This window comes from uncultured Desulfovibrio sp., assembly GCF_944324935.1.
Classification (GTDB): domain Bacteria; phylum Desulfobacterota; class Desulfovibrionia; order Desulfovibrionales; family Desulfovibrionaceae; genus Desulfovibrio.
On record NZ_CALUYG010000006.1, the window covers coordinates 1 to 55921 of the forward strand.

Here is a 55921-nt window from a genome sequence, read left to right on the forward strand (position 1 = left end):
GGAGCCGTACCCACGCAGGAACAATCCCCTCAGATCGGGGACTCGTCCGCCAAGCAGCGCGAACAGTTCCGGGTAGGTTCGCGACGGGCCGGGAACGCCCGATTTTCCTTGAAAATCAAGGCAAAAACGGGTATACAAAATTTGTACGGCTACCCTCTGGCCTGAGCGTCGGCACGGCGCAAACGGAGAAAGGAGGGCTTGCCATGCGGAAGATCGTTTTCGCTCTATTCGTCGCAATGGCCCTTGTCCTGCTGCTGGCGGCTGACGTCAGATAGCAGTTGACCCCGGCCCATTCGCGGTGGGTCGGGGTCGTAAAATGTGAATCGCGTTTGGTAGCCGTACACGGGGGCGCAAACCGCGCCGTGCCAGCCTCGGTTTCTGTTACCAGCAGGAACCGGGGCTCCCTTTTTATATAAGTCCCTTCGCTGACCTTGGCAAGTCCCGTCAGGGTCGCGCTCGGACAAGGTAGCGCACGGCTTGGTTCACGGGGCGATTTTCTTCCGCTGTGGGGACAACGCGGGATATGTTAAGATCCCATCCTCCGTTTCCCTTGTTCGGAGAATTTCCATTGGAGTTACCAGAATTGTAATCACGCGAAACGGGTTCAAACGCGCCCGATCCTCCGTTTGCAAGCCAAAGCCAGACTCCAATGTTTCCTTGAATATTCCTTGTCGCATCTCCCTGCACCTGTCCCAACGCTCCACTGCTATGAGTAGTGGACGTATAGCCCACGGTGGAGCCGTTGTTCTGTGCATGGTTCTGGGAGCCGTACCCACGCAGGAACAATCCCCTCAGATCGGGGACTCGTCCGCCAAGCAGCGCGAACAGTTCCGGGTAAGTTCGCGACGGGCCAAGAATGCCCGATTTGCCTTGAAAATCAAGGGAAATCAGGATATATAGTTTTTGCACGGCTACCCTCCGAGCGTCGGCACGGCGCATGACTCCCGCAAGGGTAAAGGAGGGTATCAGCCATGTCGCGTCTGTTTTTGATCGCGCTCTTCGCGCTGGTACTCGTCCTGCTTCTGGCGTCTGACGCCATATAGCGGTTGACCCCGTATCAGGTGCGATCTGATACGGGGTCGAAAACGGTTAAAGCTCTGGTAGCCGTGTGGAAGGGGGCGCAAACCGCACCGTGCCTGCCCCGGTTTCTGTTGGTCGCAGGAGCCGGGGTTTCCTTTTTATATAAGCCCCTTCGCCGCCCTTGACAAGTCCCGTCAGGGACGCGCCCGTACGAGGTATCGCACCGCCCAGTTCACAGGACGATTTTCGTTCGCCGTGGGAACTTGCCGCGAAATATCGAATTTAACATAATAGCCAGACGGATCATTCTCTGCTCCGCCCGTATGAGAAAACCCTCCTTTGAAGAACACTCCGCTAGAATGTGCGCTTGCCTGATCATCTGACCCAAACGTACCAGTGATATTTCTGATTGCATCCCCCTGCACCTGTCCCAGCGCCCCACTGGCGTGCGTTGTGCTGGTGACGCCGACGGTGCTGCCGTTGTTCTGCACATGGCTCTGGGAGCCGTATCCCCGCAAGAAAAGTCCCCGCAGATCCGGCACCTTTCCACCCATAAGCGCAAACAGTTCCGGGTAGGTTCGCAACGGGCCGTGAATGCCCGATTTTCCTTGAAAATCAAGGCAAAAACGGATATACAAAACTTGTACGGCTACCCTCTGGCCTGAGCGTCGGCACGGCGCAAACGGAGAAAGGAGGGCTTGCCATGCGGAAGATCGTTTTCGCTCTATTCGTCGCAATGGCCCTTGTCCTGCTGCTGGCGTCTGACGCCAGATAGCAGTTGACCCCGGCCCATATGCGGTGGGTCGGGGTCGTAAAAAGATAGTCCGTCGGTGGTAGCCGTGCACGGGGGCGCAAACCGCGCCGTGCCAGCCCCGGTTTCTGTTGGTCGCAGGAACCGGGGTTCCCTTTTTATATATGTCCGTTCGCTGGACTTGGCAAGCCCCGTCAGGGCCGCGCTCGGACAAGGTAGCGCACGGCCTGATTCACGGGGCGATTTTCTTCTGCTGTTGGCACTGCACGAGAAAGATCAAACATGGTCGTATGCTTGGTGTAACCTCCGCTTCCAATGCCAAAATATCCGTCAACATAAGACCAAAATGGCCCTGTCGTTCCACCATTTGCCATTCCCATTGAAAAAACTGTTCCCGTGACGTTCCTGATGGCATCCCCTTGCTGTTCTCCCAGGCCTGCGGAATTTCCACCATGCCCTCTCAGGAACAGCCCCCTCAGATCGGGGACTCGTCCACCCAGCACCGCAAACAGTTCCGGGTATCCTGATGCCTCCGTCTGCCGACAAGGTAGAGAGGAGGAAATCGGATATGGAGATTCGGCATCAACCGTACCGGAAAAAAGGGCAATGGGTCGTCTACTGGCGGAGCGCATGGACGGGAGCACGGCATCATCAGGGGTTCCCGTCGGAAGCCGCCGCACGGGAGTTTGTGGATTCCCTGAACACAGTCCTTGCCAGGGAAAAGGAACTCATGGCCAGGCGTCGCCGCAGGGAGCGGGCATCATGCCCGCGCATGACGGTGGAAGAGCTTTTTCAGCGATACCTTTCCGTAGCGTTGTCCAATCGGACAACGGCAAAGCAGGCGGCATACCATGCCGCGCATATCCTCACGCTTTATGGCTCGCGCCAGGCAACGCGCCTCACCAGCGCGGACATGCTCCAGTTCATGGAAATCCAGAAAGCGCGGGGCCTTTGCCAGGCGACGATCAACCGGCGCATCTCCATCCTGCGATCCGCGCTCAATTGGGCGGTGAAAATGGGCATCCTGCCGCAAAATCCCCTGTCCGGCCTGCGCCTGCCGCAGGCCCGCCCCCAGCGCATGGCTCCACCGACGCCGGAAGAACTGCGCCGCATCTTCCATGCGGCGGAACCTCACGTCAGGCGTGTGATAGTCCTGGGAGCCTACTGCGGGCCGCGCATAGGCCCAAGCGAGCTTTTCCGGCTCCGCTGGAAGGATGTCGATCTGGAGAACGGCATCATCCGCATGCCCAACGCCGCGAAGGGCGCGAAAGAGAGCGCCCGTGAGCTGCCGATCCGGGAATCCCTCCTGCCCCTGTTACGGCAATGGATCGACGAAGACATGAGGAACGGGGCCGAGCACGTCGTCCACTGGCGGGGCCGTCCGGTACGCACCATTCATCGGTCATGGCATACGGCCTTGCGCCACGCGGGGATCCACCGTCGGATCACGCCGTACTCGCTGCGCCATGCCTATGCGACCTATTCCGTACAGGGCGGCGCGAAGCTCAAGCCGTTGGCCAAACTCATGGGGCATCGGAATGAACTCATGATCCTGCGGACATACCAGCATGTGCTGGACAAGGATGAACGGGAAGCCGTGGAAGCCATGCCCGATGTTCTGCGGCTGGGACGACCGGCCAAGGCAGGTGGACGAGAAAAAGCCGTCAGACACCGGAGTCCGACGACTTTCCCCATTCCCGCACATTTGCGCTCAACGATGAGCTTGTGGGTTTCATTCTGCCTATCTCAAGGAAAGGCCGAGAAGAGCGCATCCAGTGGCAATACCGCCCAACGCAACGAGCGAACGAAAAACCCAGGCTCTTTTCCACCACTTTTCCCCCTCTGAGGGAGGAACGGCAAACTCTCTGGCCGCCCAGAACATGGCCACAACCGATCCCACCAGGATCAGACAACCAGCAACTGGGCCGACCGGAACCTGCAAGATGGTGGTGGATGGCGACAGTCTACCCGAAGCGATGAAAAAACCCGTCAGCATGGATAGGGAAGCTATTCCAAACGAAAGAACGATTCCCAGAAGGACTGCGCCAAGGAATTTTTCCCTTTCCATGCCAGTTTTCACATAGCGGGCATATTCGTTCGCGAACGCCCTGGTTCTCGCTTCCATTTCCTTTGGCAGATCCTTGCAGAAGGTTCTATACCAGTTCAGAGTGGCAAAAATTCCCCAAATTTCGTCATTATCACCGATGTCCAACTTTTCCTTGAAGCGCAGAATGACTTGGCGCTCCTCAGCATCAATTTTTCTTCCGCAAAGACTTTCATACTTCTGGAGGAAACTTTCATCACTCATGCTGCTGCAACCCCGGAATACCATCAAACACTTCAAAGCAGAGTTTTCTCCATCTCTTCAACTCACAACGTTCGCCGAGAGAAAGATTTTTTATCCCATTACCAATTGAAAGTCTTTCGTTGGAAATACTTTCAGCAACACGATCAGCCATTTCGGGAAAATCAAAAACTCTATTATCTTTTTTGTTATCCTCAAGTTCTTTCTTTTCAGAAGATGAGTTAAAAAATGAAAACTTTTCTTGATTCCCAAAATACAAATTTCTCACAGCAAAAATTTTTGCTGAAGAAAATATTCTTTTTAGATCACTGAATTTATTCAATGAATCTCGCTGCCTATTCAGGAGCCAGAAAAAAAACATCTCCCTTTTTAGTTCAGGAAGACCTTCAAGCAGTATCGGCCCGTATCTCAGCGTTCCATCAGTGTTGTTTGCCGCTGAATTGATGACAACATGATGATCTCCATGCTTTTCGATGAAACTCAAAATTCTCAGCCATTCAGACGAAGAATCCAAATCAACAGTCGTTGTGGCGATTGTTCCGCTATCATTCTCAAATGCCAAGAATAAATCCCTATTTTGCATATCAGCATCAAAAAGCAAAACTTTTTTGTTTTTTGAAAGCAAATACTCAACAAGGATGAGGGAGAAAAGACTTTTTCCAACGCCTCCCTTGCTTCCACCAACATAATAAATAGGAAGTCCCATCACATATTCTCCTCAATCTGTTTATTCTCATTTATGGTCAACAGCTCAGTCTGAGTTTCCGCTTCTTGCCTTTCAGGACGCTTTCGAGATTGTTTCTTTTTTCGCTTTGAAAGATTTGTCTTGAGAAAAAATACCGGCATATTCACGCCCTGCTCGGCAAGTGTTGCCGAAATTTCTTTTAAGTCATATCCCTTTTCGAGAGCTTCCTTAATTTCTTCTTCCATTTCAAGAAGAGCCATATCTCTCTTGATATAGGATACTTTTTGAGGAAGTTTTTTCAGCGCATTTTTTGCCGCAATAATCGCTTCTTCAGTAAACTTTGTTTCACCACGTTTCATATTATTTTCCTTTTTTAGAATTCATTCAAATTCGGCTTAACATATCCAGTTGTGGATATATCTTCTTTTTCAAAATTTTCACGGCGTGTATCACCATTTAAGGTAGATTTTTTGCTTGCTTGAAACATTCTTGCTAATTTTCGATAAGGTATCGAAATACCACACTCCTGAAAGATAGAAGAAAGCTCTTTGAGAGTGTATCCTCTCTGGATTGCATTTTCAACTTGCTCCCGCAAAACTTCAATTGGCTCTCCTCTTGGAGGAAGTTCAGCAAGCTTTCTTCTGATGGCAGAAATTTTTTCAGTGTCATAAAGAGTTTTTTGCATTTCAGCACTCACTGCTAGCGATTAATTTTTTTAACAAGCTCTTCTTTTTTAACTAACTCTTTTGCTTCATCTTCCTCCTCATACTTTTCTGAATCAACCAAAAGAAATTGTGTCACTCTTTTCCTTGGAGACATAGAATCCTCTCTTTTTATTTGACACTCGGTGAGCATTTTGAACGCCAAAGGCGTGTCTCTGATTGACACTCGTTGACACTCGGTGAGCATTTTGAACGCCAAAGGCGTGTCTCTGATTGACACTCGTTGACACTCGGTGGGCATTTTGAACGCCAAAGGCGTGTCTCTGATTGACACTCCTATAGCACGGAATTGACATTGGGTGCAAGATTCCAGTCCATCATGTCCCATGATTCATCTGGCAGGATGGTAGCTGGCTGCCACGAGCAGCCAGCTACCATCCTGCTGGGGGCTGCGCCCCCAGACCCCCAAATGCTCGGAGCTCCGCTTCTCGCATTTTCAGAGCCGCCGTTTCACGGCTCCCGATTCGGAGCGTCGCCTTGCTCCTCCCCTCCTGGTGCGGGTTCCCGCGCTGGTCTACTGTCTTCCTTTCCAGTATAATCAGGCGATGGAGGTGTTTATGAAAAAAGTGCCAACGCCAAACCGGATCAGGCAATATCACAAGAGGCGTACCGTACGCCTGAGTATCGAAGACGAGGAGCAAATCAAGCTTCAGGCCGAATGCGCGGGACTGTCTGTTGCGGAGTTCATGCGCCGCCGTGCCTTGGGAAAGAAAATCGTGCCGCACACGGAGCTTGTGATAGTTTATGAGCTCAGACGCATGGGAGGACTACTTAAGCACAATTTTGAAACCCTGAGAGCGGCGGATGCCCCCTTGCGTGTAATTGCGTTGCAGGAAAGAGTGTTGTCAAAAATTAATCAGACAATCGAGGTCATCGCAAAAAATTATGATTATTAAAAAGGTTGAGTATGATGAAGAACAGAAGAAGATGCAAAAGGCGAAGAGCGCCCGCAAGCAAATCAGTCATCTTGTTGACTACATCTGTGCGCCGCACAAGGTGAATATGGAGGAAAAGCTTGAGTACGCGGGATGCCGGAATCTGGAAGGAGACACGCACGCTTCCCGAAAGATGGAAATGGTCTCACTGGCTGAAAAGTCCGTCCGCAGCAAAATGCCTGTCTCCCACTGGATCATGTCCTGGGAGGAAGATGAGCAGCCGACGCCTGAACAGATAGATCGATGCGTTGACATCTTTCTTGAGGAAATGGGATTGCAAGGCCATCAGGTCATCTTTGGTGTGCACAGGAATACCAGGAATATACATCTGCACATCGCGGTTAACAGGATGAATCCCAAGACGTTGAAAGTCATCCAGCCTCACAAGGGGTTTGACAAGAACGCCGGGCATCGCCTGATGACGAAAATCGAACATGAGCAGGGATGGAAGCAAACCGGCATTTCCCGGTATGTCATGCTGGAAAATGGCGAGATAGTCAGAAGAAAGCGTGAGCCTGAAATCAAGCCAAGGCAAAAGGCTCTGGATTTTGAGCAGGCAACGGGTGAAAAATCCGCACAGCGCATTGCTCAGGAAAAAGGGCATGAGATCATAGCCAATGCCAAGAGCTGGGAAAAACTTCATGCGGCACTTGAAGATGTCGGACTTCGCTTTGAGAAAAAGCACCGTGGGGCTGTTATCTGGGTTGGCGACGTCGCTGTGAAGGCTTCCAATGTTGACAGGCAATTCAGCATGTCGAAGCTCTGCAAGCGATTGGGAGAATTCCAACCGGGCGATTACGGAGAAATCGCCAAGCCACCGCCGGAGCCCGTATCCACGGTGAATCAGGAAGAATGGCAAGAGTATCAGGAAGCGAAAAAAGCGAACAGAGAGAAGAAAAAAAAGGATGAGGTACAACGGAATGCACAAAAAGAACTTGATGTATATGATGAACCGTCACAAAAACTCAAGGGATGGGCCGTGAAGGAAGAAAATGTGCCGAAGCTTGCATCCTTCATGGAGATAGTGAAAAAAACGGAGAAGACATATGGAAAGCGAAAACCTTGTACCTCGACCAACGATCATGGCCTACGGCCTCTCTCCCAACACCGTTTGCGTGCATTGTCAGAATGCCGTCTGGCATATCCTGAAGGAAAAAAACAGAAAAATAAGTCTGCGGGTGTTTTGCCAAGTCATGCATGCGCTGATCGACGGGAACATCAAAGCCTGCGACGGCCTGATGGTCTCGCAAGACGAAGAAAGCGAGGAAAACGAAGAGGCTTAGCGACAAGGGCTATCCCGTCATTCAAGGATTGGCTTCTGCTCAAGGGGCTGAGGAAGCAGGCCGATCTCTGGCGATACCGCGCCGTCCTCGAAAGGGACGACGCCACAAAACAGGAGTCACTTGCAGCAACGGAGGAGACCGTTGCCATGTGCAAGCAAGCTGAACTTTTCAAGCGATACGTTTATGCCGTGCAGGCGGAAAGGGTTCGCGTCACCTGCATGAGAATGTCCGAAGACGGAGAAAAGCGAGCCTTCATCCTCGACAAGCGAAATGGCGAAACGAGGGGCTTTTCCCCCAGGGAAGCTCTGGCCAGAATGGATGAAATGCGCCGCATCCAGTCGCGCGGTGAAAACATTTACTACACACCTCTCTCACACGATCGTCATCATATCCTGATCGATGACATGTCCGCGCAGTCCGTCAACAAGCTGCGTGCCGACGGATTCCAGCCGGCAGTCATTCTGCTGAGTTCTCCGGGAAACTTCCAGTGCATCCTCACCATCCCCAAGCTGGGGACGGAATTTGACCGTCAGGTCGGGAACAGGATCACCGAGCTGCTGAACAGGCGGTACGGCGACAAGAAACTTTCCGGCTGCATCCATCCGCACCGCGCTCCGGGCTTTGAGAATCGCAAGCCCAAGCACAGGAGGGAGGATGGCGGCTATCCCGAAGTCAAACTGATCGCGGCCACTCGCGTGGAATGTCCAAAGGCGCTCGCTCTTTCTCAGCAGCTCAACAGCAATCTGGAAGAGGAAGACAAAAAGGCAAGGGAACGCGCCGCCCGTGTCAGAACGGCTACTTCATTCGTGGGCACTCCGGGAAGCCCCATTGCCGCCTATCACGCCCATTTCAACGACATCAGTCGCCACATGGCCGTCGAGGACGCTTCCCGCGTTGATGCCATGATTGCCATACGCATGCGGGCCACTGGCCATTCCCAGGCGGACATAGCAGCGGCCATTGAGCAATGCGCTCCGGCCATCAGGAATGGAGAAAAACGCAGGAACTGGCATGATTACGCCGAACGGACGGCGAACTACGCCTTCGGCTTCGCCGGGGACAGGGAACTGATCCAGCGGGAACGTCTCGTCCCCTTCTGGAGGCGTGTTGAGGGCATCCAGCCTCCGGTCATGACGCCACAGGATCAACAAAGACGGGAGTCCGCACCGGGGGAACAAGCTAAACCGTCTCCCGCCTCACCACGGCCACGGCTCCGCTGACGCGTCACGGGGGGACACATGGCCCCCCGTACCCCCTCATCCATCAGGCCGCGCAATCTTTCGTCCTTCAGGGTGCGCACCCGCGCATCAAGCGTGCCAAAGCCTCGGCTGCGCTCGTTTTGGCACGCTTGCAAACCCTTCGGACAAAAGCTGCGCGGAAATCCACATCATCCGGGGGATGATGAAAATCCTGGCGGAAGGGCTTGCGCCACCATCCACCTTGTCTCCCTCCCGACTTACGCGGGGAGGAGCCGTCAAGGGCAAATCCTCCCCGCTGGTCGGGGAGGGAGACACACCCCCGCCCCCTTCGGGCGAAAATACAGGAGGATGCCATGCAGCTCACAAACGCACAGGAACGCGCCTATGACCAGGCCATCGCCATGATTCATGACCGGGCCGAAAGCATAGCCCAGTCCCGCCATTTTGCCCAGGCTGTCAGGGAACGCGACTACGTTAAAATTTAGAATCTTGATTTTTTGGATTGACAAAAAATCAAGTTTCAGGTAGATTGCATTTAACGAAAGCGGGGGAATCTCAAAAAAGGAGAAAGAGCCATGAAAGCGCCTGCCATTGATCGCAAGTACCTGGAAAGTGATATGGAAACAATTTCTTTTGTCCGCTATCCCGGATTTTCCATGATGCACAGGGAGTACAACGACAAGCGGATGGTGATGGCTTTTGCCCACCACATCCGCAGGCAGGCTGCCATGAAGTACGGATGTAAGCACACCGAGATCTTCTTTGGAGAGTGTCTGAGCATGGCGTGGCGTACGCACAAATTACTAAAGGGGACGGACGGGACTTTTGGCTGGGTACGCTTTGCGAACAGGGACCTATCACGCCCAGGGGATCGGTATAGCTGGGCGAAGGTGTCCAGACGCACCGTAACGGTTTCCATAGCCCCCCAGCCGATGACTACCGCATACGCTGAGGAGATGGCGGCCTTTTGCGCTCGCTTTGGCGCGGCAGTGCCCGCTCGCGGGCAACGTGTGATCATCAATTTTTAAAATAGGAGAAAAGCTCATGGAGTCCAAGGTTGCTGAGAAAATAGCAGGATGGGGAGGGGAAAGGGTCGGCGCTGGCCGCCCTAAGGGCGCGAAAAACAAACATCCCAACATAAAGAAAGAAAAGCGCCTGCTAACTATGCGGGCCGAAGTATGGGCGCTAGCCGATTCCCTGATGGCGCGGAAAAGACTGACTCGACCACAGTTTTTTGAGCAGGCCGTGTATACGCTGGCGCAAGAGGAGACCGAGGATGCCGACTAATCCGCTTCGCCCCTTGGTGGCGCTCATTGATTTTAACGAAACGAGGAAAACAAAAGGAGAAAGTCATGGTAGATCGTGGAGTTGAGTTAAAAAAGATGGTTGACAGGCTTATATCGAAAAATGGGGAAACTGCATTATACACAAATGGTAAGGATGTGATTTCTTTAGGTGAAATGCGCAGGCGCATTGATGAAAAAAGGATTTTTTATAACGACGTCTATGGGCATTACCGGCATTATAGTGAACTTGAAAATTCCATATTTGAGGTTGTAGGAAGTTCTTGCGACTACAGATTTCCTCCCGCATGGAGGAAAGTGTATAAGAACGACATTGAACTTTGTCGTTTTTATATAATCAAAAGAGGTGAGGCAAACGAGTGCGGAGAAGTCATTATTTCGCCGCAGGCTACTGATCTCGAAATACGCAAGGCACTTGAAGAGGCAGGAATTTCTCTTCCAGAAAAAATTTATATCGACAGGAACAGCTACAGCTATCAAGGATGGATCTCAATTTTTGACTATGACCCCTATTTCCCTTTTGACCCACATCATCCTGTTGAGCATCCACATAAATACGAAGAACCTATATACAATCTCGTGCAAGAGTGAAGGTGCGGCAAGATGAAGAAAGCGTCTGTCCATGTCCAAAACATGTTAATTATGCCGATGCACTTCAGGCATATAAATGCCGCAACTGGTGGCGAAACGAACAGGGCCGCAAAAATGGGTCTGGCAGAGGCCCATTCTTTTGACGAGATTTGGCAACTCAGGGACGGGGAACTGCTCCCTTTGCAGGAAGATGAAGAATAAAAGACCCCGCTTCTGACGAAAGCGGGGCCGGTACAGGGCGGCAGACAGGGGATTTGATTCCCTTCAATGGGGCCGGGGCTGCCCAGCAGCCCCGGAAATGCCTCTCTGCACAAAAATGGGACCCATTCCGACATATACGCTTTGTCGTCCTGCATGCGCTTCAGTTCACGCAAAACGGCATCATGGTCCCGACGCACGAGTTCCAGCTCATCCGCCTGCGGGAAGCCCTCCCCAATCTTGGCTTCCACTGTGACGCGTTCAGCAAGTTCTTGTGAGCGAGCGTTTGCGCTTCCAGACCTGATCCAGCCGTTTGTCTAGGTAGTTGTCCACGCGCTGGAAAAAGCCGGAAAGGCTGAACGCCTCGCCGAAGACATAGCGCAGATTGGCCGGGTAGCGCACCGCGCCCGCGCCCTTGAGCGTGAACAGAAACACATTGTCGTCGGATCGCTGCTTCAGGACTTCGATCTCGAAGCCGCAGTACGTCCCGACAGGGAAGCCCTTGCCCAGGATGCCCAGCGGAAGCTGGTTGATTTGCGTCTTGAAGCGTTCCTGGATCTTTTTCTTGTCGTCCTTCGCATCAAGCGGTCTGCCCTCAACGAAAAGTTCCTGATGGATCTTTTTCTCGCCCTTTTCCACGTCGTAGCGGGTATGTGTGTCCCGAAGCGCAAGCGCGTCCTCGTGCAGCTTGCGGGCGGCATCAAGGCGCTCTTCAGCGCCCTGACGATGCTTCAGACGATCCCGCAGCCGGTGCTGCGTCCGCTGACGCGACACGGGGGGACACATGGCCCCCCGTACCCCCTCATCCATCAGGCCGCGCAATCTTTCGTCCTTCAGGGTGCGCACCCGCGCATCAAGCGTGCCAAAGCCTCGGCTGCGCTCGTTTTGGCACGCTTGCAAACCCTTCGGACAAAAGCTGCGCGGAAATCCACATCATCCGGGGGATGATGAAAATCCTGGCGGAAGGGCTTGCGCCACCATCCACCTTGTCTCCCTCCCGACTTACGCGGGGAGGAGCCGTCAAGGGCAAATCCTCCCCGCTGGTCGGGGAGGGAGACACACCCCCGCCCCCTTCGGGCGAAAATACAGGAGGATAATATCATGTCTCGTGAACTGTTCCTGTCTGATTGCAGGAACTGCCGACCTTGTGTTGGGGTTCTTGCCGACGGCTGTCCCCGGTATGCGTACTGGGGGGAACCGCAATCCTCGGCGGACAGCCCCCATTACACGGGGGTGACCACCGAGGAAGAGCTGCGGGCAAGGGCCGAGGAATACCCCGGCGGCAGAGCCGATACCGCTGTGAGAGCGGCCGACCGCTTTCATCGCCTTTTCCGGTCAGCTATTTTTTGAAAAATAGTTGATTTTTCAATGCGGGGCAGCTATATTGTTTTTTCGGACGAAGGAGGAAAGATGCCTAACCCACGCCCTGTGCAGGCCCTCCACGCCCTAACGAGGGATTACCCCTCGTCCTCGTTGGGGTATTGGGTCAACAATTTTTGGGCGGGACGCGGTAAAGACGGTCTACCTGACTGGCCGCCCTATATACTCCTGCCGATGGCGGCTTGGTATGCCATCGCGAGTGAACGCCTAGCCGCCGGCGGCGAGCTGACAGTATCGCAGGCTGGCGAGATCTCGCGACTGGCGGCCATCGGGGCCTGGCGCTACAGCCAGGGGATATACCGTATCGCCCCAGAGTTAATGACCGCCCTGCTGGATAGTCCTCCAGAGGGGAAAATCCCCACGGATGTGCTGCATCGCCTACCGGAATGGTCTATTTATATTGAGACTCCCGGTATGCGCTGGCGAGAGATCCCCCAGCATGGCTTTTGGGCTCATCTGGAATGGGATCCAACTGATGAGCATGAGGAACTTCGTCTGCTTTTGGACACTGAAGGTGGACTACTTCCCTACCCTTTGCATCTTGGGGGCGATATGGACGCGGCGCTTGCTGGCTTTTTGGCCCAAGCCCAAAAATTTGGAGTGGTGGATCCCCACGAAGACGCTGCGATTCGTGGCGAGGCCAAAGAACTGTCGCGTCTGCTCTCGCTTGTGCTTTATCTGTGCTCGGATGCTCCAGAGATAGACGGTGGCGCTCCCGGCAAATCGCCCCAACATCCCCGGCCCACACGCATCAAGGGAGGCAGGAAACTTTTCCCCGCTGCAGGCCCCACAATCTGGCATGTGGGGCGGGAAACAGCAGCGACATTGCGAAAATCCACGCCGCTGCCGCACAGCATGACGGAGCGCACACTGCGTGTTCACCTGCGCCGTGGGCACTGGCATGGCTACTGGACAGGCCCGAAAGCGAAAGCGGGCGAAACGCCGCAAAAATTTTCTTTGCGGTGGCTGTATCCGCTCATTGCTGGAGGGAAAAAGAGGAAGCGCGACGACGATAGCGGCACTGAAGGCGAAAAATGAGCGAAGGGCGACTTGCGCGAGACGGAGCTGAGGCTACAAGCGGAAATAGAAAAGGTAAAGGCTGAAATCCGGGCGACGGAGCTTCGCCTTCTCAAGTGGCAGATTGGAATTGGTCTTGCTCTTGTAGCCATCATGGCCAAGGGCTTCGGCTGGCTGGGCTTCTGACCCATCCCGGAATACAGCGAAAAGGGCGGCAAGTTGCCGCCCTTTCTCTTTGTCCTTCCACCTTCTCCGGCTACCCTGGTCGGAACGAGGAGCTGGAGAATGCCAGCCCGCGCGGGACGCTGGACATGTCGGAAGCGGGTGGATCCCGCCGATCCCGATCATCCGTGGGCGCGGCGGAAGGCTCTGCTTCCGTATCCTCCCGTTCCCCGCCGGGAGTCGCCATGCCGGCGGATTCCCGCTCCGCCCGCAGATCTTCCAGCGTCATGGGAACCCATTCCGACACATACCCCTTGTCGTCCTGCATGCGTTTCAGTTCGCGTATCACGGCATCGTGGTTCCGGCGCACGAGCTCCAGCTCATCCGCCTGCGCGAAGCCTTCCCCAATCTTGGCTTCCACTGTGGCGCGTTCGACAAGTTCCTGCTGGGCGAGCGTTTGCGCTTCCTCCCAGACCTGATCCAGCCGCTTGTCCAGGTAGTTGTCCACGCGCTGGAAAAAGCCGGACAGGCTGAACTCCCCGCCGAAGACATAGCGCAGATTGGCCGGATAGCGCACCGCGCCCGCGCCCTTGAGCGTGAACAGAAAATCCTTGGTGTCGGATTGCTGCTTCAAGACCTCAATCTCGAAACCGCGATATGTCCCCACAGGGAAGCCCTTGCCCAGGATGCCCAGCAGAAGCTGGTTGATTTGCGTCTTGAAGCGTTCCTGAATTTTTTTCTTGTCGTCCTTCGCATCAAGCGGCCTGCCCTCAACGAAAAGCTCCTGATGGATCTTTTTCTCGCCCTTTTCCACGTCGTAGCGGGTATGCGCATCCCGGAGCGCAAGCGCTTCTTCATGCAGCTTGCGGGCGGCATCAAGGCGCTCTTCAGCGCCCTGAAGATGCTTCAGGCGATCCCGCAGCCGGTGCTGCGTCCGCTGGTGCTGGGTGTGCAGGGCTTCCAGCTTGCGCAAGTCGGCGGCAAGCTGCACCTGCATGAGGATCAGCGGATTGCCGGAGGCCGCGGCTTTCATTTCCGCCGCCGTGGCGGCTTCGCTCTGCACGTCGTCGATGACGCGCTGGAGCAGGTCGCCCTTGCGGAACTGCTCGATGGCGGCAGCCTTGTACTCGATGGTCTGCCACATCCGGGCGTCATAAGTCTGCTTTGTGGCGTAGTAATTGACCTCGACCTTGAAGTTTTCCCGGTCGGCCTCGTAGAGCTTGTTGCCCTGGCGGATGATACGCCCATTGCGCTGCTCAAGGTCGGACGGCCGCCAGGGCGCGTCCAGATGATGCGCGGCCACAAGCCGTTCCTGAATGTTAGTTCCCGCGCCCATCTTGCTGGTGGATCCGAGCAGGACACGCACCCGTCCGGCGTTCATGTCCGCGAAGAGCTTCGCCTTGCGCATGGCGGTATTCGCCTCATGGATGAAGGCGATCTCCTCGTCGGGGATGCCCTTTTCCACGAGCTTGCGCCGGATGTCGTCATAGACGGAGAAATCCGCCTGCCCGGCAAGCTGCTCGTCCATATCCGGCACATGGAGAACATCATCATCATCCCCTTCAGGCACAAGCGTCCCGTCAATGTCCAAGCTCGCCTCCAGTTCAAACGACGGCTTGTCGTCCATCTTTTTGCGCTGTTTCGGCGTGGAGAGATCGCAGAAGACAAGCTGCGTCCCCCGCACGCCCGCCGTGTCCCGCCATATCTCATGGATGCGCTCCACGGCCAGGTTGACCTTGGAGCCCGCGAAGTCATCCGCACGCGAATCAACCAGCCGGAAATCCAGCCCGGCCTTGCGGGCGTCATTGGTGATCTTCAACGGGTTGTCGATGCGCGAGTCAGTCGGCAGATACTCCATACGTCTGATGATCGCCTCCATATACTTCGCCTGTTCCGGTGAGCGTTCGGCCACGACGTTCCGGGGCGCACCATCCTTGACCGGCGGCGTCAGCGGAGGCCCGCCGGCCTGCCGTTCCTGTTCGTCGAGGTCGTTTTTCGTCACCACGTCCGCGAAGCTTCTGTACATGGAAAGCAATTCCGGCACATTCTGGAACTTGGCGAAACGGCTTTTCAGCTTGTAGTTCACTCCTGTGGCGTCAAGCTCCCAGCCGTTGGTGATCTGGCCATATGTGGACGCCCAGGCGTCGAAATGACCAACCTCCTTTTTTTGCAGCTCGTCGTACTGGAGATAGCGCTGGAGCGTAAAAACCTCGGCAATGGAATTGCTGATGGGTGTTCCCGTGAGGAAATACACTCCGCGCCCTTCATGCTTTCGTTGCAGATAGCGGCATTTGACGAACAGGTCGAACGCCTTTCCCGACCCCGTGATGTTGCCCAGACCGGAGACGTTCATGCCCGTCTGGAAAGCCAGATTCTTGAATTCCTGGGATTCGTCCACAAAGAGCGCGTCCACGCCGAGATCGGCGAAGTCCACGGCTCTGTCCTTTGCTCCCAGCCTGGACATGAGCTCATCGTAGCGCGTCTTGAGACGTTCCCGCTGCTTTTCAAGCTGCTTGATGGTCGCCCGCGAGCCGCCGTTTGCCTTCGCCTCGCTGATGGCTTCCATCGCCGCCTCGATCTGCTCCGTGAGGATTTGCCGTTGTTCTTCTTGCGGCATCTCGATCTTGCCGAAGGAGCTGTGCGCGACCACCACGGCGTCCCAATCGCCCGTGGCCACACGGCTGAAGAAACGCTCCCGGTTCTTTTTCTCGAAGTCCGACTTGTCCGCGACCAGGATGTTGGCATCCGGGTACAGCTTGTAGAACTCGTCGCGCCACTGGTACGTCAGGTGATTCGGGACGACGATCATGGGCTTTTTGACAAAGCCCATGCGCTTGGACTCCATCGCCGTGGCGATGCAGGCCAGCGTCTTGCCCGCGCCCACCACATGGTCGAACAGCGCCGTTCCCTCCTGGATGCCGCGCCAGATGACGTTTTTCTGGTGCGAACGCAGCTTCACGTCGGGATTGGCATGGATCAGATCCATGTGCGCGCCATCATACCTGGGCGGCACATGGGTATTGAACCGCTCATTGTAGAGCTTCACCAGTCGCTGGCGGCGTTCGTCGTCCTCCCATATCCAGTCCCGGAACGCCTGCCTGATCTCGTCCGCCTTCTGCATGGCGGCCGCCGTCGCTTCCTGATCCAGTTCGTAAACAGGATTTCCGTGTTCGTCACTTCCCGACTCTTTTTCCACCTTGATGGGCCGGTGCGTAAGCAGGGATTCAAGGATTTTTTCAGCGGAGTACTCCGGCGTCCCCCAGACGCTTGTGTTCAGGGTGCGGTCAAAAATCCGCACCTTGGCGTCCCACTTCCCGACCAGCGGATGGTAGTCCACGCGAACGTCGCCGAAGTATTCCCGGCCCTGTCCGATGACTTCCACGATGAAGCGCCTCATGTCTTCCGGCGGAACCCATGTCGCGCCGAACTCGATGCCGATGTCCACGGCTTCCACGTCCGGCGGCAGGACAGCCTCCAGCGCCGAGACGTTCACGGCAAACCGGGAATCGTCCCGCGCGGCCTCCCGCGCCTGATGGAGCTTGCCGCGCACGTTGCCGGAAAGGTAGCGTTCCCGGATCTCCCAATCCCCGGACACGGGATTGAGATAGACCAGGCCGTCCCGCTGGAGCTCCGTCTGGACATCCTCTTTCGTCTTGCCCACCAGCTCCGCGATGCGCGGGAAGGAGACCTTGCCCGTTTCACGCAGGCAGATCAGCATGGCGTCATGGACGGTATCCGCGCTGGTGGTCAGCCTGGCCGGTTCCAGCACCCGGCGGCTGAAAATGGCCGCCTTTTCCGCCGAGGGCTTGCGGGGCTCCCTGCCCGTCCGTCTGGCCATCTCCGGCGACAGCCCCCTGTCGTACTTGAGTTCCAGGGACTGCACCAGCGCCGACTCCGGGTCTTCCCGGAACAGGGAGCGGTTCAGCGTGGAATTGAGCAGGCCGTATTTCCTGACAAAGGCGTCATAGCGGGAATTGAGCTCTTGCCGGAGATCATTCAGCAGGGTTTCGTCGGAATCGCCGTCCTTCTCGGCATTGAGCAGGCCGCGCAGGACGTCGCGGATGCTGATAATGCCCGCGAGCCTCTCCCGTTCCGAATCACGCTTCAGCGGGACGGCCTCGCAGGCCGGCGCTCCCATGTATCCCGCCGTCTTGCGCACGATCTTCCCGTCGCGCGGATCCACGCAGAGCGCATCCGGCTTGAGCGAGCGGAAGTACGCGGAATCAAGGAAGTCCCTGTTTTGGGGAGTTTCCTCAGACAGGGAAACGGCTTCCGCTTCCTGGCGCGGCGTGAAGACGTTCTCCGGCAGGACGGCAAGCCGTTGCCGGATCTCCTCGCCCAGGTCGATGCCGTCACGGGCGACGCAGCTGATCGCCTTGGCGAACGCTCCGCCCGTGATACGCAGTTCGCCGATCATCTGTTCGGGATGCGCGAGGAAGTAGCTGTTGACAGGCTGTTCCTCCCAGCACTCCTCCTTTTCATTCCAGACACGCGCCGCGTCTGTCTCCACCCACTGACGATCCCTGGGGCCGTCCGTTTTCTGGAAGAAGACGATGTCCGAGGTGACATCGGTCAGGGCGTTTTCCTTGAAGGCGGTATTGGGCAGACGGATCGCGCCCAGGAAGTTCGCCTGCGAGGCGATGCGCTCGCGGGCGCGGCTATCCCGCGCATCAAGGAAGAAGCGGCTGACCACAAAGGCCGCGATGCCGCCGTCGCGCAGCGAGTCGATGCTCTTGGCCAGGAAGTAGTTGTGGATGGAGAGATCCCGCAGATCCGGGCGCTGGGCGTCAAAGAGCCGCTGCGAGCCGAAGGGCGGATTGCCCACGGCAAGATCGAATGTGCCCTGGCGCAGGCCCACATGCTGGAAACCGTTCTCGACGATTTTTGCTTGAGGATAGAGGTATTGGGCGATTTGCGCGGAAATGGGATCCTGTTCGACGACGCGCCATTTCACGTTCAGGGAGGACGGGCACAGGCCGATGAAATGCCCTATGCCGGCGGATGGTTCGAGTGCGTGCAGGGGGGATGTGTCTTTGCCTATGCCCAGCCGGGCAAGGCCATCATAGATGCCGCGAATGACGGTCTCGGACGTGTAGTGCGCGTCCTGCGTCGATCGCCTGGCCTGGGCGTACTCATCATCCGTGAGCATGCCGCGCAGGGCCGCGTTCTGTTCGGCCCACGCGGCATGTTTGGGGTCAAAAACCTGCGGCAGCCCACCCCAGCCCACATAACGAACCAGGATGTCCTTTTCCGCCTCGCCGGCCACGGCGATGCCGTTGTCCACCAGCTTTTTGAGCTGTTCGATGGCCCGCAGGTTGTCGGCCAGCTTGGAGCTTGCGCCGCCTATGCCAATGGTGCCCAATTGGATGCGGAAGTTCTCACGCGGGTATCGATCCCCATCAGTTCGAGGATCTCCCACTGGCTGTAGCCCCGCGTCTGCATTTCCGCCGCCGTGGCCGAGGCCAGTGCGGCCCCTTCCAGCTCCTGCTGCTCGTACAGGCGATCCAGAACCAAGGTGGGATCCCAATACTCCAGCTCCTTCAGCTCGTCCGGCTGGTTGAGCGCCCAGCGATCCAGGATCAGGTAGCCCGTCCGGTCGATGTTCTTCTTGTCCGCGCGCACCATCCGAATGGTTTCCGGTTCCAGAACCCGGCTCGCGATCTCCAGGGGGAGTGTTTGACGATCCAGCATGTTGTCCTCCGAAAAGGGGTAGTGATGTTAACGAGAAGGCGGCACGCTTTTTTTCAAGCTCTTTTTCACGCTCGCGTTCCCGGAACGCGGCAAGCTCTTCCCGTGTCAAAAATTCATATTTCCGCTTGCGGAAAAGAGCATCGGGCGAATCCTTGTCGCCGTCCGCCACGCGCCAGGTAAACGGCTTCTCGCTGTATACACGGGAGCCGTCGGGTTGCGCGTATACCTTAGCCCCCTTCAAGTTCACGCCAAGCGGCACATCATCCTTGCGGGCTTCCTCCCGCAGTTCTTCCACCTGATCGGCCATCAGGTCGAAGAGCGTCATCTGCCGTGGATCCAAAGATGGTTTCTTTCGGGCCATCGCATTCCTCGCCGGTTTGTCCCGCCGCCAGGCGTTCGCAAAGCTTGGCTATGCAGGAAGGGCTCACTCCGTACTCGCCCGCGATGACCGCCAGGGTGTCGCCATTCCGCCGTCGTTGCAGAATGGTCATATGCGCATGAGGGGGAATCTTCGAGGGACGGCCGCAGTGGACACCCAATTCTCTGGCCTTGGCCTGTCCTTCGCGCCGCCGTTCCCGGATGAGGGAACGCTCGAATTCCACACATGCGCCCACGACCTGGAAGAGCAGGTTTTGCAGCGGGGAGTCGTCTCCATTGAAGATCAGGCGCTCGTTGTGAAAGTGTACTGTCACACCCTTGCGCGTCAGGCTGCGCACAAGGCGCAGCAGATCCGCAAGATTGCGGGCCAGACGGTCGATGCTGTGGACGTGCAGCGTGTCACCTTCACGCAGATACTCAAGACAAGCCTTCAGGGCCGGGCGGTCGGCATCGCAACCGCTCGCGGCGTCGCTGAAAACCTTGTCGAGCGGAACCTGATCAAGTTGCCGCGCGACATTCTGCTCAAGGGTGCTTACCCGGATGTAGCCGACGCTCGCCATGCGAGAAACCATCCTCCATGTGTTGTTGAAAAAGCATTAAAAGCTTTTTCAAAAGTTGTCAAATGAATTTTTCCAAAACTTTTTCCAAACCGGGAAGCCGCATGTTTCCGTGCGGGCTTCCGTTTTGAAAAAGGTATACCTTTTTCAAATAGAACCATCGGCGGAAACTCCCTGAACAAGCAAGCCGACATCCAACTACCCCATTCGCTGGAAGCGGCCGTCTCGTGGAGCTTTCCCGCTTTCCATCTCCACATCCTCATGTCGAGACGCATCCTTGACCAGACGCAGAAAATCCTTCTGGGTCTCGATTTCGCTTCGCGCCATGAGCTCAAGGAAACTTCCGTCATCTTCATGGGCTTTTTCCAGAGCGGCTACGTAATCATGCCGCAGAACAGGGGGGATGACGACAGGAAGATAGCCCCGCTGGATAAGCAGCACATTCATTGCCAGCCGGGCAATGCGCCCGTTTCCGTCGGAAAAGGGGTGGATGAACACAAAATCCTTGTGAAAGCGTGCCGCGGCAACCAAAGGATGCAACGTCTCCCTTTCTTCAGATGTACGAGCCAGCAGTCCGCGCATCCGGCTTTCAACTTCTTCCGGGCGCGACACAGGATAACGCGATCCTGAAATGAACACGGGAATCCGCCTGTACACTCCAGCTACCGCGTCATTTTCAAGGCTCCCTTTCAGCATACCATGCAGCGTCAACAAGTCTTGTTCAGTGATCCCGGAATGGCGCAGCAGGGAGAACATATGATCATAGGCTTGACCAAGTCCGACAACGGCGAACGCATCCCTGAGCGGCTTTCCCCCGGCGGTCAGACCATCCTCAAGAAGAATCTTGGTCTCGGAAAGGCTGTACGAATACCCCTCAAGGGCATTGGAAGAAAACACCGTGTCCACGCGGTAGAACTTCTGGATCTCCCGCAACATGGCCTCATCCTCAAAGGGGCGGTAACGGTTGATTCGGCCTTGGTATTCGTCAATTCTTCGCAAAAGTTCGGAAAGCATTTCGACTCCTGTTCTTACTTGGCCAGTTCTTCCACGGCGCGGGCCACAAGAAAGCAGGTCTCCGCCTTGAGCAGCACATCCGCCTCCGGCGTCGCGTCCCTGTCCCGCCTGGGCAGCTTCAGGCCGGAAACGCCCAGCGCGGCATCCAGGGTGAAGGGATACGACGCATACGGTTCGCTTTCGTCCCCTTCGTGGAAATGCAGACAGAGCGCCATCTTCTGGATGGTCAGACCATTTTCCAGCGCCTTCTCCGCTGTCTCACGGTCGTTCTTGACGGACACAGCCGCCCGCGCCTCATCCTGTTCGGAACCGGCCAGCGTCATGACATAGCCGTCGGGCTCGATCCGCGCCCGCACGCCGTCCACGTCCAGCTCATGCTCCTCATCGGTGAAGACCTGTGAGAAGAACGCGGGCAGATCGCCTGTCGGAACGATGGGCTCCGGCGAAACGCCGAAGGTCTGGGAGAACATTTCCAGCGTGAGTTCGACCAGGGCCTCCGACGTGGTGGAAAGCAGCAGGCGTTCGGTGGACATGTCCCAGAGGCAGTCCACCAGGGTGGGCAGCCATTCCGTGCGAGAGGTCACGTCCGCCGTGACGGCTTCCTTGAGGTCTTTTTTTCGCTGCGCGGACACCTTCCCGTCCGGGCTTGCCTCCGCTTCTTCCCGCAGAAGTTCGGCCAGCCGGAGCCGGATAGCCGCGCCGGACGGCTTGCGGCTGTCCACGCGCAGGGAAAAGGCGAGGTACTGGCCGTGATCAATGCCCAGGGAAAAATTCACGTCCAGCGGATCGCCAAGGCCCACCCAGCCTGCGCGCCTGCCATCCTCACGCGGCACGGGAGGCGTGTCGCCGAAGGCGTTCATTTCCAGTTTGGTCTCCGGATCGGATGCCTGCGCGGCCTTGAAAATCCGCATGGCCGTTGTTGTCGTCATGAAGCCTGCCATAATGATGCTCCTTTTTGTTGACGTATTGAGAAGTTAGCCTTTCTTCCGCTTCCTGGATTTGTCTTTCAGGCAGGAAGCGAGATCTCCCAGGTAGATAACCCCTCCGACTCTTTCAAGATTGCCGTCACCCCTCAACCGCTCCGCAAGCGTGGCAAGGTCGATGGGCTTTTTCGTGTCGTACATATCCCTCATGGTCTCGTACAATATTTTGTGCGCCAAGAAATGAAAATCATCAGGAGATACGGTTTTCAGCAAGTAAAACAGGGAGTCTGGATACCACACCACGAGCCCCAAGATTCGCTGTTCCCAATTGATGAGGGCATTTTCGAGAACATCTCCACGTGCGGCGCCCTCTTCATGCTGGGATGAGGGCTTTTCAGCCGCGATTTCTTGAACCGCATCATTGGTGGTTTCACTTTTCTTGCGCCCCATATTTTTTTTCCTCATTTGATGATTGTTTGCCATTTTGCTCCGCAAGCGCCTGCCGGAAGACATTCAGCAGCTTGCGAGCGGCGGATGAGGCTTTGCGGGAGACTTGAGAGTTGGATGGGCCACGGTGCTGCTCAAGAGAAACGCCACCTCTGTTCCCAATCCGTATACCCAGGGTAGACCTTTTCCCATCGGGCTCTTTCAGAGCGAAGACTCGGTACGCGCCCTCATGACAAAGCTGAGCGTAGCCGCCGACACAGTGTGACATCTCATAGCCTTCTCTGGCCAGAGCCAGGCTATCCATGAGAGGGGTACAAACGATGCCGTCAATAACGGTTTCCGGGAGAGGGGAATCCCATTGAAGCAACCGTTCCTCCCGCTCCACCTGTTCAAGATGCATGAGCCCGATGCGTCTGTGCCAGTCTTCAGACCTGCGCACCAGAGAAGGCCAGGAGGCGTTTTTGTCCGGCAGCCCCCGGCCAAAACCTTCCAAAAGGAGGTAGTTCGACATATCCAACAGTTCTGACTGCAAATCGTGCCTGATCCATTGCCGCACGGCGGAAAATCCCTTCTCTTTCCACATCTGGGCACAGAATTTCAGAAGGACACGATAGAGCTGAAGGACTGGCGGATAGCCTTTGGGAAACCTCGTATAGTTCGCGGATCGAATAATTGCCACATATGCGTAGACCGGCGCGTGGATGCCGCCGCAGTTGGCCAGGGCCAAGTCCTCAATGACGGCATTGTTTCTTGCGGACACCCATTCACGGACAATCGGCAACGACGCCCTGGACAGCCAACGCCACGGAGCGGCTGACTCGAAGCTGTGTATACGGAACAAGCCTTCAACTCGAATAGGGCGGCGATCAAGAGCTGTGCTTTTTCGCCCGTCCCTGACCCAAAGTTTGCGTGAGAAGAGGTCATCCCGCCCCCATTGACTCGGATTGATCATCGTCAGAATCGGGAGCAGGTTACGGCGTTCGGCAGCCACCTTCAGCAGGGCCTGCCGATGTCTGGCATATTGCAGATATTCCGAGATAGACCATGTGTACCGGCGAATACAGAGCAATGCGGAAAGCACCTCGCGATCAACAAAATGATCCCACCAGACGGCACGCAGCGTTCTGGCTCCAGAATTCATGGAAGCCGTTGAAATCAGCCCCTTATTTTCATCTTCACCAAAATATTTTTTAAAAATCGCATGGTATATCCATTTTGCTTCTCTCTCTGGGAAATCCTCAGCGCCGGAAGCGCGAATCGCTGCCCGGAGAGCGTCCTTGCACAGCCGCACCCCCCACCCAAGAGATTGGCTTCCACTCCCAATGGGGGCAAAGGGAATGTCCGGCAAGTCGCTCAGTCCATCCGTTTGAAGCCACTCCGCATCGCGCAAATTGAACCTGAAGGTATGCAATGCGCCATCAGCTTCCAGCTCAATCCTCCAAAGATTGCAGATCGTCAGACGCTTCAGACCGTTTTCATCGGAAAAGGTGCACATGCGGAGCAGCTTGTGGCTGACGATGAAATCTTTCGCCTGTCGAAAGGTTTCCAGCAGATACTTCCGCCCGAAGAGGGTGGAACGCGTTTTTTTCCCTGCGCGCGACATGGGAGCTTCACCGTGCACCGTCATGCCTTCATCCCCATCACAGCATGGGCTCATTCATGCGCCCGCGCACGATGATCCCCACGATGGCTTCCCGCGCCGCGGCATCGCCCCGCCTGGCCTTCCGGGCCAGCTCCATCGCCTTTTCAAGCTGGGCCGCCGTGAAATCGCAGGACGCGAACCGAATCCCCTCCAGCACCCAGGTGGGCGTGGAGCCGATGACGCCCGCGCCCGCCAGCATGTCGCCCATGACGGTTTGCACGGACTGCTTTTCCAGCACGGCGCTGTACTTTTCCTGTGGAATGGCGGCTTCGGACAGCGCCCGCAGCAGCGCGGCCTCAAAAGGACGGGGAATGGCCAGCTCCGTTCTGGGGAGGATCTCCTCCCAGAACATGACGGCGGCGGACGCGGAAAAATGCTTCAGCGCCTCGAAGGCCAGCGCCTTCTTCAGCCCTTCGCCCCCGGCGGGCATGTGGCGTACCACGATGCGCCATTCCGGGTGCGTCTGTTGCGCCTGAAACGCTTCGTGCAGACCGCAGAAACGGCATTCCGGGCTGACCCAGACCTCGACGGCATTTCCCGCGTCTCCGGCGGGCTTCCCGTCAAGGCAGACACGCGCCGCGTCTCCGGCTGTGGCCCACGGGGCCGCCATGTCCTTGTCCAGGGTCGCCCGGACATCCCGCTCGACCAGGGTTCGTTCAGGCGTGCCCGCCCAGGCGGATCCCGTCACAAGGCACAGGGCAAGCGCCCAGAGGAGGGAAAGTCTACGCGGCATGGCCAGCCTCCTTTTTCGTCCCATCGGCGGCATTCTTCGTTTCCTCCTTCGGTTCCCGCAGCAGTTGCAGGAACTGCGGCACGCGAAGCTGCGCGTTTTTCAGGCTGGGGCTGGCATAGAACATATCGCCGCGCACGACCTGCCCTGAAAAGACAAAGTGCGCCTCACCCTCGATCTGCTCCTGCAAGTCCCGCAGTGCCACGCGATCCTCATTGTCCACGGCGGTATCCTGCGTGTCCAGATAGCCGGATCCGCGATCCTCCCGCACCCTGTAGCCGGTGCTGCGGATAACCGTCGTCTGCCCCGCCTGCCCGCGAATCAAATCCCACGTCTTTTCGGCGTCCTGCATCTTCATAAAGACTTTGATGCTCGTGTTGGCCACCATCTGCTGCGCTCCCTTCTGGTCAGCCTCAAAGATGCCAGCATAATCCTGGCTGGCCACAATGGCCGCGATGCCCAGACCGCGCCCCTGCGTCAACACGACCTCGAAGCCCGGCGTTACGATGGCGGCGTACTCGTCCACGATGCAGAGATACGGCCCGATGCCGATGGCATCCGTGGGCAGCGATTCCAGCACATCGGCGGCCCCACCCTCGATGTTCGCGCCAAGGCCCACTGAGCAAGCGTTGCGGATGGCGGACAGACTGATCTTGCCGAGACTGGCCAGTTCCGCCTGGGACTTCTCCAGCGAGGGCAAAAGCACCACGAGGATACGGCGCTGCATGATGGCATCGGCGAAGTCAACTTCTCCGTCTTCCGCGCCGTAGATATGGGAGTAGGTATCCGTCAGACTGGACATCGGCTTGCCGAAATAGCTCTGCGCGTAGCCGAACTGCTCCGCGAAAGACTGCGGCTGCTTGTCGTCCGGTGATTCGGCCAGCCAGCCGCAGGTGTTCAGGGCCGCCCTGATGGATGCTCTGGCGGCCTCCCCAAGTCGCTCGTCCCTTGCCAGCTTGACACATGCTTCCAGCGCGAGGTGGTCACGGATGGTGCTGGTGGAAAGCTTGATCTCTCCCTTGTCCCGCAGGTCAACGAGAGCATACATGATCCCGGAGATGAGCGCCTGTGCCTTGTCGGCAAAAATGGAGTTGGCCCCATCCGAAGCGGGCATGAGGGAGACAAGGAGCTGGGTCAGCGCCTCGGCGCTGCCTGTGGTGAACGGGTTGTTGGTGTTGGAAAGACGGCGCGGCGACTTGCCTTGCGCCTTGCCGCTCGTCCCGTAATTGAGCGTGCGGAAGTCGTCTTCCCGACCAAGGAATCGGGCCATCTGCCAAATTTGGAAATCCAGTTTCGGGCTGGCCTTGGGGTCAATATAGAAGAGCCCGCTGCCCGTGGCCAGCGAATTGTAGGCCAGGGAGACGAGTGTTTCCGTCTTGCCCGCGCCCGTCGTGCCGAACAGCAGCGTATGTGTCAGCACGTCCTTGGCCTTCAGCCAGAGCTCCTTCCTGTCTGGAAACTGGTTGCCCAGAAAGAAGATGCCTTCCGGCCTGGCATAGCCGCGCCTGCCCGGCAGAGGATCCCCCCCGTCCTCTCCCGGTTCGCCGATGGGCATGCGGAACGGCAGCCGGCTGCGCCCGAATTTCAGCCGGTACGCCGTGGGCAGGAAAAAGAGCACGCCCAGCAGAAACAGCGGCAAAACCAGCGCCGGAAAAACAAGGAGACACACCCCCGCCCCCCCCATGCCGATGAGCTGGGCATTTTGCCCCTTGAGGACATCCAGCGCCTTTTCCAGCGGCGTGCGCACGTCACGGAGCAGTCGCTTGCGATCATACGCCTCGGCATCTTCTATGCCACGAACCTTTCGTTGTATATCCATTTGACCTTCTGACTTTTTGTTTTTCTGTTTATAAACTCAAAATATATTCATGATGTGAACTGAAAATATTCAGCATGCGGCTAAGGCTTCTTCCCAAATTTGAAGCGTCCTGGTGGGGCTATCCCCAAGAAGACCGCTGTCGTCTTCAAAGAAAGGGCTTTCAACCCGCTCCCCACTGGAAGAATCCGCCTTTGCCGGGGAGACGGACGCGGCCTTTTCCTTGTCAGACTTGCCGTCCCCGTCGGGACAGTACAGCCAGCCCAGCGCATCCAGCGCCGCTTCCAGACTGTAGGCCGCATCGGCCATATCCGGCTTCTCCAGCGCCTTGCCGTCCTTTTCCTTTTCCTCGGCCATGTAGTGTGCCCAGGGCGCGAAGGCTTCCACCCAGGCGGCCCGGCCCCCGCACTGATTGAGCGCATACCAGAGCGGACGATCTATGGGCCGCGTAAAGAGAAACTGCGGCCCGGCCAGCACGCCCTTTTTCCGGGCGCGGGTCAGCAGCGCCATGAACCACGGCAGGACATAGGCGCTGTGCCGCTTCAGGCAGGGTTCCTCAAGGATGCCCCTGTGCCGTGCGAGGGTATCCCCAATGCGCTCCCTGAAAGCCGGGTCTTCCAGAACGGTGCAGCGCGGTTCCGGATCTTTTTCCGCGCCTTCCGTTGGGGGCGTATCCGCTTCCGGCTCCTGGGTATAGGAGAGGGACATCTCGTCCAAGATGGCCACGGCTTCCTTCCGTTCCCCGGCGGCATATGCTAGGAAGGCGGCGGCAAGCGCCTGCCGGAAGGGCGGCAGTTCCGCCACGCCCATGAATTTCGGGCCAAGCTGCTCGTGGAAGACGTTCATTGCCCTGACCCGGTCGAACCTTCCCTGTCCGTAGGCGGGCATGTCCGCCTCGCCAAGCCCGTTCCGCAGGGCTTGGTCCGGCGTGAACGCCTCATCCTTCTCATCCTTCAGCAAGCCCTTCTCCAGAGCAAACTGGAGAGGGCTGCGGGCCATCCTCCACGGCCCCTCATCAAAGGACTTCGGATCAAGCAGGTACTTGCCTCGCCCCACCACAGGCGCAAGGCAGGGGAAGGATCGCACATTGTTTTCCAGCAGCGTCTCCATGTTGAACCGGCGCGTGAAGCTTTTCCCCCGGCCAGTCCAGGCCAGATAGAACAGCCCTCCCAGCATGGCGAAGAGTGGCCAGCGCAGCCATGAGCCCGCGTACTCCAGCGCGGCCACGACCTGCTTCCAGGTGAAGGCTTCCGGCGGCGTCTGAGTGAGATGCGTCAGAACCTTCTCGACATCCTCCGAAAGGATCCAGAACGGGCGCAATTCCCATTTCGCCACATCCAGCAGGAAGGCATTGATGCTCCCGGCCTTTGCCGCATACAGCGCCGGAAGGCCCAGAAAAACGACCGCCAGCGCGATCAGCAAAAATACCGTGGAATCCGACGAGTTCTCCTGATTCACCACGACCTCCTTTGCCCATTGGCGTACTCGATGAGCGCGGCCACGCGCCCCTGTTCCAGTTTCGTCAGATTGTCCCTCACCCGGCGCACATAGGCGCGATGCAGATGCCGTGTGCGGGAGTGGTACGCGCCGATGGCCTCCCAGAGGTCCCGCGTCCGATCCAGTTCCCGCGCCAGCAGCCAGGCTGCCGCGTCCGCATTGACGCAGGCGTCGGCGAGCACGTCGTGCGGACTGACGCCCCGCTCAAGCAAGGCGTTGACGTGGCAGGTGTTGAGCTGGAACGGCCCCATGTCCCACGTGCCATTCCGGTTGCTCAGCGCCTCGCCGGGCTTGCCTCCCTCGGTGGCCAGGATGCCCAGCAGTCCGGCCAGCGGCACATCATGCCGTTGGGCCGCTTCCCGGATGCACTCCAGCGAAAGATTGGCCCGCGCGGGCACGGATACCCGTTTCCGCGCCTGCGCCGGTTCCGCAATGACGAGGCAGAAAGTCAGAAAAGCAGAGAAACAGAAAAACAGTTTCATGTGTGAATATATTTTTTTGTTTGAATATTTTTCCGTTCAAAGTGACCGCATATACGCCTCAGTTCAGGCGTTTCCCCGTATCCGGGTCAAAGCCCTTGCTCACCAGGCGGCGGGCGATCTCGTCCACACGCAGGTAAACTTCTTCGCCGCCGTTGCGCAGCACCTCTTCCAGGAGGATTTCCTGGAGCGCCAGCTCCATGTCGGCGTCCTCTCCCTCTTCCTTGCTGCACAGGACGATTGTGAAGCCATCCAGCGTGAATTTCCGTTCCGTCATTTCAAGGCTCCCGTCAGCGGTCGGGAAATGTCCGACGCGCTCAAGCTGACCTGAAAAGGATTGTTGGTACCAAAGGTGTCCTGAATGCCGTTTTCCACGGTGGTCATGCCCTGCTGGATTTTTTCGTTGATGCGGGAGTCCACCTCATTGCAGAGCTCTTCCAGTATCTGGGCGAGCGTCGGCAGGGAGACGCCCATCGAAAAGGCGTCTCCCAGGCTGTTCAGCGAATCCAGGCAGGAAGCCAGCGCCGAGCGGCTTTCCTCCGGCGCGGGCAGCATGGCGTCCAGCACTTCCCGCACCCGCGTGTTGCGCTCCCTGGCGGCTGCCGCGGCCGCGCTTTCCATGTCCTCGCAGGGAGCCGCGAGCGCGGTTCCCGGCAGGACAAGCGATGATGCCAGCAGGCAGGCGACAAGACCGATTTTCATCGTGTGCCCCCTTTGCCCTTTTTGGAGGAGGAAAAGTCAGGCTTGCCGGCCTTGTCATCGACATAGAAGCGTTTGCCGTTCTGGTGCAGATCCTCATTGCGGCAGACCCAGTAAAAGTCGGACTTGCTGTCTTTTTTGAGGTAACGCCGCAAGGGATAACCGCACTGCGGGCAGGGATGCCAGACCGGCTTGCCGTTCTTGTCGTCCATGACGACTTCACGACCGCCCAGCGCATGCGCCGCCTTGTCGAAACAGCCCCAGCGCATCTTGCCGTCCTGCGCCCGAAAATGCTTCATGGGCTTCTTGCAGAGTGGGCAGTCAAAGGATGCGCGGGGCACGGGCTTGCCGCCCTTGTCGTCCATGAAGACCGCTTCCCCGGAAGCGTGGCCTTCCTTGTTGAAGCAGGCCCAATATTCACCGGGCCGATCCTTGCTCTTGCAGCGCCGGAGCGGCTGCCCGCATTCCGGGCAGGGATAGGCTCCCGCCATGCCGGTAATGGTCAGCGACCTGATCAGCTCCACATGTCGCGGAACCATATCCCGGATACCAGCGAGAAAATCCTCAAGAGAAAGTTTACCGTCGGCGACTTCTTCCAGACGGCTTTCCCACTCCGCCGTGGTCAGCGGATCCTTCAGGGCGGGAGGGACGAGTTCCACAAGCTGGCGTCCCAGCTCCGTGGAAACGATCTTTTTCCCGTCCATCGCCAGCAGGCCCTGCTTCAGAAGACGTTCAAGGATGCCCGCCCGTGTGGCGTCCGTGCCGATGCCCTTGGTCTGCCGCAGCGTATCTTTGGCGGCGGCATCGGCCTCAACGTGTCGGTGTACGTTTTCCATCGCCTCCAACAGCGTGCCGTCCGTGAACCGCGCCGGAGGCGTAGTCTTCTTCTCGGCGATGGTCACGTCGGCGCAGGTGACGGCATCGCCCTGGCTGACGGCGGGCAGTGTTTCGCCGTCAGGATCCGTGCCGGAGGAGAATGCCGTCCAGCCGGGTTCCAGCACCCGGCGTCCGGTGGCTTTCCAGCGCGTCCCCGCGATCTCCACCTCAATGGTTCGCGCCTCGTAGCGCATGGGCGGATGGAACTGGAGCGCGTAGTTGGCGCAAATGAGGGCATAGACTTGTTCAGCGTCCTTGTTGAGCGTCCCTTCCGGCAGTTCCCCCGTGGGGATGATGCCGTGATGCGCCGTCTGCTTCGCGGAATTCCAGGCCGGGCTTTTCAGGGAGGGATCCGCCTTGGCCGCCATGTCAGCCACGGCGGAGAAGGCTCCCGACAACGTGGCCAGCGCGGGCAGGATGCGGGCGGCGTCCGCCCGCTGATCTTCCGGCAGATACCGGCAGTTGGTGCGCGGGTAGGAGGTCAGCTTCGCCAGATACAGCGCCTGGGCGGCGTCCAGCACCCGCTTGGCCGTCATGCCGTAGCGGGCGGACGCCTCCTTGGACAGTTCGCCGAGCGAATAGGCCAGAGGCGGCTGTGTCTTTTTTTCCTCCACCGTGGCCAGCGTCACCACGCCGGTCTGTCCCATGACCGATTGCCGGAGGGCTTCGGCCCGCGCCCTGTCCACAAGGCGGCCTTCCTCATCCAGCCCCGGCGCGTTTTCTTCCGGCCGCCAGTTCGCCTGAAAGCGGCTTTCCCCATGCGTGACGGTCGCCGCCGGCGTGAAGAACGGATGCGGCTTGAACGCCTCAATGGTCTTGTCCCGTGCCGCCACAAGCGCCAGGGTGGGCGTTTGCACGCGGCCAACGGACAGGACGCCCCGCCTGCCGGCTTCCTGTCCCTTGAGGCTCATGGCCCGCGTGGCATTGATGCCCACCAGCCAGTCAGCGCGGGATCTGGCGCGGGCGGCGTCCGCCAGCGGCGCATATTCGCGGTTGTCCCGCATCTTGCCCAGTGCCTTGCGCACGGCCTGCGGCGTGAGTCCGTCATCCAGCCAGAGGCGTTCCACAGGGCCACGGTAGCCGAAGCGTTCCAGCACTTCGTCCACCAGCACCTGCCCCTCGCGATCCGGATCGCCGCAGTTGACCACAGAGCCGGCCTGCTTCAGCAAATCACGGATGATGCCAAGCTGATGCGCGGCCTTTTCCTTGGGCTTGGATTTCCAGACATCGGGCATGATGGGCAGATCCTCCATCCGCCATGCGCCCCATTTTTCATCGTAGTCCTCCGGCATGAATTCTTCGAGCAGATGCCCGGCGCACCACGTCACCACGTCCTCGCCGCAGTCGATACGGCCCGAACCGGGCCTGCCGTTGCCAAGACCGGCGGCAATGGCTTCCCCAAGCGATTTCTTTTCCGCAAGAAACAGACGCATATATCCTCCATGAGGGGGGAGACACGCCTCCCCCCTTCTTTCAATCCGCGGCTACCGCATCCGGGGGGCCGGCGAGCTGGCCTGGGGAGCGGGCGTGTCGTGCTCCCGCTGTTTCATCTCCTCCAGCTCCGCGTGCAGCGCCGTGGACACGTTGTCGCACAGGGAAGCCAGATCGCGGGCGCATTCCGGGTCGTCCTTGAGCGCCGCCTTCAGGAAGTCGGGATCTCGCAGCAGCATCCGCACCCGCGTCACCGTATCATCCGACATATTGTCGAATGCTTTCAACGCCTGTTCGCGAATCTCCGTTTTCGTGGGAGGCTCCGGCTGGGCGGCCGCGACCGGCGGGACGGGGGCCTCTTGCGGCGCTTCAGGCGCGGCTCCCTGTTCCCTTGTCTGCTGTTGCATCCTTCGCGCACCGTCCATCGTGGCGGCAACCTTCTCCCGTTCCCGCTCGAACATGCCTTCCGGGAGATATTTGGCGGCGCTTTCCGCCAGGCCGACGGTAACAAGGTGCGGCGCATTGGCCAGGACCGGCCAGGCTTCCTTCAGCTTGTCCCGCAACTCGTCCAGCGGGGCTTCGCGCTCCACCGCCCGCAGGATGCTTTCGCCGAGCTGGGGATGCGGGGCGGGGCTGTCGTTGCGTTGCATCCGCAGCTCCTCGCCCACGAACTCCAGCATGGCTTTCACTTCCTTGTATTCCGTCGCCCGGAAGTTCTCCTCCCAGGTCTCCTTCGGCGGGAACCACTTCGCCCTGGGCGTCTCGCCTTCCGCGAACTGGTGCAGGAGCGTCAGCACTTTCCCGGCGTCCGTGACCGCCCGGAACAGGCTTCGCGTGTCCTTTTCCCCGAAGGCCCGATCCCAGAGCCCGACATGTTGCGCCATGCGTCCGGTGTCCCGCTCGATGCCGAGGTAACGCCCGGCCAGCATGCCGAGGACTTCCGCCCGCATTTCCTCAAGGCCGCGTTTCCTCAGCGTCTCGCCCGCGTACAGCGGGCTGTTTTCCCGCGATTCATGCCCAAAGGCCCGGAAGGTCTCCCGCAGCTTCTGGAGCAGGAAGTTCCCCATGCGCTGGAAAAGATGCGGCCCGGACATGGTGATCCGGTTTTCATTTTCATCAAAACGGCTGGGCGAGCGCTGCGCCGTATAGTCCAGATCGATGCCCGAGGCCGCGACAAAGCGATCCACAAGTTCGCGCCGCTCACGCGAGGACATGGCCGGACGCTCCTTTCCCCTTGCCGGGAAATTCTCGATCTGCTGGGCGTTGAACACCGTGTACGGCGTATACAGCAGCGCCTTTTTCACTTCCGGCGCATCCAGGCCGTTGTTCTTCCGCTGCTCGCAGTCCAGCGTCTCTTCGGGCGTGAGCACCCGTCGCTCCCCGTTTTCCTCCACATAGGAGACCCAGCGGGAGGTCAGGACGGTCGTCCCCTTTTCCCCCGCGCGGATATGAATATTTTCATCGGGATACTCCTCCCGGACTTTTTGCAGCTGCTCAAAGGTCAGCCAGCGGTCGTCCGTGTAGCCCATTTCCTCGGACTTGAGCATGAGCAGCGCCATGTTGGCCCCGCTGAACTCGTGCCCGGAGACCGCCGAATACGGCAGGCTCCGCGCCGCCATATCCCCGGACATGCCCCCCTGGGCGGCGATATTGCGCATGGTTTCCGCGAAGCGCGCCACAAAGGCCGCCTGCGCGTCCTGGCTGCGCTGGAAGCGATCCTTATTGCTGGAAGCGGCTTTCGGGGTTTCCGCCCGGAATCTTTTGTGAGCGGTCACGGCAGCTTCAAGGCGTTCGCCGAAGTGCTGATCAAGCTTGGCGATGTCGTCCTCCATGATAAGAGCCTGCGAATCGCTCAGTTCCGCGTCCGTGTCACGCAGCTTCGCCACCAGCTCGGCCCGCCGATCCAGCAAGCGGATTTCCTCGTCGGTCAGGCGGTACTGTTCATCGCTCGTGGCCTGGCTCACTGTTTGCCTCCCGTACTGTTCGCCTTCGAGCGCTTCTTCCCTTCGCAGTTCTTCCTCAAGCGAGACGATTGTACGCCCAAGCTTTTCGTACTCCTGGGCAAGAGACCGCCGCTCTTCCTCCGACAGGTCGAGATTGTCGTCCAGCTCCATCATGATATCGTGATGGCGCTTCACATAGGCATCAAGCTTATCCTGCGTGCTCTGGTTCATCTTTTCCCCTTTCACCTCATTCTGATTGTGATTGTGAGAGAATAGTATTCTCTTTTGGGCGTCATACGCGGCGCGGGAGGATTGGTCATATTCCAACAACCGCAGCCTATCGTACTCTCTGTCAAGCAATGTGCGGAAGCTCTCTTCCAATGGTGCTTCTTCCCGAACCCTGTCGTGAGCGGTCAGGAGCGCACCGATGCGTTCCCCAAAATAGAGGTTGACATCAACGATCCCGCCATCCACGACACCTCTCGGAAGTCCCTTCTCCTCCACATGAAGAAATGAACCCATTTCAATCAGCATGTCTCGCCATTCCAGCATGAATATTTCCTCGCCGGTCAGCATCGGAATACCTTCACGCTGTTGCTTTTCAAGAACGGCAAGCTCTCTCTCAAGACCTGACGCACGTGCCCTCCCAGGAGAGGGAACGCTGCTCAACTCCGCAATGATGTTGTCGATACGGTCTTCATAGGCTCTGGCGATATGTTCTTTCCAGAGCTGCCCATGTTTTTTGACTTCAGTTTCCGTCCAGGATCGTTTTGCTTCTTCAAAGTCTTCCGTATTCTGGCTCATCGCGCACCGCCAGTGCTGTCCGTGGTATCCTGCGCGTCATACGGGGACAGGAAACCCGCTTCCAGCGCTTCCGCTTCCGTCATGACGAACGCTCCGTTTTCCAGCTCCCTGTCCAGCTCTTCCCGGCTCAGGCTTTCCTGGCGCGGGGCGTCGGAGCGCACCGGCGCGTCGTACAGGCCGTGAGAGTTGAGGCCGTTGGTTTCTTTGTTCATATATTCTCCCATTGTATATATTTTTTGGTTTTTCGTGTCTGGATATATTCATGTTGATATATCCAGACACCGGATATATTCACCAGCGGCAGCGCTGACGCCAGTGCCGCTCGTTCTCCCGCGTTTCCCGGCGTTCGCCGATGAGCAGACGAAGCCGCAGATAGCGGGCGCAGGCGGCGGGCGTCATGCCCATGCGCTGCACCACGAACAGCGCCCCGATGCCGGCCAGCGCGACGGCCGCCGTGGCCGTGCTCCAGTGGAGCAGCCAGACGCCCAGCGGAAAGATCGCGCGGGCGTCCAGAGGGCCGACTTTCGGCGCAAGGCCGGTGTCCCGCCAGAGAACTTCCCGCATCAGAAGCTCCTCATGTCGGGACGCTGATAGGCCGTCACTTCGCCGGTATCCTCGTCATAAGGGTATTCGTCACGCGCCGGAGGCGTGGCGTCCACATAGGGAGCGGGTCTGGAATAGCCCGAGCCCGCGCCGTGGCCGGAATAATCCGGCGGCGTGGTGTCCACCACGTCGTCATCCACCGGCTGGGCCGGACGCGGAGCGGGAGCGGGCGCGTTGCCGCCGGGAGCCTCCTCACGCGGTTCGTATTTCCGCATGTGCAGCTTGATCAGGCCGGTATCCTTGTCCGGCACGGGTGTGGCGAAAAGCTGGAGATTGAACGAACCGTCCCGGTTGGGCCAGGCCGAGCCCATGCGCGCCCACTGCGTCTTGATCTCCTGTCCCGACCGGTATTCCCGGATGCTCAGCACGTCGTAGCGTTCCTTCTGTCCACTGGTCTGTTCACTCATGGCATTCTCCCGTGAGGTGTTTGCGCTCCGCCAGGATGGCGGCAAGCGCGTTTCCGTCGATGAGACCCTTCCCGTGCAGGGAAAGGGCCGCTTCCTGCATCCGCTGGCCATGCGCGGGCAAAAGCTCTTCGCAGGCCGGGACAAGCCGTTCCGTGGGCGTATCCAGGAGCGCCTCCCGGACTTCCGGCGTGAACGGCAGAAATTCGCGCACGGCCACGCGCCCCTCGCCGTCCGCGCGGGGAAGGAGCCGCTGGGAGACGACGAGCCGCAGGCTCGCGAGCAGCGTGGCCGTGATTTGCAGGCGTTCCGCATAGGGAAAGACGTTGATGATGCGGGTCAGCGTCTCCGGCACGGAGCGCGTATGCACCGTGGAGTAGGCCGTCACCCCGATCTCCGCGCTCTCGATCATGCCCCGCAGCGTCTCCGGGTCGCGGCTTTCGCCGATGAGCACCACATCCGGGGCCGTGCGTGTGGAGTTGCGCGTGGCCGCCAGAAAGGACTTCAGGTGCTCCGGCACGGAGCTTTGCGACACCGGCCCCCCGATGTGCGGAATGGCCCGCAGGTCGAATTCGATGGGCGCTTCATAGGTGGAAACGTGTTTGCCGCCCCGTTCGATGATCTCCCGCAAAATGGCCGCCAGCAACGTGGACTTGCCCGACCCCATGACGCCCGTCACCAGCACGAGGCCGTTGGACGGGAAGGCGTGTTCGAGCAGGTGCGGTTCCACGCCCAGCGCCGGGAGTTCCGGCGGCGCGGACGGGATGGTGCGGAACACCATCTTCACGCCCGTGGCGTAGCCGTCGGCCACCGGCATGGCGTTGCCGCGATAGCGGAAGCGCACGCCGCGCGTCTCCTCGATCTGGTACGAAAAGTCATAGTCGCTGCCGCTGGACTTGAGGGATGCCGACACGGAATTGTTCCGCGTCATCTTTTCCAACGCCGCGAAGAGTTCATCCGCCGTGATGGGGCGTTCGGACACGCGCCGCCAGTGGCCGTGCAGGCGCATCCATGCCGGATCGCCGGATTGCAGCAACATGTCCGACATGCCCGCGTGCGTCCCCCAGAGCAGCAGCTCGTCGATCTGGCCATGCTCCCAGCGCAGGGGAGGTTCATGGGGAAAAAGCTCAGCGTCCATGCTTGTTTCTCCTGTCCTTCACCTGCTCCGCGTGGGGCGTGACGAAAAAGGACGGCTCCGTGATGCGGTACACCTTCTGGCCGAGGTTCATGCGGTTGCCGTCACCCGTCACCCTGACGCCCAGATCGGCGTCCGCCGTGCGAACCCTGCTCAGCAGGTGCTGGGCCGTCAGCAGGTGATAGAGCAGCACTCCGCGATAATCCCGCACGAGCCGGGACACGTTGTCCGTGAAAAGGTTGTCCGCTTCCTCGACGCCCTGCGCCCATGCTTCGCGCACGGCGGCCCGCCAGATGGCCCGTTCTCCGCTGTTTTGCGGCAGTACGGCGAGATTGGGCTGCTCCGGCTCCGGGAAGGAGTCCGCCATGAGGTAGGAGCGCCAGTGCGGGGCCACGGGCACATAGCGGGCCTTTTGCAGCATCTCGTAGGTCGTGCTGGCCGTGGTGGCCGTGCCGTCGTCATCGATGCGCATGGACGCGCCGGCGCGGGTCAGCACGGGCGGCATGATCAGGGCGTCGCCCTGCGTCATCATGAGCGGCGTGAAATTGAAGGCCGTCTCCATGATGGCCGCGTGCCTGTCCACGGCCTCAAGCAGCCTGCCGTACCGCCAGGCTATGGCGGTCTGGAACGTCGTCATCCGCGCCGCGTCCCGGATGGCCGAAGGCCGCAGCCGCGTCACCGCCGTTTCCTTGCGGCTGGCTGACGCCTGCAAATCCAGCAGTTCCGCCAGTTCCGCCGGGTCGTCCGGGCGCGGCCCGGACGCCTTCGGCAGCGGCTCCTCCATGAGCAGCGTCGTGCCGGTCTGGTTCGCGGGCGCGGGATTCGCCGCTTCCGGGGTGGCCGCGCCGGTCTGGCCGGTCTGAGCGGTTCGTTGCGCCGTGTCCGGCGCTTCCTTCAGGGGCGGCATGGGTACGGTCGCGTCCGTCGGATTGGCCTTGCCCGCCGTGCAGCCGAAGCCGCTCGCGGCAAGAAAGAAGGCGAGACACAGCCCCCCGGCGCGGCGCATGGCGCGGGACGGCGCGGGCTTTCTGGCCGTCTGGCGCTGGACGGGCCGGGACGGGGCTCTTTCAGGGGAAGGCGGCACTGACGGCAGGCAGGTCATGCGGCGTCCGTTCAGCATCGGCAGGCAGAAGATCAGCTTGCCCAGCAGGTACAGCATGAGGGCCAGCCAAGTACCCAGAAAGGCGCACAGCATGATGTTTCGCGCCGTACCTTCCCGGAGGTCGGGGAAAAACGCCTGAAAGAAGCGCGATCCCTCGCGGTTTTCCTCCCGCGCCACGCCTTTCTGCTCCCGTTCGGCCCCGGCGGCGATGCCCGCCTTGAAGCCGTCCCGGTAGCCCCGATTGTACGCGCAGCCGTTGAACGGCTCCGGCGACGGCGAGAGCGCGGGGAGCGTGGCGACGCTTTCCTCCACCGGCATGGGGGGGCGGCGCGTCATCAGTGGTCTGGCGTCCTCAAGCTGGGGTGGTTCGGGGCGTGGCGGTTCCGGCGGTGCGATGGCCGTTGTCGCCGTTTCCAGAGACAAGGCGGCCTTTTCGACACGCACCTTCGCATCCCTTTCTCCCAGAGCGGGCAAGGGAACCGGACGAGGGATATGCCGAACGTCAGGCTTTCCGCTCATCAGGATGAAAGCAAAGGCGGCCATGAGCACAGCCGCCAGCATGGCGGCAACCAGCAACAGCTTTTTCTTCGGACTCATCGTCCCGTCCTCCCCAGCGTCAGGATGCGGTTCACCACATCCACCCGCACCGACGCCTGCGGCTGTACCTGCCAGGCCACGTCCTCAATGACGCTGTAGGCCGGGCGATCCGTTCCCTGCACAACTACCATGAGCGGCTGGGCGCTCGGTCTGCCCATCTCCTGATAGCGGTAGCCCACCTTGAGGCAGACCGCCTTGAGGATGCCGTCCGCCGGGCCTGTCCAGGCCACCGTCACCGGCACATTGAGCGACGGATCCGGCGGGGGCAGCAGCGGCTGCACACCCTCACCGCGCAGTTTCGCCAGCATGGCCAGATCGCCGTGCGCCTTCTCGGCGGCCTGTCCCAGCGTCACGGCCACAAAGTCCGCCGGGCTTTGCGCGGGCGGCGTCTTCCGTTTCGCCGCCGTGCAGCCGCACAGCAGTGAAAGGCAGGCAAGCAGACACACCCCCCGGCCCATGCGGGACAAGCGGTCAGATTTTTGTCTGAATATTTTCATTCGCTCACCTCAAAAATATTTTTCAAGAATAAGAATAAAAACAGCTTCACATTGATATATATTTATTGACAATATATGCAAAGTTTGGCAGTGTCATACACAGGAAAAACAAGGAGTTATGCCGTGAATATCATCGTCATTGCCAACAAGAAGGGTGGCGTGGGCAAGACCACAACGACCCAGAATCTGGCCTCGGCTTTTGCCCGCGGCGGCAAGACCATCCTTGCGCTGGACATGGACGCGCAGGCCAATCTGTCCCGCGCCTGGGGCGTGACCGCGCCGGAGAAAAGCGTGCTGGACGTGCTGCGCGGCAAGGCTTCCTGGAAGGAAGCGAGCCTGCCCGTGGAGAAGCACGAAAACGGCTGCGTTCTGCTTGTCCCCGCCGTGCGGGAACTGGCGGCCCTGCCGGAGCTGTTCGCGCAGGAGCTGGGCAAGGAGTTTTTGCTGAAGGAGGCGCTGTCCTCCCTCACGCAGGCCGTGGATGCGGTCATCATCGACAGCCCGCCCGCGCTGGACTTGCTGGCCGTCAACTGCTATGTGGCTGCCGACCGGCTGCTCGTTCCGGCGCAGTGCGAGTTCTTCAGCCTCGAAGGGCTGAAGCTCATGCGCGACGACATGCGCCGTGTACAGGCCCGTCTCAATCCCGGACTGGACATGCTGGCCGTGGTGCCCACCCTCGTGGATCGCCGCAAGCGGCTCTGCCGCGACGTGCTGGACTGGCTGGGCAGGCTGGACGACGGCTGGAAGGTCACGCGCACGGTCATTCGCGACAACGTGGCCCTGGCCGAAGCCCCCAGCCACGGACAAAGCATCTTTGACTACGACGCCCGTTCCAACGGTGCTCAGGACTATGCCCTGCTCGCCGAAGAGCTGACGGCGCGTTTGGAAGGAGGCCATCATGGCAAGGAATAAGAAGGGACTCGGCACGCTGGCCGATGCCGATGACGGCGATCTGCTCGGCAAGGTCTTCGGCGAAGACGAAGGCCACAAAGAGGCCGCCCGGCCCGCCAGGGCCGAAAAGGAAGAGCTTGTGCCCAAGTACTTCAAGCTCGACAAGGCGCTCGTCAAACGGCTCAAGATATACTGCATAACAAGAGAGCGATCGGAAAAGGATGTCGTCACGGCGGCTCTGACCTCATTTCTTGAACAGGAAGGGGCATAGCCAGCGGCTGAAGGGCACAAAATGCCTGTCCACCAGCACGGACATGCGCCACACGGTGGTCAGGCAGCCCAGAAGCCCCACGACAAGGAAGGGCAGTCCGGCGAAAAGGAAGAGCGTATCGCCCGACTGGCTCCACCTGCTGAGGATCAGTCCCCCAAGGACGACGGGGATGCAGAAGATGGTCGTCCGCAGGCGCAGCATCCGCATCGCGGTCGGAATCTCCCGCTCGCCCGCGATGCCCCAGGCCGCCAGCACCCGTGAAAAGTCTTCCTCAAGTTCCCGTTGCAGTTCCGGCGAACGGCGGGCCTTCAGCCAGGAAAGCCGGTAACGAAGGTCGTCGTTCAGCCCGGAAAGGTGTTCCAGGCTCGGATGGAAGGCATTGTGGATGCCCGTTCGGATCCGGGCACGGGTTTTCTTAAACATGGTGTTCAACTCCAAAGGAGAGGATGAAATGGCTGAAATCTATGTGAAGCATAAGAAGACCTACGTTCTCGTGAAATTCTGTGGTTTCTGGATTTATTTTTGGTTGTTTAGCCTTGGTGTCGTTTTTGTGCTGAGTCTTCTTTCAGAACTATCTGGATCAACTACTTCAATTTTTTCTGAGCCTTTTTCCTCCAGCAGAGGTCGCTCTTTTTGGATAGGATCTGCCTTTGCTCTCATATGTTTCGCAGGGTATAAGTTTGTCTGCAAAAAGCTTGAGCACCGCATTGACGGCTAGCCTTGCAGATTATTTTCTGTTGCCGTGGGCGTACCCGCAGGGATGCTCGGATCGATTGATTCCGTCCCACGAGATCCAGATCTCGCCCCCCCTGCGTTGCCCTGTCCATCCTCATTTCCCCCATTGCCACCGCGCCCTTTCGCCTTGACCCGTTGGTGCGCTTCCCGGCTAGACTCGCTGATGGCATTGGTGGAACCGGCAATGACTGTCTTGGTTCCGGCCTGGTCTTCCTTTTCTCCGAGTGAGTGCAACTGTTGGCCGATCCAGTTGGTCACGTGCTCCGGCAAATAATGGATGAGAGAAAAGAACTTGTTGGCAGCCATGATGATCACCGCGCCCAGGATGATGGACATGGAAACAGATCCCACCAGGCCCATCACTTTGGCTTGCGACATGCCGCTGAAAATCAGCTCAAAGCCCGTGCCGACAAGGCGTCCCAGCACATTGAGGAGCACCACGGCGCAGAAGAAGCCCGCCACCATGAGCGGCGGACGGATGAGGATAGCCAGAAAGAGCATGTAGCCACGCCTGCCGTGCTGTCCGGCGGCTCCGTCGCCCTCCGGCAGGGCATGGGCGCATATCCAGAGCGGGGCCGCGATGAGCGACTCCACAATGAGGATGATCCAGCCGCAGAGGGCGGAGACCCAGCGAATGAAGGGAATGGCGGGCAAGTAGTAGGCCAGCACAATGCCGTAAAGCGCCAGTGGCAAGATGACGGTAAAGGCCAAGAAAACCGTAATACCCTCGCTGGCAATGAGTTTGGAAAGAACTGGTATCGCTGAAACGGCAAAAATAGCTCCAAAAAGAGCTTCTGCAATGCCTATAAAATAGTCGCCTATATTCGACAACGCCATGATAGGGTCATTATTCCCAAGATATTGAAGTGTAATTTCAATAATGTTTCCACCTATCATATTGTTAAATTCATTTTTGATCTTGCTAATCACAATTTCCGCCACGTTCTCCTCATCCGTCACGGACGGCGAGGCCGTGGTATCGGTGATGCCGCGCCGGTTGGCGTAGGCCGTGGCGATGTAGTTCTCAAGACGCTGCTCCACGGCCCCGGCGTCATGCAGGCCATGTGTCATGGCGTCCCATTCGGAGTCCGTCCATTCCGGGGCGCTGTATGTGATGCCGGAGTACATGGCGGCGCGTGTCTCCTGGTTGATCCACGAGATCGACCAGTACGACGAACCGGCGATGAACCAACCATATTGCCCGGCCAGGTCCTGAAAGTCCTTGAGCTTGGCCTGAAGCTGTCCCTGCTTCGCGTAGCTCTGGAGGCCGGAAAGGATGTTGGCGTTGATGATGTTGGCCGCGTTGTAGAGCGCCGTGGGGTCGATGTCCGACGCGGGCACGTTGGGATCGGCGAGCCTGGCGGCCACGTCGTGCAGCGAGGCGATGGCCGGATCCACGGCGCTGCGCTTGCCCGCGCAGAGCGCGTCCGACGGATTGATGCAGTCGATGGTGATCTTCCCCGCGTTGCCGTTGAAGAAGAAGGTGGATTCGCCCCCGCGCGTGATGAGGTTCTCGCTGTACTGCCACTGCCCCCCCGGCTGGACGTTCAGGCCGCGCCGGTCGCGCAGGTAATACTGGCGGGTCAGCGAGGTCAGCACGCCGTTGGCGATGGACGAGTACTTGGTGACGTTCTGATCCGGAGCCTGCACCGTGATTTGCCCGCCATGCTCCACAAAGTAGTCCACGCCCAGCTCCCAGACATGGTTCCCCAGATTGATCGACCAGCCGATGCAGGCCAGCAGCGCGATCTGGAAGATGGAAAGCCCCTTGAATATGGGCGCGAGCGCCCCCATCGCCATGACGCAGCGCAGGGGCATCCAGAGCGAGGAAAACTTCTTGCCGAGGGGCACGCCCTCGTGCGCCGTGCCCGCCACGGCAATGGCCATGATCCAGATGAAGAAGGCCGACAGCAGGGCCAGCGCCACCAGATTGAAGGCCGCGAAGATTTGCAGCATGAGCTCGGCGGCCTGCGAGCCGCCGAGGCTCTGCCCGAACGTCTCCCAGCCCTGCCCCAGCAGGGCGTCCAGAAACTGCTTGGAGGCGTCGGTCTTGAGCAGAATCTCATTGGTCGCGGGTATGTCTGTCGCGGGCATGGCGGATACTCCCAAACTTGACTTGGTGTCCGATTGAGCTACAACTGTTCACAACGGGCCGCCGCATGGAGTGAGGCGGCCCATATTTTCGTGTTCTATTCCATGTCCGGCGATTCCATGCCCGCCGCTTGCCTCAGCGCTCGCAGGGTCATTTCCGCCGATTCCTCGCCACCTGAGTACTCGACAAACTCCCGCCAGTTGTTTTCAACCAGCATGACAAGAGCCACTTCGTCCATGGTGTCCTTTTCCATGGAAAACCTCCTTGATTTTTCCTACTGTTGCGTTCCGATCATCCGCCGGAAGAGAGCTTCCATTTCCTTGCCGGTGGTTCCCTCCATGCGCGTCAGATAGTCCAGAGAAGTGACCACGGAGAGCCTGTCCAGATACTCCATGTTGCGGTGCTGGAGCTGGAGCTGCACGGACTGCATGAGCACGAGTTCACGCAACAGCCCGGCCTCGGTGGCGCTCGCGATCTGCGTGTACCAGTTGGGATTCCCGGCGCGGGCCTGCACCAGCAGGTTCAGCAGGGCGGCTTCGGACATCTTTCCGTCCACCACGCCGGGCGGCGTCCCCTGCGCCCCGGCCTGCTTCCATTGCTCCACGGCCCATTGGGCCACTTCCGGCGGCAGCGTGGGCGCATGGAAGGCCACATGATGGTCAAGGGCTTCCCGCGCCGTCTGGATGCGCCCCTGATGCACGAGCCGTGCGGCGGCATAGGTCTGCCCGGCGGCGGTATTCTCCTTTTGGTCATCCGTGGGCATGGGCAGGGGACGAGGATCCGCCAGCGTCTTGATCGCTTCGTGCGCCTGCGCGAGCTGCTCCGCCGTGAGCGTGCGATCCAGCGGGAACATGCCTTCCACCATCTGCTTCACGTCGGGATGGTCTTCCGCGAGCTGGCGCTCCAGATAGTCCAGCGGTCTGGCATCGGGGTTGCTGGAGTAGTCGATCTGTTTGCCGCGCATGTCCCGGCGCACATCCGTGGCCGCCTGCGCTCCCACCTGCACGCCCGCGCCCACGGCGCTGGAACCGCAGAGGGAACCGGGCTGGGCCGTCGCGCCGTACAGGTCGCCGGTCTCCACGGCTTCCTTCGCGGCGAGCAGTCCCTTGATGGCGGCCGCGTTGGACTCCTTGAGGTCGATGATGGCCCGCACGATGGACGCGGACGACACCTTGATGATGCCGATGATGTTCTGGGCGGCCAGCGTGATCTCCGTGCGTATGCCCGCCGCTTCGGCGCTGGTGTTGGCGTTGATGATGCCCTGCGAGCGGTTGATCATGCTCTGGATCGCGCCGCAGTCGCAGCCTCCGGCCCATGCGGCGGACGGAAGGAGACACAGCCCGCCCAGCAGCAGGCCCGTCGCGGCATGTTTGTATATTTTCATGGACTGCATGATGTTCTTCCTTTCTGTCTTTCTGCCTCGATTTGAAAAATATTTTTCAGTTCTTCTGACTTTCTGTTTTATCTTTCGGTATATTCAGAAGTTCCCCGGCGATTTCATGGATCACGTTGGTGAGCTCCTCGCCGGACTGGTCGGCGACAAGCCGCCTGCGCCGCTCCACTTCGGACTTGGCCGAGCCGCCGGGAAAGCGCCTCGCCAGACGGCGCAGGGCTTCCGAGGGCGGCAGATGCCGGTACAGCGCATTGCGGATGGTCACATCTTCCGTGGTCGTGGAGAAGGCCCAGAGCGATTGCGGGCCGATGGTCAGGGTGAGCGGGAGCTGAGAATTGCCCTTGCCCGTGCGGAATTGCGCGATGAGGTTAGCCCCGGCCGGGCCGGGCTTGCCCAGCCGCGACAGGGCGTGACGGCAGGCCCCGTTGAAGCCGAAACGGGCGCAGATGGCGTCACAGGCGGCTTCCGTGCCCCCGCCGAGGATGAGCACGCTGGTGGCCTGCTCGCAGATGATCTCCGGCATGTCGTCGATGGACTGCGAGTAGAGACCGAGGGAGAGGTTCCACTTGCGGGACTCGCGGGACATGGTAGTCATGTCCGCGAGGAGCTGCCCGGCCACGGACATGTTCCTGGTCACGCGGTGCGCCTCGTCGTAGCACAGCCTTTTGGGATCCTCGCGGATGGCCTCGATGCGCTCCGCGTGATAACGCCGGTACAGCGGCGGCATGAGCTTCACGTCGTCCGGCATGAGAAAGAAGCGGGAGCCGAGCACATGCCGGGCCAGCATGTACATGACGGCGGACTGGCGGTCGGCTGTGGCCGTGCCGCGCGGAGCCACTTCATCGAGATCGAGGCTCACGACCTGGGCGTCGCCCAGCTCGAAGCGCGTAGGCCCCTTGAGGATGACGTATGCCTCGATGGCGTCCACGATGGAGCGCCGCACGTTGTTCCGCGTGGTCGCGTCGTAGAGCGCCTCGATGCCGGGATTCTGCGAGATCTGGGCGGAGATGTCGGCCAGCAGGGGCACGGCATAGCGCTGGGCCAGCCATGCCTCATGGATATGGTCATGCTCAAAAAGGAAATCCACCACTTCCCACCAGGTCGTGCGGCTGTCCATGCCCATACCTTCCCGCACGAGCAGCTCGTGCAATTCCGGCAGCGTATTGGCCTGATAGGGGCGCGGGCGGCCCTGGCGTTCGTCCGCCAGCGTGTCATAGGCCAGATCGATGGCGCGGCCCAGCATCTCCGGCACGCCGTCGGCAGGCGCGTCCGCGTTGTGCGGCGTGGCCAGCAGGGAAAGGAAGTTGACCAGGAAGGTCTTGTGCGACGGCAGCGGCCTGCGCAGGCCAAGCGGAGTATCGAAGGGATTGATGGTATGGGCTTCGGTCATGCGCAGGCGGTGATAGGCCGCGAGATGCTTCTTTCTTTCGGGCAGGTTGGCCCGCAGCAGCGTGATCAGACCGGAGGACGACGGCCCCACGTCCACGATGGACACCCAGGGCAGGCGGGTAAGGCCAGCCTGCATCACAAATGCGAAATTCATGGCATTGAGGAAAACGGACTTGCCCGCGCCCATCGGCGCGACGCCCAGATCGATCCAGGCGGCCTGTTCCGACGAGTTGGGCGCGAAGGGAAAGACCTTGCCGTCCCGTGTACGCAGCAGCAGGCTGCCGTCCTTCCAGGGGGACGCGGGACGCAGGGGGAGCATACCAAGCGCGGCGGGCAACGGGGCCGCCGTCACCGGGGCCGGAGACGTGGGCATCATGGCCGGCACAGTGGCCGTGAAGCCCAGCAGGGGATCGCCAATGGCTTCCGAGACATCAGCGGTTCCCCAGCCTTGTACGGCCTTGGCCAGCTCGGCCATGCGCCGCCGGAGCAGTTCATGGGCCGAATCTTCCGGGCCGTCGGCCCAGGTGCAGAGGCAGATGGAAAAGCGGACACAGCACGTCCCTTCCAGATCCATCGCCCGCAAATCGTCCACGGCCCGGTTGAAACGCCTGTTGTCCGAGGACGTGAAGGCAAGGATGGAGGCCAGCAGGGGCTTGAGGCCGAGATGCAGGCCGCCGTCGGCCAGGAGGAAGGAGATACGGTACGGAAGCCGACCGCCCTCTCGGTACGCGATGGTGCGGAAGACCTCCTGAAAGGGCTTGGGCGTCTGGGGCATGAGGGTCATGATCAACGGCCCGAAGACGCGATCCCCGATGCGCAGGGCGCTGCGGGAAAGCATCTTGCCTTCACGCGGCCAGAGCTGGTGTCGGAAATCGGGATAGACCACCCGCTGGAGCCTGTCCCGCTCCGGCGCGTCAGGATCGGGAAAGCGGAGCGGCAGGGGATCGCCGGGGATGAGTGCCCGCCACTGACTGTCCGTGAAGGCGGGATCGATGCAGAGACGGATGTCCCGCAGCGCCTCATGGGGAGAAAGCTCATGCAGGAGGAGATCGGCCTGCCGGAAGGCGTCCAGTACGCCGGACAGAAAGCCGTTGTGCGCGTCGCGCAGCCCGGCCAGGGCGGCACAGACGTTCTGGCAGCCCGGAAGATTCGGCACGGACGACATGGCCAGCCGACGTTCGGCGACGGCTGTCTTGCGCAAGTTGTTCTCCAGCGCGTTGGGCCGCGTCCAGATGACGAGGAAGCACGACTCACTCGCGCAGTGGGTACGCAGGGCCTCGCTCCAGTCGTCAAGCAGAGCGTCGATGTGCAGGCCGAGACCGCGAGCGGTCAGCCGCGAGGGGCGCAGCAGCTCGTCGATGCGCCGTGCGCTCCCGTCGGGATCGTACTCGAACACGCACTGGATGACGTGCCCCGGACGGGAAAGGGAGGACTGGAGTTTTTCGGTCAGCACGCTGACGATGTGGTTGTATTCGGCCACGCCGACGTGCTTGAGCGAGCCTTCCAGACGCAGGACGCTGATCAGGCTGCCGTCGTCGGCCACAAGGGCGTTGCCGTCCACGGTTTCCAGACGGCAGTAGCCGCTGACGGGAGCGTGAAGGAGGTCGGAGATGATTTGCATCCCCCGGTCTATGCCGGCGGCAAGACGATCAAGCATCAGGCGTCCCTCTTGAGGATGATCTGTTCGATGACCACGCCGCGCGGCGTGGCAACGGTGGATGCGCGACGCACGAGCACCGCGGCGAGGAGCTTCTGGGTATTTTCAACACCCTGGCTCGACTCATACGAGATGAGCAGCGGAAACTCGATCTTCCAGCTAGCCTTGCCGTCGATTTGACCGCTGGCCACGATGACCGGGGCCTGCGTCACCACGGCGGATGCCGAAAGACGTTTGTTACGGATCATGTCCAGGATGCCGGAAGTGGCCAGCGCGTCCATAAAGCTTTTGAAAGACGCTTCGGAGAAGCTGGCGCGGGCGCGTGTCAGCTTTTCCCGCCATTGCAGGAAGTCCAGGGACATGGTTCCGCAGACGGTTTCCGTGACCCAGTTGGTGAGTCCCTGCTGGGTCAGGACGGGCTGGGAAAGCGGCACGAGCGGCGCGAGGCGCAAGTCCGGCGTGGCCGCGAAGTACTGGGGCGTGGGCCGGAACCAGAGCAGGCCGCCGATGACGACCAGGCAGAGACACAGCCCGGCCCCCTGCGCGAGGCAGAGCTTGAGGATGCGCCGGTACTGCGTCCGATACCAGTCCAATCCGTTGTAGACGGCGGAGCCGTCATACAGCGGGACATGCCCTTCCTCCGGGGTTTCCGGCGTGGGTTCCGATGGCTTCTTTCTGGCAAAGGGATTGAAAGACATGTCCCGCTCTCCTGTTTAGTTGATGCCCAGCTCGCCAAGCCCGGAGGTCTGATCCGAGCCGAAAATCGTGGCCGCGCCGGAGCCCACGATCTCGCCGAGGGCAAGGGCAAGGACGCCGACGAGAATCTTGACGATCCCGCCGCCGAAGGTCTTTTGCGGTTCGTGTTTGCTGGCCTGGTACATTTCGACGATGCCCAGGATGACGAAGATGACGCCCGCCAGGTAGCCGATCATGGTGATGCCCCTGGCCATGCCCGTGGCGTTGGAGGCCACGTTCTGGCCGATGTCGCCGAAGCTGACGGCGGCGTGCGTCAGTTCGGGCGTGAAAAGGGCGCAGGCCGAGAGGGCAAGCAGGCTCAGGGCGCAGCGTGTGGGTGTCGGTGTCGGGTTGTTGTACATGGCTCCTCCTATCCGAGTATGGTTGAGATGTAGGACTGCACGTCGCCGCCGATGGTCGCGCCGATGCCGCGCAGAAAGGTGATCAAGTTGACGGCGATGATGCCGCCCACCATATGCACGATGCCGCGGCTGAAGTTGCCGGGCTGTCCGGCGCTGTCCCGCAGCAGGCAGACGCCGCGAATGATGCCGATGACGCCCACGGTCATGATGGCGTAGACAGCGAACTGGATGTAGACGCTCCCCGGTGATGACGGCGGGCTGTAGCTCAGGGTCTGCTCCGAGGATTGGTTGAAGATCGTCATGGACAGGGAGTCCATAAGCGAGGGCAGATTGAGCAGCAGCACGGCGGCAAGGAAGGTCAGCGCGGCCCCGCTCCGGCCATGCCGGTGGCGCGGATTGACCGCCTGCGTCAGCGACAGCACGGCAAAGGCCAGACCGATGAGGTAGGCCAGCAGGATGATGGGCTTCCACCACTGTTGCAGGTGCGGCAGCACATTGGCGAGGTAGTTTTCCATCAGTTGCTCCTGTTTTTGCGCCAGACCCACGGCGGCACGGGCACGGGATCGCTCCAGAGGCCGACCTTGCGCTTGCGGGCGGTGTTTTCCACCGTCTGCCAGCCGATGCAGACCGGACGGCGGCAGTAGCGATCATACAGCCAGGCGGCTCCGGCCTTGAGAAGTTCCTCCTGCAGGACGGATCCGTCATCCAGTCGGACGATGCCGACCACGCGCCCGTACTTGTCTTGATCCACCTTTTCCAGCTTCACCGTGCGGCCCAGCGCCAGACGTTTGGTGATGGCGGTGGCGTCCGCCCCGCGAGCCTGCCGCTTCTCAGGGCAGTCCACGCCATAGAGACGGATACGCCTGCCGTCGGCGGCGCGGAGCGTGTCTCCGTCCGACACGGCGCTGATGAGCACGCTTTCCGTCCCCAGGCCCAGCCTCGGCAGAAAGTCGGACAGGCTGATGCCCCCCAGACAGACGAGGGAAAGCAGAAAGAGAAGCGGCTTGCGATGTTTCATGGCCTTTCCGTTGGAGGTTGAAGAAAAAAGCTGTATGGTGCGCATCAGGCATCGTGCATATGAAAACTATTTGGCTTCACAGGAGGAAACATGAAAAGTTCACACAAGAAATGGATTGAAAAGCTAGACAAAATTTCCAGATATGTTTCACTTTCTATTGTTGTGGAAAAGCTGGCAAAGTTTTCACGAAATGATACTTTCGATGAAAAAGGGTACGCAAAATGCAAGGCCATACTTTCGAAAAGTTCATCATATCTGCAAAATTTCTTGTGCATTCTCATTTCTACATTGACCACTGTTAATATTGCTGTTTTAGTATTTGTTATTTCTCAGAAAAATAATTTTCCAAGCATAATAACTGGCATCTTTGTAGCATTCGCTTTCTTTATTTTTGCAGAATCAATATTTGCCATGTTGTATTCCATTTTTTCATTGTTAATAACTCACAAGAGAATTTTAAAGCTATCAACTGAAAACAGTTCAGATAATTTAAAACTTGAGTTTGAAATGGAATATGAATTGCTTAAATTTTTAATTTCCATGTTCATAGCATCCTCAATGTCCATGATTTCTTTTACCATTCTGGCATATATATTATCATCGCTAATATGAGACAAATTGACGAAACAAGCATGAAAAAGAAGAATACCATGCAAAATGTTTCCTTTTTCGATCTCCAAAATAAAAAGTTGAAAAAATCTATATATATAATCAGAGAGACAAGAAGCGTATTCAAAAAAGCGGACAAAAGGCTTTCGTTGCCCAGAAAGAAAACAAGAAAAAACAAAAAGAACACGCCCGCAAAGAGCAGCGCGAGTAACTTGACCGCAACGGAGAACTCGGGAGACGTGTCGTCCTCTTTGGGGCGCAGCCACTTGGGAAGTTCGGAAAAATCGTTCATGATGACTTACCTCTCAGCAAGGATATTCCGCACATGGCGGACGATGGATTGCGCGTAGGCCCGACCCCGTTCCGGGTTCCGATGCAGGGGTGTGTGGTAGTAGGCCACGGCCCGCCATGTCAGACCATGCCGCCGGATCTCCTGCGCCAGAATCCAGACGCCGATCTTCGCGTTGTTGCGCGGCTCAAGCACCTGCTCCACTTTCCAGCCGTACTTGCGCAGCCAGAAGCTGTTGATTTGCATGATGCCGATGTCCACGGATCGCCCCGCCCGCATGGCGGCGCGGGCGATGCTGACGGCCTCGTCTTTCGTGCGCGGGCGCACGTCCTTTCCAGCGATATTGAGGATGTACGGGTGACAGCCGCTTTCCTGCCGCGCGATGGCCAGCGCCAGCGTCTTGGGCACGTCGTACTTCGCGCACGGCGCGTCAAAAAGCGACTCAATGGCAGCCTGCCGCTCCATGAGGGAAGCCGCATGGGCCGTATGGACGCAGCAGCACAGCGGCAAAAGCGCCAGAAGGATGAGCTTGCGAAACGGAAGCTGTTGCCTGTAATCTCTCACGCCAAATTCCTAATGGAGGTTTTTATGGTTCGTCGTTCTCAAGGTTGCCGCCCCGCCAGACGCCGAGGGGCTTATAAAGTACACACACCATCGAAACCTGCTTCAACAAAATCTGAAGCTGATCATAGTAGTGAAAACATGAAAGAAGATTTGGAAATCGGTAAATCATTTTTTGATCGACTAAAGCACATTTCAATCATTGTATTTTCCGTAAATACCGCCATGATTGTTGCGCTTTTTCGGTATCCCCACAGTGAAGGCTATGTATCCATCATTGCTTTTGGCATTTTTATTTCTTCTCTTTTATTTTTGAAATGTATGCGAGAAACAATCAAAGCATATGATGCAGTAAATTTAAAAGATAAGGAAATGTACAAGAAGCAGATGAGAAAATCTTTTACCAGCCTTGAAATACTAACGTATACATCAGTTATTGCCTTTGAAGCTGTGAGCTTAGATTTTATTTGTAAATGTATAGTAACGAATGTTGATAACTTAAAGAATTACTTAAGTGGGCCTTGGAATGGAATACTGCTTATAATAGACTTAATAAAAGATTGGATTTCCTGAAACAAGAGAAATAAAAATAGCCAGACCCCAAAGCAGGATGATGATCACGCCAAGCACAAATGTCGTTGCTCTCATGACAGGGAGAAGCGCTTCGAGCACACGATCCTCCGTCTCATCCAGCCATTCCGAAAATGTCTTCTTGCGGCACATTTCTTCAGATTCCCGCATGGCCCTGGCTTCCGCCTCCAGTCCTCTCCGCAGCACGACCCGCAACTGCTGTCTGTGCAGCGCGGGAGGCAGAATTCTGTGAGGGTGGCTTTTCTTTTGCTGTGGTCTCATGACGCTTTCTCCATGAATTGGAGTCCATCGGCTTCCGCCATGCGCTCGCCAAGCCAGCGCATGACGTTGACGCACATGGCATTGCCCAGCGCCCTGTACCGGAGACGATCCGGAGCGGGACGACCACACCACCACGGGATGTCCGTCCAGCCGTCGGGGAAGCCTTGCAGGCGCTCCGCTTCCAGGGGCGTGATCCGTCTGACGCCATGTGACGGAATCAAGGTCTCCGTCTCAAAGTCGTAGCGTTCCGCACGGCTTGTGAGGCAGCGGGCAACGGAAATGAGGCGGCCTTCCTGCCAGGCGTTGTCCGCATAGGGAGTCGTCGTAAGCGGGGGCACGACAGGGATATAAAAACCGCCTTGCGCCCGGTTGTCGTCCGCGCCCCCACATCCGAAGCTGTGGGTAAGCGCCTGCGTCACGCGATCCGTGCCGCGACACGCTCCAGCGCCTCCTTCAGCGCCGGAGGCAGCCGCCGTCTCCGCCTTTCCGCCCGGCGCAGGATGCCCGCGCAGGCTTTCGGGCTCAAAAAGAACCGAGGCGGGATAGCGCCAGTCTCCAGAATGTCCGACAACGAAGAGGCGACGGCGGCGCTGGGGGACTCCGAAGTACTGAGCGTCAAGCACTCGCCATGCGAGATGATACCCGCACCCGGCCAGCGCCCCGACGAATGTCCCGAAGTCCCGTCCGCCGTTTGTCGAAAAAGCTCCGGGGACATTTTCCCAGAGGAACCAGCGCGGGCGGATCGCATCAACAAGTCGGACAAAGTGCATGGCCAGTCCGCTGCGTGCATCGTCCAGCCCCTGACGGCCTCCCGCGATGCTGAAGCCCTGACAGGGCGTTCCGGCGACAATGATCTCAACCGTTCCATGAAAATCTTCTCCCTCAAGTCGCGTCATGTCGCCGAAGTTCGGCACGGACGGATAACGATGCGCCAGTACGGCGGACGGGAACGCCTCGATCTCGGAGAATCCGACCGGCTGCCAGCCGAGCGGCTCCCACGCGACACTGGCGGCCTCGATGCCGGAACACAGGGACAGATAGCGCATCGATCTCCTCCTACGGCGTCTGCCGGGCGCAGGTGGTAAAAACGAGTATCCGGGCATAGTTTTCCGCCGGATATATCCAGCCGTCGGCGTCGCCGAGGGACGAATCTCCCGTCTGGACGCGCAGATAGACTTGCCATTCCGTATCCGAAGCGGACACGGCCCACGTCTGGAAGGCAGTCAACGGCGGCGCGTCAGGCCCGGCTTCCGCGAGGGACGGCGACGTGTAGATGGCGGGCACGGTTCCCGTGGACGGGGCGCAGGAGGGCTTGGCGATCCTCTCGCCGTTCTTGGCCACCACGGCGCTTTTCAGGGCCGTGGAGTTGCCGGAGTCGCCGATGATCTCAAGCGAATTGTTGCGGCAGATGTACAAGCCCTGGAGCCTGTCCAGAAAAACGCGCCCCTGATCTTCGGCGGCGGTACATGTTTCCGTCGTGATCTCCCGCTCAACGAATTGCACGGACTGCACGTTGTTGATGGCGTGATCCGTCATGTCGAGCGCCACTTGCATGGCGTTGAGTTCGGGATTGCCGGGCACGGCTATGCGGTAGAGATAGTCCTGCCCCAGGGCCGAGGAATCATACGTTGAGAGTGCCCCCAGATGCCCCGCGCCCGGCGACGGGATGCCCAGCGAGGCCAGACTGACGGCCCAGCCGTTCCCGGCCCCTTGCAGCATGTCGTCGGACTGGCCGGGCATGACGCCCGTGGGGATGTAGCCGCCCGCGCCGCCCACGAGGGACGCCGTGAACGGAATCGTCACATTGCCGAACTTGTCCGAGGCGTCCGTCACGCCTCGCCCGCCCGTGGTCAGCACGGCGGCCTGAAGCTGTCCCGTTTCCGGCTGACGCACGTAGATGCGGTACTCCTGAAGCCAGATATTGCGCTCGGAGAAGCCGTCATGCAGGAAGCCTTCAGTGACGAGCGTGGGGATCGTCACCGTGGGGCCGGAATTGGGGCCGGTCTGACCCAGCAGCGTATCCTGATGTCGGTTGACGTAGCTCCGGGCGGCTTGGACGACGAGCCGCAGATGATCGGCGGCCAGGCGTTGCTGCGTGGCCGTATTGCCCATGATCCAGAGGTCGGTCAGGCCGGGGATCATCAGCAGAAAAATGAGCAGCATGCCGATGGCTTGAATCATGATGAAACCTCCATGACGCTGACGAGATTCCCCTCCGGAATGAAGGACGGAATGGGGACGGGATGCGGAGCGAGCGCGGGAACAAGCCTCCCGCCGCTGGCAAGCCCCACGGCAAAGCTCCCCTGAAAAAATTTTCGCACGGCTTCCCCCTCTTCCGGTGTGGCTTCTCCGAAGACATAGCAGCACCCGTCATGGACACGGGCCTTCCATGTACGCAACATGCGCCAGCTTTCCGGGAGGGAGAGAGACGAAAGCGGAATATCCCCGCTGAACCCCTTGTGCGCCTGGACATACAGGAAGACGGCGTTGCGGTAGATCGCGTAGTTCATCGCCAGCGCCTTGTGCGAGGTCTCCTGGATGTCGTTGTCCACAGGGGCCTTGAGCAGGGCCATGACCCCCAGCAGGACGGCAAGCACGGCAAGGATCTTCATGGGGCTACCGCACTGTGTAGATGATGGAATTGGTTTCGCCGCAGGCATTGGCGATGGCGGCCACATCATCGGAATCAATGGGCGTGCCGTTCACGTCGATGCCTTCCCAGGCGTCGCCCTGGAACCGGGCCATCTGTGTGCATTCGCTTTGCGGGATATTGGTCAGTTCGATGGCAAACGTGCCGTTGGAGGCGTCACCGGACAGGGTGACATCTCCGCCCCAGGCATTCTTGAGGCCGTTGTCCGTCACGAAGGACTCCGGCACCAAACCGGCGTTGATCGCCACTTCGTTGGACAGGTCGCCATAACTCGTCCCGGAGAAGAACTGCTGTATCTGCATACGCAAAATGACCAGATTTTCCTGCGTCGTACTGATGTTCAGCTTGCTGATGCCATAGTTGATGCCCCCGGCGATTGCGCCGATGATCAGCAGACTGATGAGCAGTCGTCCAATTATGCCGCTGAGTTCCCCCATCAAACACCTCCAAGATTGGTTTCAAAGCTTGCGCTCGCCAGTGTCACGAGCACGAGCTGCGCGATGACGAGCAGATCCGCCGCAGCCGCAATGCGTTGAGCGTACTTTTTGACAAGCTCAACGCCGTCCACGATCCAGGTATCGGCCAGCTCCGCCATGCGTTCCTGGAATCCGGGCATCCTCGCATAGACTTGCAGTTCCTCGACGATCTCCTTCGAGGGGAACTGCGTCCCGGAGTTCCTCAGAGCCGTGCCGAAATCTTCCCCATGCCGCGAGTGGCGCAGGATCAGGCCGACGATCTCCCGCAGGTAAGGAGTCGTTTTGCTGGTGGTCATGCTTTCGAGTATCTGGGTGAGCTGATGCCCGGCCTGTGCTCGCGTGGCGATGGTGTAGAGCCAGACAGTGCCCACGGTCAGGCGGTAAATGCTCCAGGGCAGGCAGCGGTCGGCGATGCGCCGCGCCGATCCCGTCCAGCGAGGAAAGGACAGGACGACAAGGATGCCGACGGCCAGCAGCAGTATGCCTGCCATGACGCCTGCCGACGACGCCAGGAAGGAAGAGATGACATGCAGCAGCCAGGCTGAGCCCGTGAGAGTCCTGGGGTCGAAAACCAGCATGAGCTGGGGCATGACGTACACGGCCACAAAGACGAAAAGCCCGATGCAGGCGAGGAAAGCGATGAGCGGTCCCGCCAGCGCCGCGCGGACGCTCTTGCGGATGGTCATCTGGGCACTGAGTACCTTCATGGCCAGGCCGAGCCCTTCCGGCAGCTTGCCCGTGGCCAGGCCGGAGCCGATGAGCATGATCTCTTCCCGCGTGGCCAGACCGTCCAGCGCCACATCCAGCGTCCTGCCGTGCCCGAGGACGCTCAGGATATGTGCATATATCTCCGCCAGCGGCGACCGTGCCGTTTTGGCGTGCTGTTGGAGCTGGCGCAGCGACTCCTCCAGACGCATGCCGTTGTGCATCTGCGTCTGGAGCTTTTTCCAGGTGCGTATCCGCACTGCCGGGCCAAAATACAGGCGGCCCAGCAGCCGGATCGCCCGCGAGGGGCCATCATGCGTGATCACAGCCATCTTTCCGCTCCGCTCCTGGCTGGCGAGCGCTTTTGCGCCTGCCGGTCACGGTCAAGGTCATAGTCGATGCTCATGGAAAGCTGGTCT

Annotated in this window: 57 protein-coding genes and 1 pseudogene (1 of these 58 cut by a window edge); 14 read left to right on the forward strand and 44 right to left on the reverse strand. The window is 59.1% G+C overall.

Annotated elements, in window-relative coordinates; all coding sequences use genetic code 11:
• Positions 1-2003: 2003 nt before the first annotated feature.
• Complete coding sequence (locus Q0J54_RS02370) at positions 2004-2225, reverse strand: hypothetical protein (protein WP_296303720.1); 222 nt, start codon at positions 2223-2225, stop codon at positions 2004-2006.
• A 318-nt stretch (positions 2226-2543) separates the two neighbouring features.
• Here Q0J54_RS02370 and Q0J54_RS02375 point away from each other — a divergent pair, with 318 nt between their 5' ends.
• Positions 2544-3617 (forward strand): site-specific integrase, encoded by a 1074-nt coding sequence (locus Q0J54_RS02375; RefSeq protein ID WP_296303722.1) that lies wholly within the window; start codon positions 2544-2546, stop codon positions 3615-3617.
• Here the strand turns inward: Q0J54_RS02375 and Q0J54_RS02380 are convergent.
• The 4 genes from Q0J54_RS02380 to Q0J54_RS02395 are packed head-to-tail and all read right to left on the reverse strand — an operon-like array spanning position 3513 to position 5446.
• A complete protein-coding gene (locus Q0J54_RS02380) occupies positions 3513-4079 on the reverse strand; it encodes a hypothetical protein (protein WP_296303723.1) in 567 nt (188 codons plus the stop codon). The genes Q0J54_RS02375 and Q0J54_RS02380 overlap by 105 nt on opposite strands.
• A complete protein-coding gene (locus tag Q0J54_RS02385; RefSeq protein ID WP_296303725.1) occupies positions 4072-4782 on the reverse strand; it encodes an AAA family ATPase in 711 nt (236 codons plus the stop codon). The genes Q0J54_RS02380 and Q0J54_RS02385 overlap by 8 nt, the downstream gene beginning before the upstream one ends.
• Positions 4782-5120 (reverse strand): hypothetical protein, encoded by a 339-nt coding sequence (locus tag Q0J54_RS02390; protein WP_296303728.1) that lies wholly within the window; start codon positions 5118-5120, stop codon positions 4782-4784. Before Q0J54_RS02390 ends, Q0J54_RS02385 begins: the two co-directional genes overlap by 1 nt.
• Before the next feature lie 14 nt (positions 5121-5134).
• Positions 5135-5446 (reverse strand): hypothetical protein, encoded by a 312-nt coding sequence (locus tag Q0J54_RS02395; protein WP_296303730.1) that lies wholly within the window; start codon positions 5444-5446, stop codon positions 5135-5137.
• A gap of 594 nt (positions 5447-6040) precedes the next feature.
• On the opposite strand from Q0J54_RS02395, the gene Q0J54_RS02400 reads away from it, so the two are divergent.
• The 7 genes from Q0J54_RS02400 (at position 6041) to Q0J54_RS02430 (ending at position 10996) form a co-directional block, all read left to right on the forward strand.
• Positions 6041-6379 (forward strand): hypothetical protein, encoded by a 339-nt coding sequence (locus Q0J54_RS02400; protein ID WP_296303732.1) that lies wholly within the window; start codon positions 6041-6043, stop codon positions 6377-6379.
• Complete coding sequence (locus Q0J54_RS02405) at positions 6369-8921, forward strand: DNA-primase RepB domain-containing protein (RefSeq protein WP_296303733.1); 2553 nt, start codon at positions 6369-6371, stop codon at positions 8919-8921. Before Q0J54_RS02400 ends, Q0J54_RS02405 begins: the two co-directional genes overlap by 11 nt.
• 332 nt (positions 8922-9253) lie before the next feature.
• Positions 9254-9385: a hypothetical protein gene (locus Q0J54_RS02410; RefSeq protein ID WP_296303735.1), complete on the forward strand. Its 132-nt coding sequence runs from the start codon at positions 9254-9256 to the stop codon at positions 9383-9385.
• A 90-nt stretch (positions 9386-9475) separates the two neighbouring features.
• A complete protein-coding gene (locus tag Q0J54_RS02415; protein ID WP_296303737.1) occupies positions 9476-9928 on the forward strand; it encodes a hypothetical protein in 453 nt (150 codons plus the stop codon).
• Between the two features lie 16 nt (positions 9929-9944).
• On the forward strand, positions 9945-10187 hold the full coding sequence (locus Q0J54_RS02420; protein ID WP_296303739.1) for a hypothetical protein: 243 nt from the start codon (positions 9945-9947) through the stop codon (positions 10185-10187).
• 65 nt (positions 10188-10252) lie between these two features.
• Positions 10253-10795, forward strand: a complete 543-nt coding sequence (locus Q0J54_RS02425; protein WP_296303741.1) for a hypothetical protein — start codon at positions 10253-10255, stop codon at positions 10793-10795.
• Between the two features lie 12 nt (positions 10796-10807).
• Positions 10808-10996 (forward strand): hypothetical protein, encoded by a 189-nt coding sequence (locus Q0J54_RS02430; protein ID WP_296303742.1) that lies wholly within the window; start codon positions 10808-10810, stop codon positions 10994-10996.
• Between the two features lie 258 nt (positions 10997-11254).
• On the opposite strand, the gene Q0J54_RS02435 is transcribed toward Q0J54_RS02430, so the two are convergent.
• Positions 11255-11839 carry a hypothetical protein gene (locus tag Q0J54_RS02435; protein ID WP_296303743.1) on the reverse strand — a complete coding sequence of 195 codons (585 nt, stop codon included), beginning with the start codon at positions 11837-11839 and terminating at the stop codon, positions 11255-11257.
• A gap of 564 nt (positions 11840-12403) precedes the next feature.
• Here Q0J54_RS02435 and Q0J54_RS02440 point away from each other — a divergent pair.
• Positions 12404-13411, forward strand: a complete 1008-nt coding sequence (locus tag Q0J54_RS02440; protein ID WP_296303745.1) for a hypothetical protein — start codon at positions 12404-12406, stop codon at positions 13409-13411.
• 235 nt (positions 13412-13646) lie between these two features.
• Here the strand turns inward: Q0J54_RS02440 and Q0J54_RS02445 are convergent, their stop codons facing one another.
• The 21 genes and pseudogenes from Q0J54_RS02445 to Q0J54_RS02545 form a co-directional block, all read right to left on the reverse strand.
• Positions 13647-18914 carry a DEAD/DEAH box helicase family protein gene (locus tag Q0J54_RS02445; protein ID WP_296303747.1) on the reverse strand — a complete coding sequence of 1756 codons (5268 nt, stop codon included), beginning with the start codon at positions 18912-18914 and terminating at the stop codon, positions 13647-13649.
• Positions 18896-19243 carry a hypothetical protein gene (locus Q0J54_RS02450; protein WP_296303748.1) on the reverse strand — a complete coding sequence of 116 codons (348 nt, stop codon included), beginning with the start codon at positions 19241-19243 and terminating at the stop codon, positions 18896-18898. Before Q0J54_RS02450 ends, Q0J54_RS02445 begins: the two co-directional genes overlap by 19 nt.
• A 422-nt stretch (positions 19244-19665) precedes the next feature.
• Positions 19666-20181, reverse strand: a pseudogene (locus Q0J54_RS02455) (recombinase family protein); the annotation flags it as partial.
• A gap of 195 nt (positions 20182-20376) precedes the next feature.
• Positions 20377-21192: a Fic family protein gene (locus Q0J54_RS02460; RefSeq protein WP_296303749.1), complete on the reverse strand. Its 816-nt coding sequence runs from the start codon at positions 21190-21192 to the stop codon at positions 20377-20379.
• 14 nt (positions 21193-21206) lie between these two features.
• The gene (locus Q0J54_RS02465) at positions 21207-22133 is read right to left on the reverse strand and encodes a hypothetical protein (RefSeq protein WP_296303751.1); all 927 of its coding nucleotides are present in this window, start codon (positions 22131-22133) and stop codon (positions 21207-21209) included.
• A 33-nt stretch (positions 22134-22166) separates the two neighbouring features.
• A complete protein-coding gene (locus tag Q0J54_RS02470) occupies positions 22167-22565 on the reverse strand; it encodes a DnaB-like helicase N-terminal domain-containing protein (protein ID WP_296303753.1) in 399 nt (132 codons plus the stop codon).
• Positions 22546-24189 carry a PcfJ domain-containing protein gene (locus tag Q0J54_RS02475; RefSeq protein WP_296303755.1) on the reverse strand — a complete coding sequence of 548 codons (1644 nt, stop codon included), beginning with the start codon at positions 24187-24189 and terminating at the stop codon, positions 22546-22548. The genes Q0J54_RS02470 and Q0J54_RS02475 overlap by 20 nt, the downstream gene beginning before the upstream one ends.
• 13 nt (positions 24190-24202) lie before the next feature.
• Positions 24203-24937: a hypothetical protein gene (locus Q0J54_RS02480; protein ID WP_296303757.1), complete on the reverse strand. Its 735-nt coding sequence runs from the start codon at positions 24935-24937 to the stop codon at positions 24203-24205.
• On the reverse strand, positions 24927-26753 hold the full coding sequence (locus tag Q0J54_RS02485) for a TraM recognition domain-containing protein (RefSeq protein ID WP_296303759.1): 1827 nt from the start codon (positions 26751-26753) through the stop codon (positions 24927-24929). The genes Q0J54_RS02480 and Q0J54_RS02485 overlap by 11 nt, the downstream gene beginning before the upstream one ends.
• 69 nt (positions 26754-26822) lie before the next feature.
• Positions 26823-28208, reverse strand: coding sequence for a hypothetical protein (locus tag Q0J54_RS02490; protein WP_296303761.1), 1386 nt, complete (start codon positions 28206-28208; stop codon positions 26823-26825).
• The gene (locus Q0J54_RS02495; protein WP_296303763.1) at positions 28205-28729 is read right to left on the reverse strand and encodes a lytic transglycosylase domain-containing protein; all 525 of its coding nucleotides are present in this window, start codon (positions 28727-28729) and stop codon (positions 28205-28207) included. The genes Q0J54_RS02490 and Q0J54_RS02495 overlap by 4 nt, the downstream gene beginning before the upstream one ends.
• 58 nt (positions 28730-28787) lie before the next feature.
• A complete protein-coding gene (locus Q0J54_RS02500) occupies positions 28788-29003 on the reverse strand; it encodes a hypothetical protein (protein WP_296303765.1) in 216 nt (71 codons plus the stop codon).
• Positions 29000-29428, reverse strand: a complete 429-nt coding sequence (locus tag Q0J54_RS02505) for a hypothetical protein (RefSeq protein ID WP_296303767.1) — start codon at positions 29426-29428, stop codon at positions 29000-29002. The genes Q0J54_RS02500 and Q0J54_RS02505 overlap by 4 nt, the downstream gene beginning before the upstream one ends.
• The gene (locus Q0J54_RS02510) at positions 29425-31734 is read right to left on the reverse strand and encodes a DNA topoisomerase 3 (RefSeq protein ID WP_296303769.1); all 2310 of its coding nucleotides are present in this window, start codon (positions 31732-31734) and stop codon (positions 29425-29427) included. The genes Q0J54_RS02505 and Q0J54_RS02510 overlap by 4 nt, the downstream gene beginning before the upstream one ends.
• Before the next feature lie 51 nt (positions 31735-31785).
• The gene (locus tag Q0J54_RS02515) at positions 31786-34227 is read right to left on the reverse strand and encodes an ArdC-like ssDNA-binding domain-containing protein (protein WP_296303771.1); all 2442 of its coding nucleotides are present in this window, start codon (positions 34225-34227) and stop codon (positions 31786-31788) included.
• Positions 34228-34475: 248 nt separating this feature from the next.
• Positions 34476-34691, reverse strand: coding sequence for a hypothetical protein (locus Q0J54_RS02520; protein ID WP_296303773.1), 216 nt, complete (start codon positions 34689-34691; stop codon positions 34476-34478).
• 79 nt (positions 34692-34770) lie between these two features.
• The gene (icmT, locus tag Q0J54_RS02525; protein WP_296303774.1) at positions 34771-35043 is read right to left on the reverse strand and encodes an IcmT/TraK family protein; all 273 of its coding nucleotides are present in this window, start codon (positions 35041-35043) and stop codon (positions 34771-34773) included.
• On the reverse strand, positions 35043-35489 hold the full coding sequence (locus Q0J54_RS02530; protein ID WP_296303775.1) for a hypothetical protein: 447 nt from the start codon (positions 35487-35489) through the stop codon (positions 35043-35045). The genes icmT and Q0J54_RS02530 overlap by 1 nt, the downstream gene beginning before the upstream one ends.
• Complete coding sequence (locus Q0J54_RS02535; RefSeq protein ID WP_296303777.1) at positions 35482-36624, reverse strand: ATPase, T2SS/T4P/T4SS family; 1143 nt, start codon at positions 36622-36624, stop codon at positions 35482-35484. Before Q0J54_RS02535 ends, Q0J54_RS02530 begins: the two co-directional genes overlap by 8 nt.
• A complete protein-coding gene (locus Q0J54_RS02540; protein ID WP_296303778.1) occupies positions 36614-38320 on the reverse strand; it encodes a type IV secretory system conjugative DNA transfer family protein in 1707 nt (568 codons plus the stop codon). The genes Q0J54_RS02535 and Q0J54_RS02540 overlap by 11 nt, the downstream gene beginning before the upstream one ends.
• The gene (locus tag Q0J54_RS02545; RefSeq protein WP_296303780.1) at positions 38317-38817 is read right to left on the reverse strand and encodes a DotD/TraH family lipoprotein; all 501 of its coding nucleotides are present in this window, start codon (positions 38815-38817) and stop codon (positions 38317-38319) included. The genes Q0J54_RS02540 and Q0J54_RS02545 overlap by 4 nt, the downstream gene beginning before the upstream one ends.
• 123 nt (positions 38818-38940) lie before the next feature.
• Here Q0J54_RS02545 and Q0J54_RS02550 point away from each other — a divergent pair, with 123 nt between their 5' ends.
• Both Q0J54_RS02550 and Q0J54_RS02555 read left to right on the forward strand, forming a co-directional pair.
• A complete protein-coding gene (locus tag Q0J54_RS02550) occupies positions 38941-39729 on the forward strand; it encodes a ParA family protein (RefSeq protein WP_296303781.1) in 789 nt (262 codons plus the stop codon).
• Positions 39716-39979: a hypothetical protein gene (locus Q0J54_RS02555; protein ID WP_296303783.1), complete on the forward strand. Its 264-nt coding sequence runs from the start codon at positions 39716-39718 to the stop codon at positions 39977-39979. Before Q0J54_RS02550 ends, Q0J54_RS02555 begins: the two co-directional genes overlap by 14 nt.
• Here the strand turns inward: Q0J54_RS02555 and Q0J54_RS02560 are convergent.
• A complete protein-coding gene (locus tag Q0J54_RS02560) occupies positions 39953-40402 on the reverse strand; it encodes a hypothetical protein (RefSeq protein WP_296303785.1) in 450 nt (149 codons plus the stop codon). The two genes, Q0J54_RS02555 and Q0J54_RS02560, sit on opposite strands and share 27 nt — an antisense overlap.
• A gap of 28 nt (positions 40403-40430) precedes the next feature.
• Here Q0J54_RS02560 and Q0J54_RS02565 point away from each other — a divergent pair, with 28 nt between their 5' ends.
• On the forward strand, positions 40431-40697 hold the full coding sequence (locus tag Q0J54_RS02565) for a hypothetical protein (RefSeq protein ID WP_296303786.1): 267 nt from the start codon (positions 40431-40433) through the stop codon (positions 40695-40697).
• Here Q0J54_RS02565 and Q0J54_RS02570 read toward each other — a convergent pair.
• The 8 genes from Q0J54_RS02570 to Q0J54_RS02605 form a co-directional block, all read right to left on the reverse strand.
• A complete protein-coding gene (locus tag Q0J54_RS02570; RefSeq protein ID WP_296303788.1) occupies positions 40694-42808 on the reverse strand; it encodes a DotA/TraY family protein in 2115 nt (704 codons plus the stop codon). The genes Q0J54_RS02565 and Q0J54_RS02570 overlap by 4 nt on opposite strands.
• Positions 42809-42903: 95 nt before the next feature.
• Positions 42904-43059 carry a hypothetical protein gene (locus tag Q0J54_RS02575; protein ID WP_296303789.1) on the reverse strand — a complete coding sequence of 52 codons (156 nt, stop codon included), beginning with the start codon at positions 43057-43059 and terminating at the stop codon, positions 42904-42906.
• 21 nt (positions 43060-43080) lie between these two features.
• The gene (locus tag Q0J54_RS02580) at positions 43081-44199 is read right to left on the reverse strand and encodes a hypothetical protein (RefSeq protein WP_296303790.1); all 1119 of its coding nucleotides are present in this window, start codon (positions 44197-44199) and stop codon (positions 43081-43083) included.
• Between the two features lie 46 nt (positions 44200-44245).
• Positions 44246-47245: a hypothetical protein gene (locus Q0J54_RS02585; protein WP_296303791.1), complete on the reverse strand. Its 3000-nt coding sequence runs from the start codon at positions 47243-47245 to the stop codon at positions 44246-44248.
• Positions 47245-47943 (reverse strand): DotI/IcmL/TraM family protein, encoded by a 699-nt coding sequence (locus Q0J54_RS02590; protein ID WP_296303792.1) that lies wholly within the window; start codon positions 47941-47943, stop codon positions 47245-47247. Before Q0J54_RS02590 ends, Q0J54_RS02585 begins: the two co-directional genes overlap by 1 nt.
• A 15-nt stretch (positions 47944-47958) precedes the next feature.
• Positions 47959-48342, reverse strand: coding sequence for a DUF6750 family protein (locus tag Q0J54_RS02595; RefSeq protein ID WP_296303793.1), 384 nt, complete (start codon positions 48340-48342; stop codon positions 47959-47961).
• Between the two features lie 8 nt (positions 48343-48350).
• Complete coding sequence (locus Q0J54_RS02600; RefSeq protein ID WP_296303794.1) at positions 48351-48857, reverse strand: hypothetical protein; 507 nt, start codon at positions 48855-48857, stop codon at positions 48351-48353.
• Positions 48857-49360 (reverse strand): thermonuclease family protein, encoded by a 504-nt coding sequence (locus tag Q0J54_RS02605; RefSeq protein WP_296303795.1) that lies wholly within the window; start codon positions 49358-49360, stop codon positions 48857-48859. The genes Q0J54_RS02600 and Q0J54_RS02605 overlap by 1 nt, the downstream gene beginning before the upstream one ends.
• 90 nt (positions 49361-49450) lie before the next feature.
• On the opposite strand from Q0J54_RS02605, the gene Q0J54_RS02610 reads away from it, so the two are divergent.
• The gene (locus Q0J54_RS02610) at positions 49451-49972 is read left to right on the forward strand and encodes a hypothetical protein (RefSeq protein WP_296303796.1); all 522 of its coding nucleotides are present in this window, start codon (positions 49451-49453) and stop codon (positions 49970-49972) included.
• Positions 49973-50267: 295 nt separating this feature from the next.
• Here the strand turns inward: Q0J54_RS02610 and Q0J54_RS02615 are convergent, their stop codons facing one another.
• Positions 50268-50822 (reverse strand): lytic transglycosylase domain-containing protein, encoded by a 555-nt coding sequence (locus Q0J54_RS02615; protein ID WP_296303797.1) that lies wholly within the window; start codon positions 50820-50822, stop codon positions 50268-50270.
• 24 nt (positions 50823-50846) lie between these two features.
• Here Q0J54_RS02615 and Q0J54_RS02620 point away from each other — a divergent pair, with 24 nt between their 5' ends.
• A complete protein-coding gene (locus tag Q0J54_RS02620) occupies positions 50847-51392 on the forward strand; it encodes a hypothetical protein (RefSeq protein ID WP_296303798.1) in 546 nt (181 codons plus the stop codon).
• Here Q0J54_RS02620 and Q0J54_RS02625 read toward each other — a convergent pair.
• The 7 genes in view from Q0J54_RS02625 to Q0J54_RS02655 are tightly spaced (at most 10 nt apart) and all read right to left on the reverse strand, a layout consistent with a single transcriptional unit that may run on beyond the window.
• Positions 51369-51671: a hypothetical protein gene (locus Q0J54_RS02625; RefSeq protein WP_296303800.1), complete on the reverse strand. Its 303-nt coding sequence runs from the start codon at positions 51669-51671 to the stop codon at positions 51369-51371. The two genes, Q0J54_RS02620 and Q0J54_RS02625, sit on opposite strands and share 24 nt — an antisense overlap.
• The gene (locus Q0J54_RS02630; protein ID WP_296303801.1) at positions 51668-52717 is read right to left on the reverse strand and encodes a DNA cytosine methyltransferase; all 1050 of its coding nucleotides are present in this window, start codon (positions 52715-52717) and stop codon (positions 51668-51670) included. The genes Q0J54_RS02625 and Q0J54_RS02630 overlap by 4 nt, the downstream gene beginning before the upstream one ends.
• Positions 52718-52727: 10 nt before the next feature.
• Positions 52728-53852, reverse strand: a complete 1125-nt coding sequence (gene pilV / locus Q0J54_RS02635; protein ID WP_296303802.1) for a shufflon system plasmid conjugative transfer pilus tip adhesin PilV — start codon at positions 53850-53852, stop codon at positions 52728-52730.
• Entirely contained in the window at positions 53849-54283 is a 435-nt protein-coding gene (gene pilM, locus Q0J54_RS02640; protein ID WP_296303804.1) for a type IV pilus biogenesis protein PilM, read from the reverse strand. The genes pilV and pilM overlap by 4 nt, the downstream gene beginning before the upstream one ends.
• 4 nt (positions 54284-54287) lie before the next feature.
• Positions 54288-54758, reverse strand: a complete 471-nt coding sequence (locus tag Q0J54_RS02645) for a type 4 pilus major pilin (protein WP_296303805.1) — start codon at positions 54756-54758, stop codon at positions 54288-54290.
• Complete coding sequence (locus Q0J54_RS02650; protein WP_296303806.1) at positions 54758-55834, reverse strand: type II secretion system F family protein; 1077 nt, start codon at positions 55832-55834, stop codon at positions 54758-54760. Before Q0J54_RS02650 ends, Q0J54_RS02645 begins: the two co-directional genes overlap by 1 nt.
• Positions 55825-55921, reverse strand: the end of a protein-coding gene (locus Q0J54_RS02655; protein WP_296303807.1) for an ATPase, T2SS/T4P/T4SS family. It continues 1577 nt past the right edge of the window; only the last 97 of its 1674 coding nucleotides appear in the window; its start codon lies off the right edge, out of view — the gene reads right to left on this strand; its stop codon occupies positions 55825-55827. Before Q0J54_RS02655 ends, Q0J54_RS02650 begins: the two co-directional genes overlap by 10 nt.

Coding starts and splice junctions, on each gene's coding strand:
- Q0J54_RS02425 (WP_296303741.1), top strand. CDS start 10,253: ATGGTAGATCGTGGAGTTGAGTTAAAAAAGATGGTTGACAGGCTTATA.
- Q0J54_RS02500 (WP_296303765.1), bottom strand. CDS start 29,003: ATGACGGAACGGAAATTCACGCTGGATGGCTTCACAATCGTCCTGTGC.
- Q0J54_RS02375 (WP_296303722.1), top strand. CDS start 2,544: ATGACGGTGGAAGAGCTTTTTCAGCGATACCTTTCCGTAGCGTTGTCC.
- Q0J54_RS02590 (WP_296303792.1), bottom strand. CDS start 47,943: ATGTCTTTCAATCCCTTTGCCAGAAAGAAGCCATCGGAACCCACGCCG.
- Q0J54_RS02430 (WP_296303742.1), top strand. CDS start 10,808: ATGAAGAAAGCGTCTGTCCATGTCCAAAACATGTTAATTATGCCGATG.
- Q0J54_RS02575 (WP_296303789.1), bottom strand. CDS start 43,059: ATGGAAAAGGACACCATGGACGAAGTGGCTCTTGTCATGCTGGTTGAA.
- Q0J54_RS02645 (WP_296303805.1), bottom strand. CDS start 54,758: ATGGGGGAACTCAGCGGCATAATTGGACGACTGCTCATCAGTCTGCTG.
- Q0J54_RS02620 (WP_296303798.1), top strand. CDS start 50,847: ATGGTTCGTCGTTCTCAAGGTTGCCGCCCCGCCAGACGCCGAGGGGCT.
- Q0J54_RS02555 (WP_296303783.1), top strand. CDS start 39,716: ATGGCAAGGAATAAGAAGGGACTCGGCACGCTGGCCGATGCCGATGAC.
- Q0J54_RS02390 (WP_296303728.1), bottom strand. CDS start 5,120: ATGAAACGTGGTGAAACAAAGTTTACTGAAGAAGCGATTATTGCGGCA.
- Q0J54_RS02460 (WP_296303749.1), bottom strand. CDS start 21,192: ATGCTTTCCGAACTTTTGCGAAGAATTGACGAATACCAAGGCCGAATC.
- Q0J54_RS02505 (WP_296303767.1), bottom strand. CDS start 29,428: ATGAAAATCGGTCTTGTCGCCTGCCTGCTGGCATCATCGCTTGTCCTG.
- Q0J54_RS02495 (WP_296303763.1), bottom strand. CDS start 28,729: ATGAAACTGTTTTTCTGTTTCTCTGCTTTTCTGACTTTCTGCCTCGTC.
- Q0J54_RS02395 (WP_296303730.1), bottom strand. CDS start 5,446: ATGCAAAAAACTCTTTATGACACTGAAAAAATTTCTGCCATCAGAAGA.
- Q0J54_RS02630 (WP_296303801.1), bottom strand. CDS start 52,717: ATGCGCTATCTGTCCCTGTGTTCCGGCATCGAGGCCGCCAGTGTCGCG.
- Q0J54_RS02410 (WP_296303735.1), top strand. CDS start 9,254: ATGCAGCTCACAAACGCACAGGAACGCGCCTATGACCAGGCCATCGCC.
- Q0J54_RS02545 (WP_296303780.1), bottom strand. CDS start 38,817: ATGAAAATATTCAGACAAAAATCTGACCGCTTGTCCCGCATGGGCCGG.
- pilM (WP_296303804.1), bottom strand. CDS start 54,283: ATGAAGATCCTTGCCGTGCTTGCCGTCCTGCTGGGGGTCATGGCCCTG.
- Q0J54_RS02510 (WP_296303769.1), bottom strand. CDS start 31,734: ATGCGTCTGTTTCTTGCGGAAAAGAAATCGCTTGGGGAAGCCATTGCC.
- Q0J54_RS02585 (WP_296303791.1), bottom strand. CDS start 47,245: ATGCTTGATCGTCTTGCCGCCGGCATAGACCGGGGGATGCAAATCATC.
- Q0J54_RS02600 (WP_296303794.1), bottom strand. CDS start 48,857: ATGGAAAACTACCTCGCCAATGTGCTGCCGCACCTGCAACAGTGGTGG.
- Q0J54_RS02480 (WP_296303757.1), bottom strand. CDS start 24,937: ATGCCGCGTAGACTTTCCCTCCTCTGGGCGCTTGCCCTGTGCCTTGTG.
- Q0J54_RS02610 (WP_296303796.1), top strand. CDS start 49,451: ATGAAAAGTTCACACAAGAAATGGATTGAAAAGCTAGACAAAATTTCC.
- Q0J54_RS02535 (WP_296303777.1), bottom strand. CDS start 36,624: ATGGACGCTGAGCTTTTTCCCCATGAACCTCCCCTGCGCTGGGAGCAT.
- Q0J54_RS02400 (WP_296303732.1), top strand. CDS start 6,041: ATGAAAAAAGTGCCAACGCCAAACCGGATCAGGCAATATCACAAGAGG.
- Q0J54_RS02605 (WP_296303795.1), bottom strand. CDS start 49,360: ATGAAACATCGCAAGCCGCTTCTCTTTCTGCTTTCCCTCGTCTGTCTG.
- pilV (WP_296303802.1), bottom strand. CDS start 53,852: ATGATTCAAGCCATCGGCATGCTGCTCATTTTTCTGCTGATGATCCCC.
- Q0J54_RS02565 (WP_296303786.1), top strand. CDS start 40,431: ATGGCTGAAATCTATGTGAAGCATAAGAAGACCTACGTTCTCGTGAAA.
- Q0J54_RS02420 (WP_296303739.1), top strand. CDS start 9,945: ATGGAGTCCAAGGTTGCTGAGAAAATAGCAGGATGGGGAGGGGAAAGG.
- Q0J54_RS02370 (WP_296303720.1), bottom strand. CDS start 2,225: ATGGTGGAAATTCCGCAGGCCTGGGAGAACAGCAAGGGGATGCCATCA.
- Q0J54_RS02470 (WP_296303753.1), bottom strand. CDS start 22,565: ATGGGGCGCAAGAAAAGTGAAACCACCAATGATGCGGTTCAAGAAATC.
- Q0J54_RS02595 (WP_296303793.1), bottom strand. CDS start 48,342: ATGTACAACAACCCGACACCGACACCCACACGCTGCGCCCTGAGCCTG.
- Q0J54_RS02405 (WP_296303733.1), top strand. CDS start 6,369: ATGATTATTAAAAAGGTTGAGTATGATGAAGAACAGAAGAAGATGCAA.
- Q0J54_RS02415 (WP_296303737.1), top strand. CDS start 9,476: ATGAAAGCGCCTGCCATTGATCGCAAGTACCTGGAAAGTGATATGGAA.
- Q0J54_RS02520 (WP_296303773.1), bottom strand. CDS start 34,691: ATGAACAAAGAAACCAACGGCCTCAACTCTCACGGCCTGTACGACGCG.
- Q0J54_RS02570 (WP_296303788.1), bottom strand. CDS start 42,808: ATGCCCGCGACAGACATACCCGCGACCAATGAGATTCTGCTCAAGACC.
- Q0J54_RS02650 (WP_296303806.1), bottom strand. CDS start 55,834: ATGGCTGTGATCACGCATGATGGCCCCTCGCGGGCGATCCGGCTGCTG.
- Q0J54_RS02560 (WP_296303785.1), bottom strand. CDS start 40,402: ATGTTTAAGAAAACCCGTGCCCGGATCCGAACGGGCATCCACAATGCC.
- Q0J54_RS02465 (WP_296303751.1), bottom strand. CDS start 22,133: ATGGCAGGCTTCATGACGACAACAACGGCCATGCGGATTTTCAAGGCC.
- Q0J54_RS02440 (WP_296303745.1), top strand. CDS start 12,404: ATGCCTAACCCACGCCCTGTGCAGGCCCTCCACGCCCTAACGAGGGAT.
- Q0J54_RS02515 (WP_296303771.1), bottom strand. CDS start 34,227: ATGCTGGAATGGCGAGACATGCTGATTGAAATGGGTTCATTTCTTCAT.
- Q0J54_RS02485 (WP_296303759.1), bottom strand. CDS start 26,753: ATGGATATACAACGAAAGGTTCGTGGCATAGAAGATGCCGAGGCGTAT.
- icmT (WP_296303774.1), bottom strand. CDS start 35,043: ATGCGGGAAGTTCTCTGGCGGGACACCGGCCTTGCGCCGAAAGTCGGC.
- Q0J54_RS02475 (WP_296303755.1), bottom strand. CDS start 24,189: ATGACGGTGCACGGTGAAGCTCCCATGTCGCGCGCAGGGAAAAAAACG.
- Q0J54_RS02625 (WP_296303800.1), bottom strand. CDS start 51,671: ATGAGACCACAGCAAAAGAAAAGCCACCCTCACAGAATTCTGCCTCCC.
- Q0J54_RS02540 (WP_296303778.1), bottom strand. CDS start 38,320: ATGAGTCCGAAGAAAAAGCTGTTGCTGGTTGCCGCCATGCTGGCGGCT.
- Q0J54_RS02380 (WP_296303723.1), bottom strand. CDS start 4,079: ATGAGTGATGAAAGTTTCCTCCAGAAGTATGAAAGTCTTTGCGGAAGA.
- Q0J54_RS02530 (WP_296303775.1), bottom strand. CDS start 35,489: ATGAGTGAACAGACCAGTGGACAGAAGGAACGCTACGACGTGCTGAGC.
- Q0J54_RS02385 (WP_296303725.1), bottom strand. CDS start 4,782: ATGGGACTTCCTATTTATTATGTTGGTGGAAGCAAGGGAGGCGTTGGA.
- Q0J54_RS02580 (WP_296303790.1), bottom strand. CDS start 44,199: ATGCAGTCCATGAAAATATACAAACATGCCGCGACGGGCCTGCTGCTG.
- Q0J54_RS02450 (WP_296303748.1), bottom strand. CDS start 19,243: ATGCTGGATCGTCAAACACTCCCCCTGGAGATCGCGAGCCGGGTTCTG.